This is a genomic window from Phenylobacterium sp. SCN 70-31 (assembly GCF_001724605.1).
Lineage (GTDB): Bacteria > Pseudomonadota > Alphaproteobacteria > Caulobacterales > Caulobacteraceae > Phenylobacterium.
On sequence record NZ_MEEX01000021.1, the window covers coordinates 1 to 55,325 of the forward strand.

Sequence of the window (55,325 nt, forward strand, 5' to 3'; positions counted from 1 at the left end):
CCGAACCCGATCCTCCGTCCGACCGCGGGGCCTGGCCCCTGGACGACCAGGGCCGCCCCCGAACCCCCTGGGCCAACTCCAGCTGACCGCGCCGGCGCGCCTTAAACTCTGTCCACGGATACACACCGATCCACTCGGAGGGCGTCGACGCCCCCCTATCCGTGCGTCTCCGTACGGCTTCGTGGACCGCGCGAAGCGCGCCGATCCCGCCGTCTTCAAACCACGGAAAACACAGAAGACACGGAAGGCGCCCGGCGCCCCAAGGCCGCGAAGCGGCGCCCCTGCATGCCGAGAACCGCGGAACCGGGGAACCGCGGAAGCCCGCGGAGAGACGCGGAAGGCGAAGCTGCGCTTTCCGCGCCCTTCCGCGTTTTTCGCGGTCCCATGACCGAGCCTCCGCTCCCGCGGAGGCTCAGGACACGCCAGGCCCCTTGCGGGCCCCTTCCGTGTTTTCCGTGTCTTCCGTGGTTCCAAACAGACTCAGAGACCGACAGGCCCCAGGCGTCGCCCGTCCAGGGGCGCGCAAAAGCATCATCTTCGAGGTCAATTCGTCTCCAGGCGACCGCACCGCGTTGACTTGACAGGTGTCCGACGTATGTTCCGCCCGCGTGGCGAATTCCGTCCGCGCCGCCGCGACCCGCCCTGCCCGGCTTCCGGAAGGGCCTCGCACCCATCGTTAGCGAATGACCGAATTTTCAGAACTGGGCCTCTCGCCCGCGACCCTGAGCGCCGTCGCCGAGACGGGCTACACCACGGCCACACCGATCCAGGCCGCCGCCATCCCCTTCGCGCTGCACGGCCGCGACGTCCTGGGCATCGCCCAGACGGGCACGGGCAAGACCGCCGCCTTCACCCTGCCGCTGATCGACCGCCTGGCCGCCGGCCGCGCACGGGCGCGGATGCCCCGCGCCCTGGTGATCGCGCCCACCCGCGAACTGGCCGATCAGGTGGCCGCCAGCTTCGAGAAGTACGCCAAGCACACGAAGCTTTCGTGGGCGCTGCTGATCGGCGGCGTCTCGTTCAGCGACCAGGAGCTGAAGCTGGACCGCGGCGTCGACGTCCTGATCGCCACGCCCGGCCGCCTGCTGGACCATTTCGAGCGCGGTAAGCTGCTGCTCACCGGCGTCCAGATCATGGTGGTCGACGAGGCCGACCGCATGCTCGACATGGGCTTCATCCCCGACATCGAGCGCATCTTCAAGCTGACGCCGCCCAAGCGGCAGACCCTGTTCTTCTCGGCGACCATGCCGCCCGAGATCACGCGGCTGACCAAGCAGTTCCTGAAGGACCCCGAGCGGATCGAGGCCTCGCGGCCGGCGACCACCGCCGACACCATCGCCCAGCACCTGGCCCGCATCCCCAGCAGCGATCCCAAGGCCAAGCGCACCGCGCTCCGCGCCCTCATCGAGCGCTCGGACGTCAACAACGGCATCGTGTTCTGCAACCGCAAGTCCGAGGTCGATGTCGTCGCCAAGTCGTTGAAGACCCACGGGTTTGACGCCGCGCCCATCCATGGCGACCTCGACCAGTCCACGCGGATGCGGACGCTGGAATCGTTCCGCAAGGGCGAACTGAAGCTGCTGGTCGCCTCGGACGTGGCGGCCCGCGGCCTGGACATTCCGGCGGTCAGCCACGTCTTCAACTTCGACGTGCCGCACCACGCCGACGACTATGTCCACCGCATCGGCCGGACCGGCCGCGCCGGGCGCACCGGCGAGGCCTTCATGATTGTCACGCCGGCCGACGCGAAGAACCTCGACAAGGTGCTGAAGCTGATCGGCAAGACGCCCGACGAGGTCACCTTCGACATCGACTTCTCGACCATCAAGGACACGCCCCGGCCCGGCCGCGACCGCGACCGCAAGGGTGGCCGTGACCGCGGCGGCCGCGATCGGGACCGGAGCCCGCGCCGCGGTCGCGAATCCCGGTCGGCCGACGACGCCCCGCCGCCCGAAGCCGTCGCCGAGGCGCCCGCTGCGGAGACCTCCGAGGCTCCGGCCCGGCCCCGGCGCGAGCGTGCGCCCCGGGCGGAGACACGGCCGGAACGCGAGGCCCGCCCCGAACGCGAAGCCCGTCCCGAACGCGAAGCCCGTCCCGAGCGCGAGCCGCGCGGCGAGCGCCCTGGCCGGCGGGACCGCGAGGACGACGATCGCGTGGTGGGCTTCGGCGGCGATACGCCCGCCTTCCTGCTGCGCGCCGCGCCGCGATCCACGAACGATTAATCGGCGCCTTTAACACGTTCTTTGGGCTCGGCCCCCTAGCGTCGGGGCCATGTCCAGGGACCTTGATTCCATCCTTCGCAGCCCGAAGGCGTACGAGTGGGCGCGCATGGCCATCGACGCCATGGAACAGAACCGTGTCTGGCCCACGGCGCTGAACTTCGAACTCTGGATGCACTACGTCGCCTCGAAGGACAGCGACGTCGCGACCGAGATCGGCGCTCTGCTCAAGTCGGGCGAGCCCTTCACCGAACAGGCCGGCGAGGAGATCGCCGAGAAGCACCTGCCCAGCGCCAAGCTGTCGGGCGAAATCCTGAACGCCGGCAAGAACCTGACCGAGGAACTGGAGAACGTCAGCCGGGCCCTGGAATCGGCGCGCGAGAGCAGCGAGGCCTACGGCCAGCAACTGGCCAGCGCCAGCAAGTCGCTGGAGCACGACGAGGACGCCGAGGCCGTGCGGGCCATGGTCGACAACCTGACCGCCGCGACGGCCCGCGTCCGCGACGAGAACAAGTCCCTGGAATCGCAGCTCGCCGAGACCAACGACGAACTCGGGCGCCTCAAGGAACATCTGGAGATGGCCCGCCGCGAGGCCATGACCGACGGCCTGACCCTGCTGGCCAACCGCAAGGCCTTCGACGAGACGCTGGACGCCGCCGTGAACGGGGCGACGCCGGGCGAGTCGCTGTGCCTGGCGATCGTCGACATCGACCACTTCAAGACCTTCAACGACACCTGGGGGCACCAGACCGGCGACCAGGTGATCCGCTACGTGGCCGCCGTCATGGCCCGCATCGCCCAGCCCGCCGCCCGCTTCGCCGCCCGCTACGGCGGCGAGGAGTTCGCGGTGATCTTCCCCGGCGAAGGCCGCGACGCCGCCCTGGGCGCGCTCGAAAGCGCACGCGAGGAGATCTCGTCGCGCACCCTGAAGCGCCGTTCCACCAACGAGGACCTGGGCGCCATCACCATTTCCATCGGGATCGCCGAGCGGCTTCCCGGCGAAACCTCCCCCGCCCTCATCGAACGGGCGGACGGCGCGCTCTACGCCTCCAAGCGCGGCGGGCGCAACCGCACCTCGATCGCAGAGCCCGGCGCCGCCAGCCGCGCCGCCTAGTTGTCCTTGGCTGACGCCGGGGTATCTGGCCTTCATTCGCCCGGAAGCCAGACATCACGGAGGACGCCATGGACGGCTCCCAAGCTCCCACCAAGGTCAAGACATCGCTCGAAGACGGCGTGGGCGTCATCACCCTCAACGACCCCGGCACACTGAACGCCGCGGGCCTGGAGCTGATGGGCGAACTGACGGCGGCCTTCGAGGACTTCGCCTACGGCGACAAGGCGCGCGCCATCATCATCACCGGCGAAGGCCGCGGGTTCTGTTCGGGCGCGAACCTCTCGGGCGGCGGCGGGACGGGACGCGGAAGCCCGGCGGGCAAGGCGAACAGCTCGCTGATCGGCACCTTCAACCCCTTCGTCTCGGCGGTGCGCAAGTCCCCCAAGCCGCTGGTCGCGGCGGTGAACGGCGTGACGGCCGGCGTCGGCGTCTCGATCGCGCTCGCCGCCGACCTCGCGGTGGCGGCCGAGAGCGCCTACTTCCTCCTGGCCTTCCGTCGCATCGGGCTGGTGCCGGACGGCGGCGCGACGTGGATGCTGCCCAGGCTCGTGGGCAAGGCCCGGGCGATGGAGCTCATGCTGCTGGGCGAGAAGCTGCCGGCGAAGACCGCGGCGGAATGGGGCCTGATCAACAGGTGCGTGCCCGACGCCGAACTGAAGGACGCGGCGATGCAGTACGCCCGCGCCCTGGCCGACGGTCCCGCCTCCCTGGGCCTGACCCGCAACCTGGTGTGGGACGCGCTGGATTCCAGCTTCGTCGAACAGCTCGAGGCCGAAGCCTACGGCCAGGGCGCCGCCCAGCTCACCGCCGACGCGGCCGAGGGGGTCGCAGCCTTCGTGCAGAAGCGCCCGGCGAAGTTCACCGGCCGCTGATCACGCCTTCCATATCGGGATGGAGCCTCCGGAACCCCGTTCCGGAGGCTTCGTCGTTCAGAACGCGGGAACCTCAGAGGCCGCGGGTCTTCTTCAGCTTCTCGAGCTCTTCCTCGATGAGCCGGTCCCGCATGCCTTCGCCGTTCAGATAGACCGAGGCGGCATGGGCGGCGAGCCCGATGCCCCAGCCCAGCATGGGCCAGTAGAACCACCAGTGGCCCGGCGCCGTCAGCAGGTTGATCGCGAACAGGCCGGCGTTGACCACGACGTAAGCCAGCAGGTGGCTTCGGAACGCCAGCTTCATGTCGGCGCGGCGTATGGCCAGTCGGCGCAGTTCGACGTCGTCGGTCATGTCGGGTTCCGAGTTGCTGACCACAGGATAAGCCCCGTTCGCGGCCTCAGTCGAGTTTCACCGGTGTAATGGTCACACTCTCTCCGCAGCCGCAGGCGTCGGTCTCGTTCGGGTTTCGGAACACGAACTTGGCCGAGAGCTTGGTCACCTCGTAGTCGATTTCGGTCCCGATCAGGAACAGCACCGCCTTGGGGTCCACCAGGATGGTGACTCCCTTGTCCTCGACCACCTCGTCCAGAGGATTGGCCGCCTCGGCGTACTCCAGGACGTACTCCTGGCCGGCGCACCCGCCGTTCTTCACGCCCACGCGGAGGCCGACGTAGGGCGCCTCAGCTCCATCCTGCCTGGGGCGGCTCATGATCTCGCGTACGCGCTCGGCGGCGGTGTCGCTGAGCGTGACCACCTTGGGCCGGGGCCGCCGGACACGGGGTTGAGGCTGGGGGGTGAGGTCGAGGTTGTCCATCAGGTCATGCCGGTCAGAACATGTTCAGGGCGAGCTTGGCCTCGTCGCTCATGCGCGAGGGGTCCCAGGGCGGATCGAAGACGAGATCGACCTTCACCGAGCGGACGTCGGGAATCTCCTTCACGGCGTCCTCCACCCAGCCCGGCATCTCGCCGGCCACCGGGCAGCCGGGCGCCGTCAGGGTCATGTCTATGGCCACGTCCTTGTCGTCCGAGACATCCACCCGGTAGACAAGGCCCAGTTCGTAGATATCGACCGGGATTTCCGGGTCGTAGACGGTCTTCAGCTTCTCGATCAGCAGATCGGTCAGCCGGTCGAGCTCCGCCTGGCTGAGGGGCGGCGTGGCGGTCGGCTCTATCGCGGTCGCGTCGTCCATCGGGTCACTTCACTCAGGCGAAGAAGGCTTGCGTCTTGGTCAAGGCGTCGACGAAGGCGTCGGCCTCCTCCTCGGTGTTATATAGGGCGAATGAGGCCCGGGCGCTCGACGTCACGCCGAAACGCCGCATCAGGGGCTCGGCGCAGTGGGTCCCGGCGCGCACGGCGACGCCATAGCGGTCGAGGATCTGGGCCACGTCGTGGGCGTGGGCGCCGTCGATCGTGAACGACAGGATGGCCCCCTTCCCCGGCGCATCGCCGATCACCCTCAGCCAGTTGAATCCGGCCAACCGCTCGCGGACGCGATCGTAAAGGCCATGCTCGTGAGCGGCGATGGCCAGCCGGTCCTGGCCCGACAGCCAGTCGATCGCCGCGCCCAGGCCGATGGCCTCCAGGATCGGCGGGGTGCCGGCCTCGAAGCGGTGCGGCGGGTCGGCGTACGTGATCTCATCCCGGCTCACGACGCCGATCATCTCGCCCCCGCCCTGGTAGGGCGGAAGCTCGGTCAGCCGTTCGGCCTTGCCGTAGAGCACACCGATCCCGGTCGGGCCGTACAGCTTGTGGGCGGAGAAGACGTAGAAGTCGGCGTCGATGTCCTTCACGTCCACCGGCTTGTGGACGACGGCCTGGCAGCCGTCGAACAGGACCAGCGCGCCCGCCTCGTGCGCCATCCGCGCCAGCGCCTTGGCGTCGTTGATGGTGCCCAGCACGTTCGACATGTGGCTGAGCGCCACTACCTTCGTCCGCGGTCCCAGAAGACCCTGGAACGCCCCCAGGTCCAGCCGGCCATCGTCCGTCACGGGGACCCACTTGAGGACCACGCCCTTGCGCTCGCGCAGGAAGTGCCAGGGGACGATGTTGGCGTGGTGCTCCATATCGGAGATCACGATCTCGTCGCCGGGATGCAGGCTGGCGCCCAGGCCCTGGGCGACCAGGTTCACCGCCTCGGTGCCGCCCTTGGTGAAGACGATCTCGTCCACATCTGCGTTGATGAAGGCCGCCACCTTGCGTCGCGCCGCCTCGTAGGCGTCGGTGGTCTCGTTGGCGAGGGTGTGCAGGCCGCGATGCACGTTGGCGTAGGAGTGCTCCATCGCCCGCGTCATGGCCTCGATCACCTGCCTCGGTTTCTGGGCCGATGCGGCGCTGTCCAGATAGACCAGCGGCTTGTCGTGGACCCGGCGCGACAGGATCGGGAAGTCGGCGCGGGCGGCCTGGACGTCGAACGCCATGTCAGCCCCCCAGCCTTTCGGAGACCCAGGCGCGGACGATCTCGCGGGCGGGCTCGTGCCCGATCCGGTCCACGACCTCGCCGATGAAGGCTTCGGTCAGCAGCGCGCGGGCCTGCGGCTCGGGAACGCCGCGCTGGCGGGCATAGAACAGGGCGTCCTCGTCCAGGGCGCCCACAGTGTTTCCGTGCGCGCAGGCGACGTCGTCGGCATAGATCTCCAGCTCGGGCTTGGCGTCGACCTCGGCGCGGTCCGAGAGGATCAGGGCGTGGTGGCCCATGCGCGCGTCGGTGCGGTCGGCGCCCTCGGCCACCACGATCCGGCCCTGGAAGACGGCGCGCGCCTGGTCGCGCACCACACCCTTCGCGAGTTGATCGGTCGCGCCGTCGACGCCGGCGTGGGTGACGACGCTTGTCAGGTCGGCATGGCGCTTGCCGTCGAGGATGTAGACTCCGTCCAGGCGCAGGCCGGCGTGGCCCCCAGGATGCGCCACCCGGACTTCGATCCGCTGGCGGCGCGCGCCGGACGTCGCCACGGTCTGGGCGAAGGCCGCACCGGGTGAGAGTTCGACCTCGGCCTGGCTGACCGTCACCCCCTCGGCGCCGTCCGAAACCAGCACCACGCGCTCGAGGGTCGCGTCCTTGCCGAGGCTGAACAGCAGGCCGGCCTGGGCCAGATAGCCGCCGGCGTCGCCCTCATAGGACTCCAGAAGGGTCAGCCGACCGCCCGCCTCCACCTCGACCGACACCCGCGCGGCGTGCGCGCCGTCGCCCCTGGAGACGTGGCGCAGGACGACCACCTTCGCCTCCCCCGGCTCGACGCCGATGTGGACCGCGCCAAGGCCGTTCACGATCACCACCCGCTCGTCCGTCAGCGCGTCGAACGGCCCCGCGCCGACCACGGCCGGATCGACCTCGGCCGACGGCGGCGGGACCTGACGGATCAGGCCGCGCAAATCGGTCCAGCGCCAGTCCTCGTCGCGCTTGCCGGGCAGGCGGGCGGCGTCGCGCTCGCGTATGGCCTCGGCGACGCTCAAGCGGCCCTCGCGTACTTGTCGTAGCCGTCGCGCTCCAGTTCCAGCGCCAACTCGGGTCCGCCCGAGGCGACGATGCGGCCGGCGGAGAGCACATGGACGCGGTCGGGCCGAATGTAGTCCAGCAGGCGCTGATAGTGGGTGATCACCAGCATGGCCCGGTCGGGGCCGCGCAGCGCGTTCACCCCGTCGGCCACGATGCGCAGGGCGTCGATGTCGAGGCCGGAGTCCGTCTCGTCCAGGATCAGGAATCGCGGCGAAAGCATCGCCATCTGAAGGATTTCCATCCGCTTCTTCTCACCGCCGGAGAATCCGACGTTGAGCGCGCGCTTCAGCATGTCGAAGTCGATCTTCAGCTCGGCGGCCTTGGCGCGGGCCAGCTTCAGGAACTCGGGCGCGGTGATCTCGGGCTCGCCCCGCGCCTTGCGCTGGGCGTTCAGGGCCGTGCGGATGAAGGTGAGCGCCGGCACGCCGGGAATCTCCAGCGGGTACTGGAACGAGAGAAACACCCCCTTGGCCGCCCGCTCGTTGGGCTCCAGGACCAGCAGGTCCTCGCCGTCCAGCGTCGCCGATCCCGCCGTCACATCGTAGCCCTGGCGCCCGGTCAGGACGTAGCTCAGGGTGGATTTGCCCGCCCCGTTCGGCCCCATGATCGCATGCACCTCGCCCGCGGGCACGTCGAGGGAGAGCCCCTTGAGGATCTCCTTGCCGTCGATCTCGGCGCGCAGGTCTTTTACAGACAGCATTGATAAATCTCGATCATTCGTTGCACGGCGATCAGATCTCGACCGCCTTCTTGTCCTCGATACGCTCGACCACACGCACGTCGGCGCCGACGCCGTGGGCGAACGCGTAGGTCTCACCCGCCGCGTCCAGGTAGCATTCCAGGTCGAACAGGCCCCGTTCGGGGTCCAGCAGGGTGATGGCCGTCGCCCGCGTTCCGGCGGGGATCTCGTCGGGCGGCGCGTCGCAATTGCCGGGCGCGGTCGCCTTCAACGCGCGCACCAGCACGACGCCGTCCCATTCGCGCAGCATCTGGCCCTCGGCGTCCGTCGCCGTGCGCTCGCCCTCGTTGACCGGCCGTTCCGTCACCCCACGCTCCCTTCGAGGCTGATGGCCACCAGCTTCTGCGCCTCCACGGCGAATTCCATCGGCAGCTCCTGCAGCACGTCTTTCACGAACCCGTTGACCAGCAGTTGCACCGCCTCCTCCTCGGAGAGGCCACGTTGCATCGCATAGAAGAGCTGGTCCTCTGAGAGCCGCGTGGTGGTGGCCTCGTGTTCGAAGACGGACTGGCCGTTGCGGGCCTCGATATAGGGCACGGTGTGCGCCGCGCAGGTCTTGCCGATCAGCAGACTGTCGCACTGGGTGAAGTTGCGCGCGCCCCGGGCCTTCGGATGCGCCGAGACAAGCCCGCGATAGGTGTTGGTGCTCTTGCCCGCGCTGATGCCCTTGGAAATGATCCGCGAGCGGGTGTTCGGACCCAGGTGGATCATCTTGGTGCCGGTGTCGGCCTGCTGGCGGCCGTTGGTGATGGCGATCGAGTAGAACTCGCCCGAACTGCCCTCGCCCCTCAGCACGCACGAGGGGTACTTCCAGGTGATGGCCGAGCCGGTCTCCACCTGGGTCCACGACACCTTGGAGCGGTCGCCGCGGCAGTCGGCGCGCTTGGTGACGAAGTTGTAGATGCCGCCCTTTCCGGTCTCGGGGTCGCCCGGGTACCAGTTCTGAACAGTGGAGTACTTGATCTCGGCGTCGTCGAGGGCGACCAGTTCCACCACAGCGGCGTGAAGCTGGTTCTCGTCCCGCATCGGGGCCGTGCAGCCCTCCAGGTACGAGACGTAGGCGCCCTGGTCGGCGATGATGAGGGTGCGCTCGAACTGGCCCGAATTCTCGGCGTTGATCCGGAAATAGGTCGACAGCTCCATCGGGCAGCGCACGCCCGGCGGCACGTACACGAAGCTGCCGTCCGAGAAGACCGCGCTGTTCAGGCAGGCGAAGTAGTTGTCGCTCACCGGCACCACCGAACCCAGGTGCTTGCGGACCAGTTCGGGGTGCTCGCGGATCGCCTCGCTCATCGAGCAGAAGATGACGCCGGCCTGGGCCAGTTCCTTCTTGAACGTGGTGACCACGCTGACGCTGTCGAACACGGCGTCGACGGCGTACTTCGGCGCGCCTTCCACGCCGGCCAGAACCTCCTGCTCGCGCAGCGGGATGCCCAGCTTCTTGTAGGTCTCCAGCAGGTCGGGATCGACCTCGTCCAGGCTCTTTGGCCCCGCCTTCGCCTTGGGCGCGGCGTAGTAGTAGGCGTCCTGATAGTCGATGCGCGGGAAGCTGATCTTGGCCCAGTCGGGCTCGTCCATCGCCAGCCAGCGTTCGAAGGCGTCGAGCCGCCAGGCCAGCATCCACTCGGGCTCGTCCTTCTTGGCCGAGATGAAGCGCACGATGTCGGCGTTCAGGCCCTTGGGCGCGAACTCCTGGTCGATGTCGGTGACGAAGCCGTGCTTGTACTTCTCCAGGCTCCGGACGTGATCGACGGTCTGTTTGACGGCGGCCATCAGGCGATTTCCTTTCGGCGCACGGCATGACGCGCGCGGGCTTCCAGCCACGCGTCGGCGAAGCGGCGCCAGTCTTCTTCGGTGGTGTCCCAGCCGCCCGAGACGCGGATGGCGCAGGATGCGAGGTCGGCGCGGCCCATGGCCGCGACCACGGGACTGGCCTTCACCTTGCCCGATGAACAGGCCGAACCCGCGCTGACCATGACCCCGGCCAGGTCGAGCGCCATCACCTGACGCTCGGCGTCCCAGCCGGACAGGGCGACACAGAGCGTATTGGGCAGGCGCGGAACGGCCTCGCCCAGCACCACCGCGCCGGCGGCCTTCAGTCGTGCGGCCGCGGAGTCCCGCCAGCCCGGATCGCCGAGGCCGCCCGCCACGCGCGCCGCCGCGCCGAAGCCCGCGATGCCCGGCAGGTTCTCGGTCCCGGCCCGACGCCCCCGCTCCTGCCCGCCGCCATGCTGGATGCGGACGAGGCCGGCCCGCGGGCCGAAGGTGAGCGCGCCCACGCCCATCGGGCCGCCGACCTTGTGGGCCGAGACCGAAAGCGTGTCGGCGCCCAGGCCCCGGCTGTCCACGGGGATCTTGCCCGCCGCCTGGATGGCGTCGACATGCAGCCAGCCGTCCGCCTCGCGCACGAGCGCGGCGGCCTCGGCGACGGGCTGGATCACCCCGGTCTCGTTGTTGGCCAGCATCAGGGCGACGAAGGGGCGACCGTCGGAAGGGTTCCAGGCCGCCAACCGGGCGCGGAGCCACGCCAGGTCGGCCACGCCGTCCGAGTCGACCGGCAGGTCCTCGACGGCGGGCGCGAAGGCGCGGGCGGCCTCGCGGACGCTGTCATGCTCGATCGCCGAGACGATCAGCCGGCGGCTGCCGGCGGCCACGGCGCTCTGGATCGCCAGGGCGTTGGCCTCGGTGCCGCCCCCGGTGAAGACGACCGTCGAGGCCGGCGCGGCGATCAGGGCGGCCACATCGACGCGCGCCTGCTCCATCCGCGCCCGCGCCGCGCGACCGGCGGCGTGCACCGACGACGGATTGCCCACCGTCCCCAGCGCCTGGGCCACGGCGGCGGCGGCCTCGGGCCGGACCCGCGTGGTGGCGTTATGGTCCAGGTAGACGCTCATGCGGCGCGGCGCAGCTTTCCGCCCACCACATCGGCCAGGCTGACCGAGGCGAGATAGCTTTCGATGTGCTCGCCCAGGTCTTCCCACAGGTCGTGGGTCAGGCAGCGTTCGCCGCGCATCATGCACCCCTTGGCCAGACCGTGGCAGCGGGTGGCGCGAAGCGGTTCGTCGACGGCGTGGACGATCTCGGCGATGGTGGTGGTCTCGGCCGTCCGGGCCAGGCGGTAGCCGCCGCCGGGGCCGCGGGCGCTCTTGACCAGGCCCTTGCGGCGCAGCCGGGCGAAGAGCTGCTCCAGGTACGACAACGAGATCTCCTGGCGCGCGGCGATGTCGGCCAGGGCCACGGCGCGGGCCGCCTCGTGCTCGCGCTGTGCGAGGTCGGCCATGGCCATCACGGCGTAGCGGCCTTTCGTCGAGAGTCGCATCGTCGGGCGCCCATTGCAGTTTTCGCGCGCATCCGGCGGCGCCTATGTTATTAGCCGCGCCTCGCTCGGGAGGGTCGCGCCGGATGGCTGCGACTTAGGAAGACCGAGTGTGGCAGTCAAGTATTCCACGTCGAATGACGACAGTCGGAAGAGGGTTCGAATGCCAGAAGTGGTTCTGACCGGCGCCGCCGGGCGGATCGAAGGCCGTTATACCCAGGGCAAGAGCGAGACCGCGCCTGTCGCCCTGATCCTGCATCCCCATCCCAAGGCCGGCGGCCAGATGAACAATCCGGTGGCGGTGCAGCTGTTCCACCTGTTCATGAAGCGCGGCTTCTCGGTGCTGCGGTTCAATTTCCGCGGGGTCGGCCGCTCGCAGGGCGAGTTCGACGGCGGCATCGGCGAGCTCGCCGATGCGGCGACGGCGCTGGACTGGCTCCAGTCCACCAACCCGGCGGCGTCGCAGTGCTGGGTGGCCGGCTATTCGTTCGGCGCGTGGGTGGGCATGCAGCTCCTGATGCGCCGTCCCGAGACCGACGGCTTCATCTCGGTGAGCCCGCCGACCAACGCCTACGACTTCAGCTTCCTGGCCCCCTGCCCGGCCTCGGGCCTGATCCTGCACGGCCAGAACGACACCGTGGTGCCGCCGATCGACGTGGAGCGCGTGGTGTCCAAGCTGCGCACCCAGAAGGGCATCGTCATCGACTACGACGTGGTCGAGGGCGCCAGCCACTTCTGGATGGAGAACCTGCCCGACGTCGAAGGCCGCGTCGGCGCCTACCTCGACAAGCGCCTGGCCGCCAACCCGGCCTGACCGTGGCGACCGCGCCGGAGGACGCCATCCGGGCGCGGCGGAAGCTGACCAACAGGCTGATCGCCCAGCACGCGGCCGAACGGCTGCGGCCGTTCTTCGTGCGCGATGTGAACGTCATCGTCGGGGACGGAAGCCTGATCGTGGGCGCCGACGCGGTGATCGAGGCGTTCGCGGCGCAGTTCGGCGAACCAGGCTTCGTCACCTTCGTGCGTGAGACCGAGACGGTGGAGCCGGACGCGGCAGGCGAGCGGGCGGCCGAGTCGGGGCGCTGGACGGGCGTGTGGCGCGACCGCGAGATGCGCGGCGCCTATCTGGCCGTCTGGCGCAAGGTCACCGGCCAGTGGGCGATCGAGAGCGAGACGTTCGTCACGTTGGCCTAGACGCCCCGCCGACGCGAGCGATCCAGGGCCTTCATCACCGAAGCCGCGAAGGCGGCCGAGGCGCGCGCGGCGTCGAGATCGGGCGCATGCGCGCCCACCTCGACGCCGGCCGGCGTGGTCAATCGCCAGGACCAGACCTCGCCTGTGGGGCGCAGGGCGAGGCGGAAGCCGTCTGGGGTGGGGCGTTGCGGCCGGTCCATGACGCGACCGTGACCGGGCGGCGTGCAGGCCGTGCGCCGCCACGTGTCCAGATTCGGTGCAGGCCGCTCAGTCGGCCCGCGGCAGGGTCATCCGGAACAACGCGCCGCCGCCCTCCCCGCCGTCGTCGAGGTCGAGGCTGGCGTGGCTGGCGGCCAGCAGCGAGCGGGCGATGGGCAGGCCCAGGCCCGTGCCGCCCGTCGCCCGCCGGCTGGTGAAGAAGGGTTCGAAGAGGCGCTCGCGGTCGGCCAGCGGGACGCCGGGACCATCGTCCGCCACGGTGATCTCGACAGCGCCATCCACGGGGGTCGCCGTGACCGTCGCATGACGGGCGCCAGCCTGGCGCGCGTTCTGGAGCAGGATCGTGAGGACGCTCTCCAGCGTGGCGGCCGGCACGGCCACGAAGGGCAGGTCGGGCGGGATGTCGGCCGCCACGGCGAAGCCGGAACGGCTCTGGCCGTCGACGGCGCGGCGCACCGGCTCGGCGAGGCCCGTCGCGACGCCGGCTTCGGGCGACGCCATGTCGGCCCGGGCAAGGTCCAGCAGGCGGGTGACGAGCTGGGACAGCCGTTCGGCGTCGCCGGCGATGTTGTCGAGGAACCGCCGCCGTTCGTCGGGCGACATGGTCTCGAAATGGTCCTGCAGCAGCTCGACCGCGCCGGTGATGCCGGCCAGCGGCGTCTTGAACTCGTGGCTGACGGCGGCGGCGAAGTCGCGCAGGTACCCGCTACGCCGCTCGATCCGCGCGGCCATGGCGCGGAAGTCGGCGTAAAGCTCGCGGATCTCCACGGCGGATGTCCGCGGCGTGCGCGGCACCGCGCCGCCGCCTTCGGCCACGCGGCGGGAGGCGGCGCTCAGCGTCTCGATGGGCCGGGTGACCCCACGCGAGATGAGGCCGGCCATCAGAAAGACGACGCCCAGGATCACCACCGCCGCCAGGGCGAACTTGCCCCGATCTTCGTAGAGCCCCCGGAACAGCGCGCGGGGCGAGCGCGAGAGCAGGACGACGCCCTTGACCTGTCCTTCCACCAGGATCGGCCGGGCGTGGTGCAGGCGGATGCCCGAGGCCTTGCTCAGCCATTCGAAGCGGTAGCGCGGGCGATAGTCGCCGTTCACGCGGAGCACGGTGCGGGGGCGACCGGCCAGGGCGGCGGCCACCTCGGGGAGGCCGGAGTAGTCTTCGCCGTCCCGGTCCACGCCGCGGGCGTCGAGAACCACGGCCGAAGCCAGCGTGGTGCGGGTGGTGCGCTCGATCACCGGGTCGATGGCGGCCATGACGCCGGCCGCCTCGCTCGCGGCCGGGCGTGTGGCGGCGGGCAGCTCCGGGCGCTCGGGCAGGACCGGATCGCGGCTGAGGTCGATGGTGGTCCCCTCGGGCCGGAAGTAGCTCTCGGGCGGGTCCTCGGGCCTCGGCGGGGATGGCGGCGCGCCCGGCCAGCTCGTCGCCGCCAGCGCCGTCAGGGCGGCCCCCTGGGCCACCAGTTCGGCCTCGGTCTGGCGGACCAGGGTGTTCTCGTAGACCCGCAGCGCGATGGCCCCGATCGCCGGCATCGCGGCGGCGAAGACCAGCACGGCGAACAGGATCGTCCGCAGCCGCAGCTTGGGCCAGAACGGCGCGACGAGGTCCTTGAGCCGCTCGATCACGCCCGGGTCGCGGCGTCCTGGCCCGGCTGAACGCCGAGGCAAGGTCCCAGGCGATAGCCGACACCGGCGCGGGTCTCGACCACGTCGTGCCCGCCGACCGCCGCGAACTTGCCTCGCAGGTTGCGTACGTGGCTGTCGATGGTGCGGTCGGTGATGGCGAAACCCGGGCCGTGCAGGCGGTCGATGATCTGGTCGCGGGTGAAGACGCGGGCGGGCGCGGAGAGAAGGATCTTGAGGATGCCGAACTCGGTGACGGTCAAGCCGACCTCGGCGCCATCCCAGCGGGCGGTCCAGCCTTCCCCGTCCAGCGACAGACGCCCCCGGGCCAGCATGTCGGCGGCCCCGGCGGTCGGCGGCGTGCGGGCGCGGCGCAGGATCGCCTGGACGCGGGCCACCACCTCGCGCGGGCTGAACGGCTTGGTCACATAGTCGTCGCCGCCCAGTTCGATGCCGAGGATGCGGTCGATCTCGTCGTCGCGGGACGACAGGAACAGGATCGGCAGGTCGCCCTGGGCCCGCAGGCGGCGGCAGACGTCGAGGCCGTCCATGCGCGGCATGTTGATGTCGAGCACCACGAGGTCGGGCGCCTGCTCGGCCACGGCGGCCAGCGCAGCCTCGCCGTCCTCGGCCTCGCGAGCGGCCAGTCCGGCCTTCTCCAGGGCGAAGGCGAGGAGCTGTCGGATGTGGGGGTCGTCATCGACGACGAGGACCTGCGGCATGGCGGCAGTGTCGCGCGATCCACCCCGACGTCAACGGAAGGGACCGCGCGCTTGTCGTGCAGAAGCGGTGCAGCCCGCCTCAGGGCGTCAGTTCAAGCCCCTTCAGCGAGCCTTCGGCGCGCCAGTCCTCCAGCACCTTGGCGAAGGCCACGGGGCCCGCGCCGTACGAGCTGTTGCGCTTGGCCATTACCTCGGGCTTGCCCTCGTTGTTGTAGTAGCCGGGCGTGCACTCCTTGAGGAAGTTCTCGCGCAGCAGGGCCAGCTTCTCGATGGTCGAGATCCAGGCCTCCTCGGCCGCCTGAGAGGCCTCGACGGTGCGCGCCTGCCGGTCCATCGCGTGCTTCACGATGTAGGCGATGTGCTTCGACTGCTCGTTCAGCATGTGCGGGAAATTGGCCGAGAAGCCCGACTGGACGTTCGAGACCACGAAGCAGTTGGGGAAGCCCCGGACGTGGAAGCCGTGGAGGCTGGCGGCGCCGTCCTTCCACTTCTCGGTCAGCGTGATCCCGTCCCGCCCGTAGAGTTGGTAGCCCGAGCGGCGGGTGTAGTCGGTGCCCACCTCGAAGCCGGTGGCGTAGATCAGGCAATCGACCTCGTAGGCCTTGCCGTCGACGACGATGGCGTTTTCGGTGATCCGCTCGACACCCCGCCCGGCGGTGTCGATCAGATGGACGTTCGGCCGGTTGAAGGTGGCCAGATACTCGTCGTGGAAGCACGGCCGCTTGCAGAACTGGTTGTACCAGGGCTTCAGCGCCTCGGCCGTGGCCTTGTCCTCGACGACGCTGTCCACGCGGGCGCGGACCTGCTCCATCTTCTTGAAGTCGGCGAGTTGCATGAGTTGGGCCGGATCACCAACCGCCTCGCCCGCCTCGGCCTTCTTGCGGGCCAGGAGCAGGATGTTGCCGATGATGTCGGTCCAGCCGTCGTTGACCAGGTCCTTGTCGGCGAAGCCGCCCGAGACCAGGACGTTGAAGTTGTCCATCCGCTCCTGTTGCCAACCCGGCTCCAGGCTGGACGCCCACTCGGGATCGGTGGGGCGGTTGGCGCGGACGTCGATGGACGAGGGCGTACGCTGGAAGACGTAGAGTTCCTTCGCCCATTCCCCCAGGTGCGGGACGCACTGAACGGCCGTGGCGCCGGTGCCGATGATGGCCACGCGCTTGTCCTTCAGCCCCGTGAGGCCGCCGTTGGAATCGCCGCCGGTGTAGCCGTAGTCCCAGCGGCTGGTGTGGAAGCTGTGGCCCTGGAAGCCTTCGACGCCCGGGATGCCGGGCAGCTTGGGCCGGTGCAGCGGGCCGTTGGCCATGACCACGAAGCGCGCGCGCATGGCGTCGCCCCGGTTGGTGGAGATGATCCAGCGCGCCGCGTCCTCGTCCCAGCGCAACTCGCTGACCTCGGTCTGGAAGCAGACGTTGTCGTAGAGGCCGAACTTTTCGCCGATGGCGCGGCTGTGCTTCAGGATCTCGGGCGCGCGGGAATACTTCTCGACCGGCAGGTAGCCCACCTCCTCCAGCAGCGGCAGGTAGATGTAGCTCTCGATGTCGCAGGCGGCGCCGGGGTAGCGGTTCCAGTACCAGGTGCCGCCGAAGTCGCCGCCCTTCTCGATGATGCGCACGTCGGTGACGCCGGCCTCCTTAAGGCGGGCCGCCGCCAACAAGCCGCCGAAGCCGCCGCCGATCACCACCACCTCGACGTCGTCGGTCAGCGGCGCACGCTCGAACGGCTCGACATAGGGGTCCTCGAGGTAGTGGGCGAACCGGCCGGCGATCTCGACGTACTGTTCGTTGCCGTCGGCGCGCACGCGGCGGTCGCGTTCGGCGCGATACTTCGCGAGCAGCGCATCGGGGTCGAAGCCCAGATCGTCGGCGCCCGAAACCTCCGGCTTGTCGTCGGCCATGACGTCCTCCCGCATTGGTTATCGGCGTTCAGCGTGCCGAACGATGGGAAGACCGGCAAGTGTGACGTCGGGGCGCCCTCGGCCCGCGGCCTCAGACCGGCTGGACCTCGACCACCTTGTAGGTCAGCGGGCGGCCGTCCTCGTCGGTCACGGTCACATATTCGCCCACCGCGAACCGGTGCTGGCCCAGGCGGTGGACCGGCTCGTCGTCGGCGGAATCGCTGTCGTCGTAGTCGAAGAACCAGCGCTGGCCCCGCCGCGCCAACCGCCCGTCCGCCGGCGGCTCGTCGGGGGCGAAGCGGCGCACCGTGCAGGCGTCGCGCGCCTTGGCGTAGGCGGCCTCGTCCAGATGGCCGTCGTCGGTCAGCGGCGCGGTCAGGGAATAACCGCGATGGTCGTCGCCGCCCGCGAATTCGGTGCCGGGATTGCGTGCGAGGCGCATCACGATGCGGGACAGGGACATGGCAACAACCTCCGGAAGTTCAGACTGGCGTGTCAGTGGGACAGGAACAGGGACGGACCATCGGACCCCAACAGCGTCCGGGTCGTGCCGCCGAAGATGAACTCCTGCAGCCGCGGATGGCCGAAGGCGCCGGCCACCAGGATGTCGGCGCCGACATCGGCGGCGGCATGCAGGATCGCCGGCGCGGCGTCTCCGGCGTCGGTGAGCAGCCTGACCTCGGCGGCCACGCCGCGGGCGGCGTAATAGCCCTTGAGCCGCTCGGGATCGAAGGTGCGCGAGCTGGCCTTGGGCGCGCCCACGATCACCACGCGCGACGCCTTCTCCAGGATCGGCGTCGCCAGGCGCGCCGCCCGGCTCGCCTCCTTGCCGCCGTCCCAGGCCACGACCGCCACACCGCCCACCTTGAGGCCCGGCCGGGCGACCAGCACCGGCCGCTGTTCGTCGGCCACCATCTGCTGGAAGGCCTCGGCCAGGGGGCCACGCCCCCGCGCCGGGTCCGACGCGAAGACCACCACGTCCGACAGCCGGCTCTCCGCAGACAGGCCGGCCCACACCGGCGTCGCCAGGGCGATGAACCGGGCCTTGGCGTAACCGACGCCCTCGGCCGCCCTGCGCGCGTTCGCCTCGCCCGCGGCCGTGGCTTCCTTCAGCGACTCCAGCGCGGTGGTCTGCACCCCGCCCAGGAACCCCTCGCCCATCCAGGGCATGACGTCGGCGACGTCCGCCGGCGTATAGACACACGCCAGCTCGGCGCCGAACGGTTCGGCGATCGTCTTCGCCGCCGCCACGGCGGCCGCGTCCCCCTGTCCGCCCGACAGCGGCGCCATGATGCGGGCCCAACTCATGCGCACATCCTCATCTCGCCCATCCTCGCGCCATCTTCGCCGACGACGCGCGACCCCGGATTGATCTTTGTCAGTCCCTGGGCCAGTTGACCAATGCGACACTGAAAGGAATGTGCGGGTGAGAAAAGGGCTGCGTCGCACAAAAGAGACGCCCCGGGCCTGGCAACGGATGCTGTCGGGCCGCCGGCTGGACCTGCTCGACCCCTCCCCGATGGATATCGAGATCGAGGACATCGCCCACGGCCTGGCCCGCGTCGCGCGGTGGAACGGCCAGACGGTGGGCGACCACGCCTTCTCGGTCGCCCAGCATTCGGTCGTGGTGGAGGAGATCGTCGCCCACATCCAGCCCGACATCGAGCCCCGCTGGCGCCTCGCCGCCCTGCTGCACGATGCGTCCGAGTATGTGATCGGCGACATGATCAGCCCGTTCAAGGCCGCCCTGGGCGTCGACTACAAGCTGTTCGAGGAGCGGCTCGAGACCGCCATCCATGTCCGCTTCGGCCTGCCGGCGAAGACACCGGCGGCGATCAAGGCGCTGATCAAGCGTGCGGACCGCGCGTGCGCCTATTTCGAGGCCGTCCAGCTCGCGGGCTTCAACCCCGCCGAAAGCCTCGACTTCTTCGGCGCTCCGCCCGAGGGCTACGCCCTGAGGATCGATCCTCAGGCGCCCGGCGAGGCCCAGGCCCACTACCTGCGCCGGTTCGAGGTGCTGTCCGAGGCGGCCGGCTACAGCCCCCACGCCCAGGCGTTCGACACCGAATGAGCACCGCCCTCGTCATCGGGCTGTCGGCGGTGGTCGTGGCCATCAAGGACGGCGAGGCCGTGGCCCTCACCGTCCGGCACAAAGGCGCAGGCAGTCTCTCGGGCTTGCCTTTCGGCCCCTTCGATCCCGACGGCCGCCGGACGTTCGAACTGGCCCTGCGCGCCTTCGTGACCGAGCAGACGCGGTTCGACCTCGGCTATGTCGAACAGCTCTACACCTTCGGGGACCGGGGGCGCGACGCGCCGCTGGCCAACCTCGGCGACGGCGACGGGGCGGCGCGGGTGATCTCGGTGGGCTACCTGGCCCTCGCCCCCGCCGCGGTCGACACCCACTTCGCCGGCAGCGAGTGGCGGCCGTGGTCCCGCATTTTCCCCTGGGAGGACTGGCGCGGCGGCCGCCCCCCGGCGCTGGAGGCCATCGGCCCGGCCCTGCGCGCGTGGGCCGGCAACGACGCCCAGAAGCTGGCGCGGGCGCGCCTGGTGTTCGCCCTGGACGGCGCGCCCTGGAACGAGGAACGCGTCCTCGAACGCTACGAACTGCTCTACGAGGCGGGCCTCGCGCCCGAGGCCGCCCGCGACCGCGGCGAAGCCTCCCCCGCACGCTCCGAGGCCCTGGTCGCGGCCGTGGGCGAGGCCATGATCTCGGACCACAGGCGCATCCTGGCCACCGCCCTGGGCCGGCTGCGCGGCAAGCTGAAGTACCGGCCCGTGGTGTTCGAACTGATGCCCGACGCCTTCACCCTCTCGGCGCTGCAACGGACCGTCGAAGCCATCGCCGGGGTCCCGCTGCACAAGCAGAACTTCCGCCGCGCGCTGGAACGCGCCGAACTGGTGGAAGGCCTGGGGCGGGTCGACGCCGACACCGGCGGCCGCCCCGCCGAGCTGTTCCGCTTCCGACGCGAGGTCCTGGGCGCCCGGCCCGTCGGCGGCCTCAGCCTGCCGCTGCTGCGGGACTGACCCCGCCGCAAGACAGGGCCCTACCGCGCCACGCCGAAATCCGGATCGGCCGTCGGCGCCTCCGCCGGGCCCGCCGCTCGCGCCTTGATGGCCGCGCTGGTCTCGCGGCTGCCGTCGTGGCTCCAGCCGGGTGGCCCGAAGATGTAGCCCAGCGCGTGGCGAGGATGGCGGAGCGCGTCCGTCGCCATCGCGATCCACTCGTGGAACGCCACCCGCAGGATGTTGAAGGTGGCCAGGTTCTTGACGATGCCGTAACGGCACGGCTCGGCGTCCAGCTCGGGCTGGAAGGTGCCGAACAGCTTGTCCCAGACGATCAGGATGCCCGCGTAGTTGCGGTCCAGGTAGATCGGGTTGCGGGCATGATGCACCCGGTGATGCGACGGGGTGTTGAACACCGCCTCGAACCAACGCGGCAGGCGGCCGATCGCCTCGGTGTGGATCCAGTACTGGTAGACGAGACTGATCCCCTTCTGGATGGCGATCATCGCCGGCGGGAAGCCGAAGAACGCCAGGGGGAGCCAGAGGAGCCAGGTTCCCGCCACGCCGCCGGTCCAGGTCTGCCGCAGCGCGGTGGAGAGGTTGTAGTGCTGGCTGCTGTGGTGGTTGACGTGCGCCGCCCACCAGAACCGCCGCTCGTGGCTGAGCCTGTGGAACCAGTAGTAGGTGAGATCCTCCAGCAGGAAGATGGCCACCCAGGCCCACACCGCCGTCATGGGAATCGTGAACAGGCGGTGCTCGTAAACCCAGACCGTCGCCGCGAAGACAAGGCCGGCTGTGACGAGCCCCGCCAGCGTGGAGCCGAGGCCCATGCCGAGCGAGATGGCCGTGTCCTTGACCTCGTAGTTGGCCCTGGCCCTGCCCAGGCGCGCGAGAAGGACCTCGAGGATGATGGTGAGGATGAAGAACGGCGTGGCGAGGGCGACCGGATCGAAATCGGTCTTCATCACGCCGCCAGGTCCTTGGTCAGGTTCTCGGGGGGCCAGGACGGGAGGCGGATGGTCGCCGCCGGCGCGGCGATGTCGTCCAAGTTCACATGGAGCCGGCCGTTGCGGAACGTGGCCGAAACCGCCTGGGGCCAGGGAATCTGCCGCGCGGCGAAGCCATCGCCCACCCGGCAGAGGACCAGAGCCATGCCCCCCGACTTCGCCAGGGCGCCCGCGCCGTCCGATGCGGTCCAGATCGCGTCGATGGATCGGGTGGGGAATTCCTCGGCGAGGAGGGCCAGCGCCTTGTGGTCGTCCAGCGGCCGGACCGGCTTGGCGATCTTGGCCCAGGCGACGATCGCGACGAGCGCGCCCACCGCCGCCGCCGAAAGGGCGAACTGAATGAAGAACGCCTCGTCCAAGGCCGCGCCTCCCCTGGTCCCGTTCCGGGCAGGGTGAGCGCAGGGCGTATCCCGGTCAAGGAAAAGGCCATGCGGTCGCCCGCATGGCCCTTCCCTCTCGGTCTATGCCGGACGGATCAGAACTTCCGGGAATAGCCCACGGTCCAGACGTTGGCGTCCGGGGCGCTCTTGCCGGTCTCGTAGCGGGTGTAGTCCACCCGCACGCCGTTCACGCCGTCGAAGTGGTGCTGGGCGCCCACGCCGAAGTTGAACGAGTCCTCGGAATCCGAGGCCGAAAGGCCGGCGGCCTTCACGCGGAACTTGCTCGTACCATAGCCGACGCGCGCGATCAGGTCGGTGTTCGCGCCGACCGGCGCGAAGCCCACGAGATAGGCGGCCGCCGAATGCTTGAGCCTGGTGGTGACGTCGACGCCGGCGATGCGATCGGTGTCGCTCTTGATGCCCGCGCCCAGTTCGCCTTCGACGCCGACCCAGTTGTTGAACCGGTAGCCGAGGCGCGCCTGAACGGCCTTCACGTCCACCTGCTTGGCGTCGACGATCCCGAGGTTCAGATTGCCGTAGACACCGGTGTTGGCGACATCCTGAGCCTGCGAGGCGGCGGGGACGGCGGCGGCGATCGCGGCCAGCGAGGCCACGCTGATGAGAGCTTTTTTCATTTTTGGGGGAGAACTCCATACTCGTCCTGGACAGCCCGCCCAGTCCCAATCGGGATCGCCTTCAAACGCGGCGACGCGCGGCCGGTTCTATGGCGAAGCTGTGGCCGACGGAGTCTGTGACTTTCATGCAACACCCGAACGACCGGGGCGCGTGACCGCCACGCGGACCGTGCTATGCAGTCCCGCTTTCGTGCGCCGAGGAAACCATGACAGACGCGGTCATCGCCGCCACCGGGCTCTACACCCCGCCCAACAGCCTCTCGAACGCCGAGTTGGTCGAGACCTTCAACGCCTATGTCGAGCGGTTCAACGCCGCGCACGCCGACGCCATCGCCGCGGGCGAGGTCCAGGCGCTGGCGCCCTCCTCCGTCGAGTTCATCGAGAAGGCCTCGGGCATCAAGTCGCGGTTCGTGATCGACAAGACCGGGCTGGTCGATCCCGAGCGCATGGCCCCCAACATCGCCGAGCGCGGCGACGACCAGCTCTCGATCCTGGCCGAGATCGCCGTCGAGGCGGCCCGGCAGGCGATCGCCCGCTGGGGTAAGGACGCCTCGCGGATCGACGCGGTGATCTGCGCCGCCTCGAACATGCAGCGCGCCTACCCCGCCATGGCGATCGAGGTGCAGCAGGCCCTGGGAATCGACGGCTTCGCCTTCGACATGAACGTCGCCTGCTCGTCGGCCACCTTCGGCATCAAGACGGCGGCCGACTTCATCGCCTCCGGCTCGGCGCGGGCGGTGCTGATGGTCAATCCGGAGATCTGCTCCGGACACCTCAACTTCCGGGATCGCGACAGCCACTTCATCTTCGGCGACGTGGCCACTGCGGTGATCGTGGAGCGGGCGGACGACGCGTCCGGCGGGTGGGAGATCCTGGGGACCCGCCTGAAGACCCGTTTCTCGAACAACATCCGCAATAACTTCGGCTTCCTCAACCGCTGCGCGCCCGAAGGGGAAGGCCAGAGCGACAAGCTCTTCGTCCAGGAGGGCCGCAAGGTCTTCCGCGAGGTGGTGCCGATGGTCTCGGAGATGATCGTAGACCACGCCAACGAACTGGGGCTCGATCCCACCAGCCTGAAGCGCATGTGGCTGCACCAGGCCAACATCAACATGAACGAGCTGATCGGGAAGCGCGTGCTGGGCCGGGAGCCCACACCGCAGGAGAACGTCATCATCCTGGACGAGTACGCCAACACCTCGTCGGCCGGCTCGATCATCGCCTTCCACAAGGCCAACGACGACTTCCTGCCGGGCGACACCGGCCTCATCTGCTCGTTCGGCGCCGGCTATTCGGCAGGTACGGTGTTCGTCCGGAAGCGGTGACGCCCTACCCGTCCAGTTGCCGCCAGGCGGAGGGCGCGTTATGTGTAAGATACTCTGAAGAGATACACATCATGCGCACGAACATCGTCATCGACGACGACCTCATGGCCGAAGCGCAGCGGGCGACGGGCCTGTCGACCAAGCGCGAGACTGTCGACCTTGCGCTTCGCACCCTGCTCGGGCTGAGACGACAGGCGGAAGTCCGCGACTTCAGGGGCAAGCTGGCCTGGAGCGGCGACCTTGAGGCCATGAGGACCGACGATTGACGTTGGTCGATTCCAGCGTCTGGATCGACTATTTCCGGGGCGTGGGGACTCCTCAGTCTGATCGGCTCGACGCCCTCCTCGGGAACGAGCCGCTCGTGATCGGCGACCTGATATTGACGGAGGTTCTGCAAGGCTTCGTTCAGGATACGGCGTTCGAACAGGCCCAGCGGCTCCTGTCGGCCTTCGAATTGATGTCGATCGGCGGGCCAGACGTTGCCCTGCAGGCGGCGCGGAACTATCGGATACTGCGGGCGCGCGGGATCACGGTCCGCAAGACCATCGATACGCTCATCGCCACCCGCTGCATCGAGGCCGGCCTGACGCTGCTCTACAGCGACCGGGATTTCGATCCGTTCGTCCAATACCTCGGACTGGCCTCGGCGATGGCCGAATAGCCGGTCCGCAGCGTCAGCGGTGTGTTCTTGCGCCAGCCGAGGTCCTACGCTCCCGCTCAGTCGCCGAGAGGCGCTGCAACGGGAGGCCTTCAGTCATGGATTTCCGCAAGTACGTCGCCGAGGCGATCGGGACCGCCTGGCTCACATTCGGAGGGTGCGGAGCGGCCGTGATCGCCGCCGGGTTCCCGGACGTCGGCATCGGGCTGCTGGGCGTGTCCCTGGCCTTCGGCCTCACCGTGGTGACCATGGCCTACGCCATCGGCCACATCTCGGGCTGCCACCTCAACCCCGCCGTGACCGTCGGCCTGTTCGCCGGCGGGCGGTTCCCGGCCGGGCAGATCGCTCCCTACATCGTCAGTCAGGTGCTGGGGGCGATCGCCGGCGCCGGCGTGCTGTACGCCATCGCCTCGGGCGCGCCGGGCTTCGACGTGGCGGCGGGCTTCGCCTCCAACGGCTACGGCGAACACTCGCCGGGCGGCTACAGCCTGACCTCGGCGCTGATCGCCGAGGTGGTCCTGACCGCGGTCTTCCTTTTCGTGATCATGGGCGCCACCCACGGCAAGGCGCCCGCCGGATTCGCCCCGCTGGCCATCGGCCTAGCCCTCACGCTGATCCACCTGATCTCGATCCCGGTCACCAACACCTCGGTGAACCCGGCGCGCAGCACCGGCCCCGCCCTGTTCGTGGGCGGCTGGGCGCTGTCCCAGCTCTGGCTGTTCTGGGTGGCGCCGCTGATCGGGGGCGCCCTGGGCGGTGTCGTCTACCGCTGGATCGGTCCGAACCGCGAGACGCCCTGATCGACGGGCCTCAGGAGAAGGCGCGCGGCGACCGGCCGCGCGCCGCACCGGCCTAACGGTCCTTTTCGCGCTCGCCGATAGCCGCCTGCGCGGCCGCGAGCCGGGCGATCGGCACCCGGTAGGGCGAGCAGCTCACGTAGTCGAGCCCCACGCCCTCGCAGAACTGGATCGAGGCGGGGTCGCCGCCGTGCTCGCCGCAGATGCCCAGCTTCACGTCGGGCCGCTGCGCCCGGCCCCGTTCGGCGGCGATACGGATCAGATCGCCCACGCCCTCCTGGTCCAGGCTGACGAAGGGGTCCTTCTCGAAGATGCCCTTCTCGATATAGGCGTTCAGGAACCGGCCGGAGTCGTCACGGCTGATGCCGAAAGTCGTCTGGGTCAGGTCGTTGGTGCCGAACGAGAAGAACTCGGCGTTCTCGGCCAGGTCGCCGGCCCGCAGCGCCGCGCGCGGCAGTTCGACCATCGTGCCGACCATGTAGGCGATCTCGCGGCCTTGTTCGGCCATCACCGCCTTGGCGGTCCGGTCGGTGAGCTGGCGCAGGAAACGCATCTCCTCACCCTTGGCCACCAGGGGATGCATGATCTCGGGGATCGGCGCCGGGCGCCCCTCGGCGGCCACTTCGCAGGCCGCCTCCAGGATCGCGCGCACCTGCATCTCGTAGATCTCGGGGTACGAAACGCCGAGGCGACAGCCGCGGTGGCCCAGCATGGGGTTCACCTCGTGCATCTCCTGGGCCCGGCGCAGCAGCTTGGCGGCGTCGAGGCCCGTGGCTTCGGCCACCGCCTGCACATCCTCCTCGGTATGCGGCAGGAACTCGTGCAGCGGCGGATCCAACAGGCGGATCGTGACCGGCAGGCCTTCCATGATCTTGAACAGCTCGACGAAATCCTGCCGCTGCATCGGCAGGATCTTGGCCAGCGCGGCCTTCCGGCCCGCCACGTCGTCGGCCAGGATCATCTCGCGCACCGCCGCGATCCGCGCCGGATCGAAGAACATGTGCTCGGTCCGGCAGAGGCCGATCCCCTCGGCGCCGAACTGGCGGGCCGTCTGGGCGTCGAGCGCCGTCTCGGCGTTGGCGCGGACCTTCAGCCGGCGCATCTCGTCGGCCCATCCCATCAGGGTGGCGAAATCGCCCGAGAGCTCGGGCTCGATCATCTTCACCGCGCCTTGCAGCACCTCGCCGGTCGAGCCGTCGATGGTGACGATGTCGTAGGCGCGAATGGTCTTGCCCCGGGCGCGGAACTCGCCGGCGCGGGCGTCGATATGGACCTCGCCCGCACCCGAGACGCAGGGACGGCCCATGCCGCGGGCCACCACGGCGGCGTGGCTGGTCATGCCGCCGCGGGCCGTCACGATGCCGCGCGCGGCGTCCATCCCACGGATGTCCTCGGGGCTGGTCTCCTCGCGCACGAGGATGACCGCCTCGCCCGAACCGCCCAGCTTCTCGGCCTCCTCCGCCGTGAACACCACCTTGCCGGTGGCGGCGCCCGGACTGGCCGGCAGACCCGAGGCGATGACGTCGCGCGGGCTGGCGGGGTCGATCGTCGGGTGCAGGAGCTGGTCCAGGGACGCCGGCTCGACCCGCATGACCGCTTCCGACTTCGAGATCAGGCCCTCGCTGGCCAGGTCCACCGCCACCTTCAGCGCCGCCTTGGCCGTGCGCTTCCCGTTGCGGGTCTGGAGCATGTAGAGCCGGCCCTGCTCGACCGTGAACTCGATGTCCTGCATGTCGCGGTAGTGCTTCTCGAGCGCGCCCACCACGCCCTTGAACTGTGCGAACACCTCGGGCAGCGCCTCTTCCATCGAGGGATTGACGTCGCCCATCTCCTCGCGCGCCGCCTTGGTCAGCGGCTGGGGCGTGCGGATGCCCGCCACCACGTCCTCACCCTGGGCGTTGATCAGGAACTCGCCGTACAGCTTGTTCTCGCCCGTCGAGGGATTGCGGGTGAAGGCGACGCCCGTGGCCGAACCGTCGCCCATGTTGCCGAACACCATCGACTGGATGTTCACCGCCGTGCCCCAGCTCTCGGGGATGTCGTGCATGCGCCGGTAGAACTTGGCGCGGTCGTTCATCCAGCTCGCGAACACGGCGCCGACGGCGCCCCAGAGCTGTTCCTTGGGGTCCTGCGGGAACGGCGCGCCCCGCTCGTCCTCGACGGCGCGCTTGTAGTCGGCGACCACCGCCTCCCAGTGCTCGGCCGTCAGGCCGGTATCGACATGGATGTCCAGGCGATCCTTGTGGTCGTCCAGGATCTCTTCGAACATGTGGTGATCCAGGTCGAGCACCACGGTGGAGTACATCTGGATGAAGCGGCGATAGGAATCGAAGGCGAAGCGGCGGTCGCCCGAGAGCTTCGCAAGGCCTTCCACGGTCTGGTCGTTCAGGCCCAGGTTCAGGACCGTATCCATCATCCCCGGCATCGAAGCCCGCGCGCCCGAACGGACCGACACCAACAGCGGGTTGGCCGGATCGCCGAAGCGCTTGCCGGTGATCTCCTCCACCTTGGCCAGGCCGGCCGCCACCTGTTCCTCGAGGTCGCCCGGATAGCTCCGTGCGTTCGCGTAATAGTGGGTGCAGGCTTCGGTGGTGATGGTGAAGCCCGGCGGCACGGGCAAGCCCAGCGACGACATCTCGGCCAGATTCGCCCCCTTGCCGCCCAGCAGGTCCTTCATCGACGCATCGCCGTCGGCCGAACCGCCGCCGAAGGCATAGACCCAACGCGTCTTCACCGTCGTATCGGCCATAACCCTGTCTACCTTCCGATCCTCTCCCGCCCGCAGGCGGTCTCCCGGGCGGTGTCTAGCCCGTAACCTGCGAGAAGTCCGCCACCTGCCCCATCGCGTCGCGCACCCTGGTCAGCAGGCGGAGGCGGTTCTCGCGTTCCTCCGCTACATCCGAATTCACTAACACCTTGTCGAAGAACGCATCGACAGGCGCACGCAGGCCCGAGAGCGCCCGCATGGCGCCGGCGAAGTCCTCGGCCTCGAGCGCCGCATCCAGCGCGCCGTCCAGGTCGGACACGGCGGCGATCAGCGCCGTCTCCTCGGGCGCGGACGACCCCATCCGCACCGGCGCGCCGGCCGGCAGCGCCCCCTTCTTCTCCTCGGCCTTGAGGATGTTCACCGCGCGCTTGTAGCCCGCGAGCAGGTTCGCCCCGTCATCGGTCTTGAGGAACGCATCCAGGGCGTTCACCCGCGCGACCACCCGCACCAGATCGTCGTCGCCCAGGGCGAAGACCGCGGCCACCAGGTCATGCCGCTGGCCCCGTTCGCGCAGCCAGACCTCCAGGCGGTCGGCGAAGAAGGCGACGATCTCGGCCGACACCTCTTCGTAGGGCCTGAACTCGAACAGCAGATCGCCGGAGGGCTTCTCGCGCTCCAGACGGTCGAAGACGAGATCCACCTCCCGGTCCATCGCCACCACGTGTGGCCGACCGTCCAGAAGCGCCTCGTCGAACTCGCGCAGATAGGTATCGAACTCGCGGCTCTTGGCGCGGCCGGCGGCGCCCAGGTGGGCCACCAGCTTCGGCGTCGAAACCCAGAGCGCCCGGCCCGGATCGACGTAGCAGCGCAGGGCCCTGTACCAGTCGGCCACCGCCGTCCGCAGCGGGATGCGCAGTTCGGAGTTCAGCACGATCCGGATCACGCCCAGGGCCGCTCGCCGCAGAGCGAAGGGATCGCGCGAACCGGTCGGCTTTTCCCCGATCGCGAAGAACGCGGTCAGCGTGTCCAGCTTGTCGGCCAGGGAGACGGCCATGGTGACGGGCCGGTCCGGGACCTCGTCGTTCGCGCCGGCGGGCTTGTAGTGGTCGCGGATCGCCTCGGCGACCAGCGGCGAAAGCCCTTCGGCCGCCGCGTAGTAGCCGCCCATGACGCCCTGAAGCTCGGGGAACTCGCCCACCACCCCGCTGACGAGATCGGCCTTGGCCAGCCGCGCGGCCTGCACCGCCTTGGCCTGATCGGCGCCGACGCGCGACGCCAGCGCCCCGGCCATCATCTCCAGCCGCTCGACGCGCTCGTACATGGCGCCCAGCTTGGCGTGGAAGGTGACGCCGCGCAGCTTCTCCAGCCGGTCCTCGAGACGAACCTTCCGGTCCTCGCTCCAGAAGAACCGCGCGTCCGACAGTCGCGCTGACAACACCTTGGCGTTGCCCTTGGCGATCGTCGCCCCGCCGTCGGTGGCGTCGATGTTGGCCACGGTGATGAAGTGGGGCGCGAGCTTGCCCGTCCGCGGGTCGCGCACGGCGAAGTAGCGCTGGTGAACCCGCATGGAGGTGCGGATCACCTCGGGCGGCAGGTCCAGGAACGCCGGGTCCATGTCGCCCAGCACCGGGACCGGCCATTCCACCAGCCCCGATACCTCGTCCAGCAGGCCGGCGTCCTCGACCAGTTCCAGGTTCCGCGCGAAGCACAGGGTCTTGGCCGCGTCCAGGATGCGCGCCTTGCGCTCCTCCGGGTCGAGCACGACGAAACGCTTCTCCAGCTTCTCGGCGTATTCGTCGAAGGTCCGGGCCTTGAAGGCCTGGCCCGAGCCCATGAACCGGTGGCCGACCGTGGTGTCTCCGCTGGGGATTCCGTCGATCTGGAACGGCACGACCTCGCCGTCGAAGACGCACAGGATCCGCCGCAGCGGCCGCACCCAGCGCAGCTTGCTGACGCCCGAGACCATCGACTTCGGCCACGGGAAATCCCGGACGACCGCCTCGACCATCTCGGCCACGATCTGCGGCGTCGGACGCCCGTGGCGATGCAGGGTGGCGAACCAGACGCCGTCCTTCTCGACCAGGTCGGACTTCTGGAGGCTGTTCTTGCGGAGGAAGCCCTCCAGCGCCTGGTCCGGGGCGCTGGTGCGCGGGCCCTTGATCTCCTCGTGACGGTCCTTCTGCGCCTCGGGCAGGCCCTCGGCCACCAAGGTCAGGCGGCGGGAGCCGGCAAAGGTCTTGAGCGCCTCGGGCAGCAGACCCTCGGCCAGCAGGCGCTCGCGCACCATGCGCTCCAGATCGCGCGCGGCCTGCGCCTGCATGCGCGCGGGAATCTCTTCCGAGAGGAGTTCGAGCAAAAGCTGGGGCATGACGATCTAGCTCCTCCCCCGCATGCGGGGAAGGTGGCGGCGGAGCCGACGGAGGGGGCGCTGCGGCGCACAAGGCGGAAGGGCCAACGCCCCCTCCACCACTTCGTGGTCCCCCTCGCCCGCTCGCACGGGGGAGGACCTGAATGTCGTCGTCGCAGCCATCACGCGTTCCCGCCCTGGCTCTCGACCCAGGCTTCCGCGCACATTTTGCAGAGGTCGCGGATGCGGCCGATGTAGCTCTGGCGCTCGGCCACGGCGATGGCGCCGCGGGCGTCCATGATATTGAACAGGTGGCTGGCCTTCAGGACGTGGTCGTAGGCGGGCAGCGCCAGCGGCTGAGCCTGGCGGCCCCGCTGGGCGAGGATGCGAGGCACCTCGCGCTCCATGTCCTCGAACTGGCGCTTGCAGGTGGCGACGTCGGCCGCCTCCAGTTCGAACGCCGAGAACTGCTGCTCGTTGGCCAGGTAGATGTCGCCGTAGGTGAACTCGTCGTTGAAGGCGAGATCGTACACGTTCTCCTTGTCCTGAAGGTACAGGGAGAGCCGTTCGAGACCGATGGTGAGTTCGCCCGCGACCGGAAACACATCCAGGCCGCCCACCTGCTGGAAGTAGGTGTACTGGGTGATCTCCATGCCGTCGCACCAGACCTCCCAGCCCAGGCCCCAGGCGCCGACGGTGGGATTCTCCCAGTCGTCCTCGACGAAACGGATGTCGTGGACCCGGGGATCGATGCCGATGGCTTCGAGACAGCCCAGGTAGAGCTCCTGGAGATCCTCGGGATTCGGCTTCAGGATGACCTGATACTGGTGGTGCTGGTGCAGCCGGTTGGGATTTTCGCCATAGCGACCGTCGGCCGGCCGCCGGGACGGCTGAACGTAGGCCACCTTCCACGGCTTCGGGCCCAGGGTCCGCAGGACGGTCATGGGCGAGAGCGTGCCGGCCCCCACCTCGACGTCGTAGGGCTGCAGGATCGCGCAGCCCTGACGGCTCCAATAGTCGTGCAACTTCAGGATCAGGCCCTGAAACGAAAGCGGCTTGTCGGGCATAGGGCCAGGGAGTCTTCGAGAGGGGCTTCGGCGTGAATTCGCAGGCGCAAAAGTCGGCGGACCATAGGGCCCGCCGACCTTGGCTTCAACCCGTGTGAACGGCTCCTCGTTCGGGGCCGTCAGTTGCCCCGGGCGGCCGTCTTGCGTCCTGTCTGCGACAGGGGCTGGCCGTACTTGGCGCGGTTCTCGGCCGTATCCGGCACCGGACCGTTGGAGACGGTCGTGGTGGTGACCTGCGCCCCCTGGTCATAGGTGGTGGTCGAGGCGGACACCGGCGCGGTGACGTCGGTGTCGGTCGCCGCAGGCGCCGGCGTGTTCGCGGCGGGCGCATCCGGGGCCGGCGGATTCACCGAGGTGTCGGCCGCCGTCGTGCGATCGGGGCCGGCCTGGGGCGGCGAGTGAGTCTGGGTCTGGACCTGGGCCGGGACCTGGGCCTGGGCGGCGCCGGCCACGAGGGCGGCCCCAGCCGCAGCGGTCAGCAGATGCGAGAGCTTCATGATCAGAACTCCTGGTTGCGCGGGATGTGCGCCCCCGTCCCGAGTGTGCTCACGCTGTACGGTCCTGGCCCGGTTTGGTTCCCGCCCCGGGCCAGAAAGCCGCCGCTCCGAAGCTCAGCTCGCGGGGGCGGCCGGCGCCTCGGCGTCGCCCTCGCCGGCGACGAGGACACGATCCACCACATGCAGCAGGCCGCTGCCGGTGTGGAGGTCGGCCTGGACGATGGTCGCGCCGTCCACCTTCAGCTTGCCGCCCTCGTCGCTGCCGTCGAGGAGGATGGTGTCGCCGGCGCCCGAAGGAATCGGCCCCTTCGCGCCTTTGATCTTCGACGAGTCGATCGGCGCGTTGACGACGTGGTGCAGCACGAACCGCTGCATCGCGGCCTTGTCCGACTTGAGCTGAGCCAGCTTGTCGGCCGGCATGGCGGCGAAGGCGGAGTCCGTCGGGGCGAACACCGTAAGGTTCTTGTTGGTCTTCAGCAGGCCGGTGAGATTGGTGGCGTCGATCCCACCCACGAAGGTGTTGAAACGGCCCGAAAGCTTCAGCGTGTCCACAAGATCGCCTTGGACGGCGATGGGACCGGCGGCGGGGGCGGCGTCCTGGGCCTGGGCGACCAGCGGGGCGGCTGAAAGGGCGGCCACAGCGGCGGCGGCAAGCAGGAAACGGGTCATCGTCGTTCGGTATCCTTGTGTTGTCGGGCCGCGAGCTTTCGCGCCCCGGTGACTACGCAGACAAATCCAGGCGGTTCCCGCCCGGAGGCGCGGGACACTAGGCTTGGAAGGCGCCGGATTTACGACGCCTCAGGTCGGCGTCAAGAACCGCGACGCCCCTCCGGACACCCCTTTTTGCCTGATTTGAAGGCGCCACCCTCCTCGTTCGCCCTCAAATTGAGCGGCCGCCGCCTTCTTGACCATACGGGTCGCCCCGGCGGGCCGCCCCTCCCCCAACCCCGACATAGCGTTCCGGCGACCGCTTAACGGGGATCCAGAAAACGCGGTCATCGACGAACGAGAGGGGTTGGCCCGCCCACAGGGCCGGACGCGGGAGCGAGCGGATGAAACTCATCATGGCGATCGTCAAACCCTTCAAGCTGGACGACGTGCGCGAAGCGCTCGTCGGCGCCGGCGTGGAGGGCCTGACGGTCTCGGAGGTCAAGGGATATGGCCGGCAGAAGGGCCAGACCGAGATCTATCGGGGCGCGGAGTACCAGATCAACTTCCTGCCCAAGGTGAAGCTCGAAGCCGTCGTCGACGACGCGGCGGCGGGCAAGGCCGTGGAGGCCATCAAGGCCGCGGCCGCCACCGGCAAGATCGGTGACGGAAAGATTTTCGTGCTCGACGTCGCGGAGGCCGTGCGCATCCGCACCGGCGAAACCGGCGCAGCGGCGCTCTAGGGCATCGGGACAAGGGGATTATGAACATGAAAGTCTTTGGAATTCAGCGGCTGACGGGGATCCTCCTCGCGGCCGCGATGCTGGGGGCGCCGCTAGCGTCGCCGGTGCTGGCCCAGGAGGCGGCCCCGCCGGCGGTAGAGGCGACGGTGGCCGAAACTACCGTTGTGGAAACCGCGCCCGAGGCCGCGCCCGCCGCAGCCGCTCCGGCCGAGGAAGAACCGACCCTGGACACCGGGGACACCTCCTGGCTGCTCACCTCCACGGCGCTCGTGCTCGCCATGACCATCCCGGGCCTGGCGCTGTTCTACGGCGGCATGGTGCGCGGCAAGAACGTCATCTCGACGGTGGCCCAGTGCTTCGCCATCACGGCCGTCATCAGCGTCGTCTGGATGGTCGCCGGCTACTCGCTGGCCTTCAGCGAGAACAGCTCCGCGGCGCTCAATCCGTACGTGGGCGGCCTCAGCGCCTTCCTGCTGAACGGCATCTCCATGGACGACCTGTCGGGCACCATCCCGCAGTATCTGTTCGTGGTCTTCCAGATGACCTTCGCGGTGATCACGCCCGCCCTGATCGTAGGCGCCTTCGCCGAGCGGATGAAATTCTCGGCCATCCTGCTCTTCATGGTCCTGTGGTCGCTGATCGTCTACTCGCCGGTCTGCCACTGGGTCTGGGGTGGCGGCTTCCTGAGCGAAATGGGCGTCCTCGACTTCGCCGGCGGCACGGTGGTTCACATCAACGCCGGTATCGCGGGCCTCGTCTGCGCCCTGGTCCTGGGCAAGCGCAAGGGCTTCGGCGCCGAGAACATGGCGCCGCACAACCTGGTGCTGACCATGATCGGCGCCAGCCTGCTGTGGGTGGGCTGGTTCGGCTTCAACGCCGGCTCGGCCGTGGGCGCCAACGGCCTGGCGGCCGTGGCCATGCTGAACACCCAGGTGGCCACCGCGGGTGCGACCGTCGCCTGGATGATCATCGAATGGGTCGAGCGTAAGAAGCCCGGCATGCTGGGCCTCGCGTCCGGCGCCGTGGCCGGCCTGGTCGCGATTACGCCGGCCGCCGGCTTCGTGACGCCGCAAGGCGCGCTGATCATCGGCCTCGTCGGCGGCGGCGCCGCCTATGCCGGCGCGGTGTGGCTGAAGAAGGCGCTCAAGTACGACGACAGCCTGGACGTCTTCGGGGTCCACGGCATCGCCGGCATCGCGGGCGCTCTGCTGACCGGCGTGCTCGCCAGCTCGGCCGTCGCCGGCGAAGCCGCCGAGGGTGCGAGCATCGTGACCCAGTTCGTGGGCATCCTGGGCACGATCGTCTGGTGTGCGATCGCCACCTTCGCGATCCTGATGATCTGCAAGTTCACGGTCGGCCTGCGGGTCAGCGAGGACGAAGAGGTCGAAGGCCTCGATCTCTCGCAACACGGCGAGTCCCTGCACCACTAAGGGCTCGGGGGAGAGGGCGTCCGGTCCGGCCTGGTCAGGACGGACGCCATCTGGGTGGAGACGGGGGTCCTTCGGGGCCCCCGTTTTCTTTGGCCGATCGTCGGACCCGCGCGTCGGGCCGCGAGCCTCAGTCCCAGGGACCGCCGAGGCGGCAGCGACGGACCCACCAGCGGGGCGCCAGGGCCTCGATCCGCCCGGCCAGGGTCCCGGCCTCGATGTCGTCGGCGCAGAGCGCGAAACAGGTCCCGCCAGACCCCGACACCCGGGCCAGCAGCGTCTCGGGCTCCGCGCGCAGCATGTCCAGGACCGTTCCGACCTCGGGGGCGACGTCGATGGCCGCCGCCTCCAGGTCGTTGCGTTGCAGGGCGAGCCAGGCCGCCATCTCCTGCGGCGACTCGAAGGCGTCGGGCATGGACGGCGGCGCCACGGCGCCGAAGTCGCCACGGGCGTCCAGGCGTCGATAGACGGCGGGGGTCGAGACGGGAATCCCCGGATTGACCAGCACCGCGTCGAGGGCCGGAAATCCCGGCGCGGGCGACAACCGGTCTCCGCGCCCTTCGGCCACGACCGGACGCGCCCAGAGGCAGGCCGGTCCGTCGGACCCGATGCGCGCGGCCACCCGTTCCAGCCGCGCATCGTCGATCTGAGGGGCGAACACATCCCGGATCAGGCGCAGCACGGCCGCAGCGTCACTGGATCCGCCGCCCAGGCCGCTGGCCACAGGCAGCGCCTTCTCCAGCGACATGGCCAGTTCGGCCATCGGCCGGCCCAGCTCCTCCACGAAGGCCCGGACCGCCGTCCAGATCAGATTGTCCCGCTCGGGCCCCAGCGCGCGCGCGAACGGGCCGGACACCATCAGGCTCCCCTCTCCCAGCTCGATCGCCACCTGGTCGCCCACGTCGGCGAACGCCATCAGGCTGCTCAGGGGATGGAAGCCGTCCGCGCCCGGAGGGCCGACGTGGAGGAACAGGTTGACCTTGGCGGGCGCCAGCCGCGCGGGCACCTCAGGGTCCCGCGACGCGCGGCGTGGGCCCCAGGCCGGACTCGAGTTTGCGCTCGGAGTCGGCGCGGATCTTGTCGTCCGGATCCAGCGTCAGCACCCGTCGCCACTGGAACACCGCTTCGTCCTTGCGGCCCACCATCCAGTAGGCGTCGCCGAGGTGGCTGTTGATCTCGGGATCGCCCGCCTCGAGTTCGACCGCCTGTTCCAGCAGTTCGATGGCCTTGGGATAATCGCCCAGGCGATAGTGCGCCCAGCCCAGGCTGTCGATCATGGCGCCCGACCGGGGGTTGGCGGCCACCGCCTTCTCGACCATCGCCAGGGCCTCCTTGAGCCGCTCGCCACGGTCGATCAGTCCATAGCCCAGGTAGTTCAGCAGCTCGGGTTCGTCGGGGCGAAGGCTGAGGGCCTTCGACAGGTCGGCCTCGGCCTGAGGCCAGCGCCCCGCGCGCTCATGCGCCTGACCGCGCGCGTAATAGAGCTGCCAGTCCGGCGCCTTCGCCTCGGCGATGAGCGTGTCGAGCACGACGGCCGCCTCGTCGTTGCGGTCGTTGGCCCGCAGCAGGTCCGAGAGGGTGATGCGGCCTTCGAAGTCGCCGGTTTCGGCCGCGGCGCGCGCGAGCCTGAGCGCACCCTCCTTGTCGCCCGCGCTCTGATAGCTCCAGGCGAGCTTGGCCTGGGCCGCGGGAAACGCGGGACTGCCGGGCTTGGGCCGGCCATAGGCGGCGCGGGCCCCCTCCAGATCGCCGCGCGCCTGCAACAGGTCGCCCAGCATCAGCCAGGCGTCGTTTCGTTGCGGGTCCAGGCTCAGCGACAGGCGCAGATAGGCCAGCGCCGTCGCCTCCTGCCGGGCGCTGATCATGGTGGCCGCCGGGGCGAGCAACGCAAAGGCGGCGCCTTCCTTCAGCGTCGGCGCCGCCGGCGCCCGGCCGCCGCTGGCCCGGGCCTTGGCCGCCCTGGCCGCCTGACTGGAGGGATTGCGTCGGAGCGCCCCGTCGTAGAGCGCCAGCGCGTCGGCCTTGCGGCCCCGCCGCTCCAGGAAGCCGCCATAAGCCAGGACCGCCAGCTCGTTGGGATTCTCCCCGGCGGTTACGGCCTTGAAGTTCGTCTCGGCCTCGTCGAAGCGACGGGCGCGCTCGAACAGGTGCGCCTGGCCGATCTGCCCGAAGTAGTCCACCGCCCCGTCGCCGCGAAGCTGGGGTCGCACCACCGTTCCCTCGGTGTCGCCGGCCGCCGCGGCGACCCAGGGCGCCAGCAGGGCCGCGGCGGCCCGGTGCGGGAAGCCGATGGGGTCGCCGCCCAGTTCGGCCTGGGCGGCCTTGCCCTTGCCATCGCCCAGGAGCGCGACGGCGCGCACCAACCGTCCCATCCGCTTCGACGGCTCTGAGGCGGTGGGTCCGGTCGGCGCCAGCGTCGCAGCCTTGGCGACCTGCCCGGCCATCAGCGCGGCGGTGAAGGCCTGTTCGGACACGGCCGGATCGTCGCCGCCGTGCGCGCGGGCGTACTCCAGGAAACGGGCGGCGTCAGCGTTCCGGCCCGCGTTCAGGGCGGCGTTGCCCGCCAGGAAGAGGCCGTAGGCGCTGTCCGCCGCAGGCGGACCGGCCGGCTCGATCCCGGTAGACGATGTGGTGGCGCACCCCGCCAGGAGGGCGGCGGGCGCGGCGAGGGCGAATAGGAAGCGACGCATGGCCCGACTCTGGGCGTCCGCGGCGTCGGCCGCAAGCGCCCAGTCGCCACACGCGAACCGGCCGTGGCCTACATGTTCGGATAGTTCGGCCCGTCCCCGCCCTGCGGCGTCGTCCAGTCGATGTTCTGCGACGGGTCCTTGATGTCGCAGGTCTTGCAGTGGACGCAGTTCTGGAAGTTGATCTGGAACTTCGGATTCTGGCCCGCGTCGTCGTACAGCACCTCGTAGACGCCGGCGGGGCAGTAGAGCCGCGCCGGCTCGCCGAACTTCGGCAGGTTCACGTCGATCGGGATCGACGGGTCGCGCAGATGCAGGTGCGCCGGCTGGTTCTCGTCGTGGTTGGTCGACGACAGGAACACGCTGGACAGCTTGTCGAAGCTCAGCACGCCGTCGGGCTTGGGATAGACGATCGGCTTGTAGTCCGAGGCCTTGCCGGTGGATTCGGCGTCGCCCTTGGTGTGCTTCATCGTCCCGAAGATCGAGAAGCCGCCCAGCAGGTGGGTCGACCACATGTCGAAGCCCGAGAACGCCGTGCCGAGCGCGGTGCCGAACTTCGACAGCATCGGCTTGGCGTTGCGGACGATGTTCAGCTCCTTCTTCACCCAGGAGGCGTCGAAGGCCTGCTTGTATTCGACCAGCTCGTCGCCGGCGCGACCGGCGGCGATGGCCGCGGCGGCGGCCTCGGCGGCCATGATGCCGCTCTTGATGGCGTTGTGGCTGCCCTTGATGCGCGGCACGTTCACGAAGCCCGCGCTGTCGCCCAGCAGCACGCCGCCGGGGAAGTAGAGCTGCGGGACCGACTGGATGCCGCCCTCGCTGATGGCCCGCGCGCCGTAGGCGATGCGCTTGCCGCCTTCGAGATACTTGGCGACCTCGGGGTGGTGCTTCCAGCGCTGGAACTCGTCGAAGGGCGACAGCCAGGGGTTCTTGTAGTTCAGGTGCACGACGAAGCCGGTGGCCACGTAGTTGTCCCCGAAGTGGTACATGAAGCTGCCGCCGCCGGTCTTGTCGTCGAGCGGCCAGCCCAGGGTGTGGATCGCCAGGCCGGGCTGGAACACCTCGTCCGGGACCTGCCACAGCTCCTTGATGCCGATGCCGTACTTCTCGGGGCTCGCGTCCCGGCACAGGCCGTACTTGGCCTTGAGCACCTTGGCGAGCGAGCCACGCACACCTTCGCCGATGAAGACGTACTTCCCGCGCAGCTCCATGCCGGGCTCGTAGTTGGGCCCCGGCTGGCCGTCCTTGCCGATCCCGAACTCGCCGACGACCACGCCGACCAGTTTGTCGCCCTCGAACACCGGCGCCGAAGCGGCCATGCCCGGATAGATCTCGACGCCCAGGCCTTCGGCCTGCTGGCCCAGCCAACGGCAGACGTTGCCCAGGCTGGCGATGTAGTTGCCGTGGTTGTTCATGAAGGGGGGCATCGCCCAGACCGGCAGATCCAGGCTGCCCTGCGGCCCGAGGACCACGAACTTGTCCTTGGTCACCGGCGTCTCGAGCGGCGCGCCCAGCTCCTTCCAGTTCGGGAACAGCTCACTGATCCCCTTCGGGTCGATCACCGCGCCCGAGAGGATGTGCGCGCCCACCTCGGCGCCCTTCTCGACCACCGCCACCGTCAGGTCGGCCGAGAGCTGTTTCAGACGGATCGCGGCGGCCAGGCCCGACGGCCCGGCGCCCACGATGACGACGTCGTACTCCATGGCTTCGCGCTGGACGGCTTCGCTCATCGTGTTCCCCTCGGCGTCTTCCGGGCGAACGCGCGCCACCCGGTCGTCTGGACTCCCCAGTATTCCGGGTCTTATCGGGAGGTCTCGCCGCGATGGTCAAGCGCGAACGCTTCGCGTCTGCGGCGCCGGCCGGCTACCGTCGCCCTTCGGTCACGATCTTCACCTGCGCGCCGGGCGCGAGGGGTTCGCCCGGTCGCAGGTTGTTGAGCATGAGGAAGCGGGCCAGCCGATCGCGCTCGGGCGGCATGCGCGCGGACATCGTCTCCGCCGTGTCGCCGGGGCGCACCGTGACCACCGCGATGCGTCGCCCGCCCACCGCCTCTGCGTCGCGGTCCGAAAGGCGGCGGAACGATTCGTACATCCCGTCGAACACGCCCGCCTGACCGGCCGGCGCCATCGAGACGAAGTGATAGACCTGGTTTCCGCCCGCGGCGTAGGCCACGACCGTCAGGTCCACCGGCCGACCGGCCGACAGCGCCCGCGCGGGCAGCACCACCGCCGGCATGCCGTTGATGGTGGTGCGCTGAGCCTGACCCAACTCGTGGCGACCCTGGCGGATGATCCCCCGCATCACCGCGGCGGCGTAAGCCTCAAGCTGCGAAGCCGGCGCCTGGCCCGGAGCGAACTCGGCCAGCATGCCCTGCGGCCCGGCCACCCGCACCGCCTGCGGGGTGTTGCTCAACGCGAACCCCTGCGGCGCGTCGAAGCGGATGCGCAGGGCCGGATGCACAAACGATCCGCCCCGCACCACCCCCTGGCCGGGATCGTCGCCGAACGGCATCCCGTCCAGCGCCGCCAGGAAGGCGCGCTGGTCCAGGGCCAGGTCCTCGGCGTAGGCGATCCGCGCGGCCTGCGTCTCGGCCCGCTGGATCCGATCGCCCGTCAGCGGATGGGTGCGGGCCCAGGCCGGGGTCGCCGCCCCGCCCTGCCCGGTGGTCTGGGTGTTGAAGGCGTCCTCGCGCTGCAGGCCGTCCAGCACCCGCGTCAGGCCCTCGGGCGCATAGCCCGCCATGGGTAGATAGCGAAGCGCCAGGGTGTCGGCCTCGTACTCCTGGTTCCGCGAATAGCTGAGCGTCCCCAGCTTGCCCACGCGGCCGGCGATGCCGCCCGCGATATCCGACTTTGTCGCCGCCCCGATCAAGGCCGCGGCCAGACCGCTGAGCGCCTCGGCCTGTTCCTGGCGCTGGGCGTGCTTGGCGGTCACGTGGCCCAGTTCGTGGCCCAGCACCGCCGCCAACTCGGCCTCGGAGTTCATGATCGAGAGCAGCCCACGGGTGATGTAGACATAGCAGCCCGGCGGCGCGGTGAAGGCGTTCACCACCTCGGAGTTCAGCACGGTGAAGATGCAGCGCTGGCGCATCCCCGCCGCCTGAGCCATGCGATCGCCCACACGCTGGACATAGTCGGCCTGAGGCCCCGCGAACTCGCCGCCCAGGCTGGCCACGAGGCCCATGTGCTCGCGCGCCGGCTGGGCCGCCGCGGGCGTCCCGCCCAACGGAAGCGCCGCCAGCAGAACCACCGCCGCCAGAGCTTCCACCCGCCGCATTCCGCCTTCGCTCCGCATCCGGGCTGACAAGCCGCCCGCTTCGCGCCAAGAGTGGCGCAGACTTGTCCGAGAGTGAACAGCCCAATGTCGGCGGCCGCCGAACCCTCCAACGCCCGCCTGGCCGAAAGCCTGCTGGCCTTCTGGGCCGAAGCCGGCATCGACTCGGTTCTGGCCGACGAAGCCGTCGACCGGATCGAGGCCGGGCGCGTGGCGCCGCCACCGAGGCCGCCGCCGCCGGTCACGGCCCTGGCCCCCGCCCCCGCGGGCCGGATCGCGCCCGGCGGCCGGCCCGTCGGACCGGACGTCGCAACCGCTATCGCGCAGGCGCAGGCCGCCGCGGCCGCGGCCGGGAGCCTGGAGGACCTGGTCGCCGCCATCGCCGCCTTCGAGGGGTGTCCGCTCCGCTACGAGGGCGCGGCGACCAAGGCCGTGGTCTTACGCGGCGACCCCAAGGCCCCGCTCATGGTGATCGGCGAAGGCCCCGGCGCCGAGGAGGATGCGCGCGGCGAACCGTTCGTCGGCCGCGCCGGCCGGCTGCTGGACCGGATGCTGATGGCCGCCGGGCTGGAGGGCCGGGTGCTGATCACCAACACCGTGTTCTGGCGGCCGCCCGGCAACCGCACCCCGAGCCCGGCCGAACAGGCGGTCTGCGCCCCGTTCCTCGAACGCATCGTCCAGCTGGTTCAGCCGCGCATGCTCCTGCTGGCCGGAGGCGCATCGGCCAAGTCGTTGCTGAAGCGCGAGGAAGGCATCCTGTCCCTGCGCGGTCGCTGGTTCGAGTGGCGCTCGGCCGACGGCGCCCTGGAACTGCCCGCAATGCCGACACTTCACCCCGCTTTCCTGCTCCGTCAGCCCGGCGCGAAGAAAAGGGCGTGGATCGATCTGCTGACCCTGACCGAAAGGCTTGATCGCCCCGACCGCCCCCACTAGCCTGCCCCGCGGTGGGACTCGAGAAAAAGGGGTTCGCGTTCAGGGGACGTTAGTCCTCGCACGCGAATAGGACGGCATGACGCTCAAAAAGCGCCTGCGCGTCGGGGCTTTGTCCCTGTTCGCCGCTGCCTCGTTCGCCGCAACTGCGGCCGTGGCCCAGCCCAGGCCTCTCTCCGACACCGACGCGCGCGCCTATACCGCCGCCTTCCAGGCCGTGGAACAGGGCGACTTCGTGGGCGCCCAGCTCCAGGCTTCCGAAATCCAGGACCGGTCGCTGGACGGCTATCTGTCGTTCCGCGCGCTCATGCACCCCACGGCGCACAAGGCCAGCTTCGAGGAGCTGGCCGGATGGCTGGAACGCTTCCGCGACCTGCCCCTGGCCGACCGCGTCTTCTCCCTGGCCCACAAGCGCAAGCCCGGCGAGGCCGCTCAGCTGCCCACGCCCGAGGTCGCCCTGGTCGACACCGCGCGCAGCGAGGTGACGAAGCCCGCCCGCGAAGCCTTCTATTCCGGCGACGCCCCGACCGCCTTCCGCCTGGCGGTCAACGTCGGCGAGCGCTGGATCGCGGGCCTGGCGGCCTGGCGGCTCCAGGACTACGCCCAGGCCCAGGACTATTTCGCCCAGGTGGCCCGCGACACCGACGAAGACCCGTGGCAGCGCGCCGCCGGCGCCTACTGGGCCCATCGCGCGGCCTCGATGATGGGCGACACCGCCTCGGCCCACGGCTTCCTGCGTCTGGCCGCCCAGGCGCCGCACACCTTCTACGGCATGATCGCCGAGCGGCAGACCGCCCTGCTCCGCATCGCCGAGGCGCCGACCGGCCAACTCACCCTGGCGGCCTACCGGCCGCCGACCCGGCCCGCCGTCGAGGTGCTGGGCGGCGAACTGCGGGCGCACCGCGCCGCCGCCCTGGCCCAGATCGGCCGCCATGAGGAAGCCCGGCAGGAGATTCGCGCCGGCCTGGCCCTGGCCCGCACCGGCGAGGAGCGCGACGCCTGGACCGCCCTGCTGAGCGACTTCGGCCTCTCGGGGGTCTACGGCGGCTCGGGTCGCGGCTATCTGACCCTGGGCGACTACCAGGCGCCGCCGCTGTCGCCCAGGAACGGCTTCACCATGGACAAGGCGCTGGTCTACGCCATCGTCCGCCAGGAGAGCGCGTTCAACCCGATGGCCCTGTCGCACGCCGGGGCTCGCGGCCTGATGCAGCTGCTGCCGACCTCGGCGGCCCTGGCCACCGGCGACCGCAACTTCGTCAAGCGGCCCAGGACCCTGTTCGATCCGGCGCTCAACCTTCGCGCCGGCCAGGACTACCTCGCCTATCTCATGGACCGGGGCGTGGGCCCCGACCTGCTCAAGATGGTCGCCGCCTACAACGGCGGGCCGGGCGCGGTGCTGAGCACCATCCAGAAGGTCGGCGACGACGACACCCTGCTGCTCATCGAATGCCTGCCGGCGCTGGAGACGCGCAACTACGTCGAGAAGGTCATGGCCGGATACTGGACGTACAAGCGCATGTTCGGCGAGGAGACGCGCACCCTGGATGCGCTGGCCTCTGGCGCGCGCCGCATCGACGCCCGGCTCGACCTGACGCCCCTAGCCGATCCGGACGGGGCGCAGCCCCAGATCGCGCCGCAGCCGCTTCAGGTCGGCGCCGCGGCGATGCTCCAGACGGCGTCGTTCGACTAGCACCGCCCAGGGCGAACGCCCGAGCAGTCCACCCGGCCCAAGGCCAGACACGAGGGCCGCGCCGCCACCGGCCGCGAGATGCGTCTCCAGCGCCTTGATCCAGCCGTCGCGCAGGCGAAAGTCGGCGGGCGCCACGACGAGCCATTCGGCCCTGGCGGCCGCAGCGGCGGCCTCCAGGCTGTCATGCGCCTCGGCCCCCGTCTCCTCGCACAGCAGATCGATGCCGGCCTGGCCCGGGCCAGCGACCAGAAGCACCTGCCGCACCAGCCCGTCCACCGCCCCGGCCGTGAGCTGGGCCAGCAGGACGGGCAGCTCCGGAGCGCCCCGCCGCGCATCGATGATCACGGAAAGCATGACCCGACAGACCGTGCTTCCTCCGCGGCGGTCAAGCCCCGGCCGCGTGTCAGCCGACGCCGATCATGCCGGGATCGCTTCGAGGATCAGTCTGTCGTGGCCCAGGTGCGGTCGGCGTTGCGATCGTAGCGCAGCGTGACCTTCGAGACGCTGCACAGGTCGAGGCGGTTCCAGACCGCCGGCGTGCCGTCGTCGTAGACCACCTTCAGGTCGAACCGGCAGCCCTTCGTGCCTCGGGCGAATTCGATGTCCACCGCCTCGCCGTCGGCCAGCACATCGGCTTCCATCACGTCTTCTTCCCAGTCGTCGGCGTTCGACGCCGACACATAGACTTCCGAGATGGTGTATCCGGTCTTGTTGTAGACTTGGAAGTCCTGATCGCCCGCCATGACGGGGCTGGCCAGGAGCACGACAGGCGCCGAGAGGGCCACGATACGTTTCAGCATTTTCGTCCCACCTTCTGTGTGATGTCCGCGTTTTCCACGGCAGCCGTAACCATCCCGTAAATTCCCAATATCGAGACACACATGAATGTGGATAATGGAATCTATACCTCCGAATACTGAAATCACGCTCGCACCCGTAGGACGCGCGGCGCGCGCACCATATGTTCTTGTTTTGTTCGAATTCGAGCCCTAGATTGCGGGCATGTCTCAGACCGCTCCCCCGATGCGCGGCCGCGGCGCCCGCTCGAACGCCAGCGGCCGCTACGAGTCCGAGGTGCGGGAGGCGTTCGACGACGGCTGGACGCGCGACGACGCCGAGGCGACCCCCCTGCGCACCGAGGTCAGCGTCGAACGCGCCCGCCGGATCATCAGCCACAACGACAGCCCCGACGTCGGCTTCTCGGCCTCCATCAATCCCTACCGGGGCTGCGAGCACGGCTGCATCTACTGCTACGCCCGGCCTTCCCACGCCTATATGGGCCTCTCTCCCGGCCTCGACTTCGAGTCCCGCATCTTCGTGAAGCCAGACGCCGCCCGGCTCCTGGAGAGGGAACTCTCCAGGCCGAGCTACAAGCCCGAGCTGATCCACATCGGCGGCAACACCGACCCGTATCAGCCGCAGGAGCGAACCCAGCGGATCACCCGCGGGGTGATCGAGGTGATGCTGCGGTTCCGGCACCCCTTCTCCGTGATCACCAAGTCGGCGCTGGTCGTGCGCGACCTCGACCTGCTCGCCGAAGCGGCGACGATGAACCTGGCGCGGGTGGCCATCTCGGTCACCACTCTGGACCGCAAGCTGGCGCGCTCGATGGAGCCACGTGCGGCCACGCCGGCGAAGCGCCTGGACGCCATCGCCCGGCTTGCCGCGGCCGGCGTGCCCGTGACGGTCATGTTCGCACCGGCCATCCCGGGCCTGAACGACCACGAGATGGAGGCCGTGCTGGAGCGCGCCGCCGGCGCCGGCGCCTCGGGCGCGGGCTATGTCGTCCTGCGACTGCCGCTGGAGATCAAGGATCTGTTCCGGGAGTGGCTCGACACCGGCCAGCCGGATCGCGCCCGACGCGTCATGTCGCTGGTCCGCCAGATGCGGGGCGGCAAGGACTACGACATGGCCTGGGGTCGCAGGATGCGCGGCGAAGGCCCCATCGCCGACCTGCTTTCGATCCGCTTCAAGGCCGCCCGCCGCCGCTACGGTCTGGACCGCGGCTGGCCGCCCGCGGACCTCTCACGCTTCCGCGTCCCGCTTCAGGCCGGCGGGCAACTGGATCTGTTCGGCTGAGCCTCGCACCCACCGCGTGGCGCAATCCGGACGCTACCGGCTGAACACGCCCACCAGTTCCACGTGGGGCGACCAGAGGAACTGGTCCACGGGGAGAAGGCGGTCCAGGCGGAATCCCGCGTCGATGAGGATGCGGGCGTCGCGGGCGAAGGTGGCGGGATTGCACGAGACTCCGACCACGCGCGACGCATCGGAACGGGCGATCTCGGCCGCCTGCTCGGCGGCGCCGGCCCGGGGCGGGTCGAAGACCACCACGTCCGTCTTCCTCAACTCGTCGGCCAGGACAGGGCGACGGACGAGGTCCCGCGCCTCGGCGGTGACGCCCTTGAGACCGGGCGCGGTCGAAAGCGCCGCCCGCAGGGCCGAAACCGCCTCGCCCGACATGTCGGCGGCGTAGACGGGGGCGATCGCGGCCAGACGGAAGGTGAAGGTCCCCACGCCGCAGTGCAGATCGGCGATCCGCGCCGCACCCGCGGCCGCCTCGCCGACGAACGCCGTCATCGCCGCCTCGGCGCCCGGCGCCGCCTGGAGGAAGGCGCCCGGCGGCAGAGCCACCGTCGCCGGGCCCAGCCGCACCTGCGGCGTGCGCGCCATGTAGGCCACCTCGCCGGCCAGCGTGACCCGGGCGAAGTCGGCGGCGGCGGCCTGTTCGGCGATCCGCATGCGGGCATCGGCCGAGAGGCCGCCGCTTTTCGCCTCGACACCGGTGATCTCCACGTCGACGCCTGTGGCCGTCAGGGTCACATGCAGGGTCGGCGCGGACTTCGGATGCTCGAACAGTGGCGCGGCCAGCCGGGCCAGCGCGGGGATCGCGCCCTGGAGCGCGGGATCGGCGATCGGGCAGACGCCCACCTCGACGAGGTCCCACGAGCGGCGCGCCTTGTAGCCCAGGCGCGCGACGTCCGGTCCGCCGCGGCGGGCGTGCAGGGCGAGGCGCCGGCGGGCGCCGGGTCCGGCGGCGTAGACGGGCAGCACCTCGGTCTCGATCCGCTCGCGAGCCAGGGTGCGCACGATCCGATCCGACTTCCAGGCGAGATAAGGGGCATGCGCCCAGTGCTGGAGCGCACAGCCGCCACAGACGCCGAAGTGGGGACACGGCGGCTCGACGCGATCGGGGCTGGCGGCCAGCACCTCGGCCAGGTCGCGGCGGTCGCCCCCGCCCGTCACCCGCACGCGTTCGCCGGGCAAGGTGAAGGGGACATAGATCGGGCCGGCGGCCACCCCGTCGCCCTCGCCGCCTACGGCCTCGATCAGGATCTCCTGCGGCGGGCCAGGCGGCGGACGCGGATCGGGACGACGGGTAGGCCCGTGGCCCGGATTCTGGCCCGGATTCTGGCCGGAACGGCGGCGCTGCGGCGCCTTCGAGGATCTCACGAGCGGCCCCGTCGGCAAGATGTGGTGCGGTAAGGCGTGGTTAAGTCGGGATGAACGAACATGAACGAGTTTCTCAACGGCCGTTCAGGTTCGGCGGCGCATCTTCGCCCCTAGCGTCGCCGTAAGCGACCCGAGAGCTTCGAGAGAGGGATACCGGATGTCCGTCCAAGCCGCCATCGCCAAGGCCGCTGTCGTCAAAGTGGGGGCGTTCGCGCTCGCGGCCGCGATCGTCCTGCCCGCCGGCGTGGCCAGCGCCCAGCCATACGGGGGCGCGTACGGCCCCGGCTCGCCCGGCTACAACTACGACCCCTGCCGCCGCGACGCGAACCAGCGCGGCACGGCCGGCGCGCTGATCGGCGGCGGCATGGGCGCGGTCATCGGCTCGAACGCCGCCGCCCGCAACGCGCGAACCGAAGGCGCCCTGCTGGGCGGCCTGCTGGGCGCCATCGCCGGCGGCGTGGTGGGCAACAAGACCGCGGCCTGCAACTCGCAGTACGGCGGCGCCTATCCGGCCTCGTCGCGCTACGAGCCCGCCCCGCCGCCGCCGCTCCCGCCGCCGGCCGCCTCGTCCGGCTACTACGACCGCGACGCCTACGCCGATCGCGCCGCCGACCCGCGCGACGAGGATTGGCGTCACCGCGACGCACCCTATCGCACCGACAGCCGCGGCGCCGACGCCGACGGGTGCACCCTGGCGGAGAGCCCGATCTACATGCCAGACGGCCGCACCCAGTCGCGCTTCGTGCGCGTGTGTCGCGACGCGTCGGGCCGCTACGCGGTCGTCGACTGACGCCGGTTCCATTCCAAGTCGAGCAAGCCTGGGGTCGTCCCGCACAGCGGGGCGGCCTCTTTCTTGCGCGCCGGATGTGCGGCGGGCGCCGTCGAAGGAAGCTTCGGGCGGTGTTCGGGCGGCGTCGGGATCAGCGGGCCGGATTCGTCGCCCAGAGCAGGAATTCTTGATTCCCGTCGCCCCCCGAGATCGGGCTGTCGGTGGTTTCGCGCACGGTCCAGCCAGAGACGGCGAGGAAGGCCTTCACGTCCTCCAGCGCGGCCTGGCGCGCCTCCGGATCGGTCACGAGCCCGCCCTTGCCCACCTTCGCCGGCCCCACTTCGAACTGGGGCTTCACCAGGGCCACGAGGTCGGCGCCCGGCGCTGCCAGCGCGAGGGCGACAGGCAGCGCCTTGGCGAGCGAGATGAAGCTGACGTCGGTGACGATGAGGCCCGGCGGCTCGGGAACCAGCGCCGGCGTGAGGTCCCGCGCGTCGGTGGCCTCCAGCCGGACCACGCGCGCGTCGCCCGAGAGCCGCGGATGGAGCTGGCCCCGGCCGACGTCCACGGCGTAGACCCGCGCCGCGCCGCGGGCCAGGCACACCTCGGTGAAGCCGCCTGTCGAGGCGCCGACGTCCAGGACGACGCGCCCGGCCACCCCGACCGGCCAGAGGTCCAGCGCATGAACCAGCTTCAGCGCGCCACGGCCCACCCAGGGATGGGCCGGCCGGGCCACGATCTCCACATCCGCATCGAGCAGTTCCGACGCCCGGGCCACCGGTCGGCCTCCGGCCGTGACGCCCCCGGCTTCGATGGCGGCGCGGGCCTTGGCGCGGCTCTCGAAGAGGCCGCGCGCCACCAGCAGGACATCGGCCCTCTGCCGCAGCCTCAGGCCCTCAAGCGGTCTCGGATTCGAAGAGCTTCTTGAGTTCGCTCTTCAGGATCTTGCCGTTCGGGTTGCGCGGCAGGGTCTCGTGCCAGAACTTCACCGCGATCGGCACCTTGAAGGCTGCCAGCCGCTCGGCCACGTGGGCGCGAAGCTCGGCCTCGGTCGCCTCGGCCCCCGGCTTCAGGGTGACCACCGCGGCCGGCTCCTCGCCCAGGATGCGGTGCGGCACGCCCACGACAGCCGCGTCCATCACCGACGGGTGGTCGTAGAGGACGTTCTCGACCTCGACGCAGTAGATGTTCTCGCCGCCGCGGATCAGCATGTCCTTGGCGCGGTCGATGATGTAGCAGAAGCCCTCCTCGTCCAGCTTCGCGAGATCGCCGGTGCGCACCCAGCCGTCGACGAAGGTCTGGGCCGTCGCCTCGGGCTTGTTCCAGTAGGCGCGGGCGTTCATCGGCCCCTTCGACCACAGTTCGCCCACCTCGCCCGGCGCGAGGATCGTCACACCGTCCGCCGGATCGCGGATCTGCAGTTCGGCGACGGCGGCGGCGGGGCCGCAGCTGTCGGGCCGGTTCTGGTAGTCCTCGCCGCCGTTCGAGGTGACCGTGGCGCAGGTCTCGGTCATGCCCCACCCCTGCCCCGGCTGGGACTTGGGGAACACCTCCTTGAGGCGACGAACCAGTTCGGGCGCCGAGGGGGCGCCGCCGTACGAAACGCTCTCCAGCGACGACAGGTCGTAGTTGTCGCGCGCCGGATGCTCCAGGAGCTGCCAGGCGATGGTGGGCACGCCGCCGGCCAGGGTGACCTTCTCGCGTTCGATCAGTTCAAACGCGCGGATCGGCTCCCACTTGTACATCAGGACCAGCTTGCCGCCGCTGAACAGCGTGGGGTTCAGCACCGCGAAGCAGCCCGTGACGTGGAAGAACGGCACCGACAGCAGGGCCGACCGTTGCGGCGCGTCGGGATCCGGCTGGGGCGGCATTTCGCCCTTGCGCAGGAACACCCGGGCGCCGGCCGCCCCGGCGGTGATGATGTTGGTGTTGATGGCGCGGTTGGTGGCCAGCGCCCCCTTCGGCCGTCCCGTCGTGCCCGAGGTATAGAAGATGGTGGCGTCGTCGTCGGCCCCGACGTCCGCCGTCGGCAGAGCCGCGTCGGGCAGGCCCGCCCAGTCGTTCGCGCCGCCCAGGACGCTCTCCAGCTTGACGACATAGGGATGGGCGATCTCGTCCGGCTCGCGGCTCACATAGACCCGCTTGAGGTCGGGGCAGTTGGCGAAATGCTCGTTGAGACGCTCGTAGCGCTCGGCGTCCATCACCGCGACCTTGGCGCCCGAGTCGGTCAGGCCGTACTCCAGCTCCGGACCGGTCCACCACGCGTTCAGCGGCGTGACGATCGCCCCGAGCGACGCCGCCGCATAGAAGGCCACGACCCATTCGGGCACGTTGCGCATGATGACGGCGACCCGATCCCCCTTGCCCACGCCCTGCCCGGCCAGTTCGGCGGCGAAGGCGGCGACGGCGCGGTGGAAGGCGTCGAACGTGACCCGCTCGTCCTCGTAGACCAGGAAGACCTTGTCGCCGAAGCCCTTCGCCAGTTCGACCACCGCGCGCAATGTCGGCGGCTGATTCTTCCAGACCTTGACGGTGACGCCCCGGATCGTCTCCTCGGCGACTTCGGTCGGCAGCCCCGGTTGCCCCAAAAGGGCGTGGGCCTGCTGAATGGTCATGGCGGGCCAGCCGGACGGCAACGCGGCCTCGGTCATATGAGCGTATCTCCCGAACACGCGCCCGGAGTGATCCCGGACGTCACGTAAGGTGATCAAGCATAACCCAGCGTCAGTGGCAAACCGCGGACGGCGTTCGGCGAAGCGCGCCGCGTCTCCGTCGGCGGCCCTTTCTCGCGTCCCCAAGCCGCACCAGCACCCCCAAGTGGGGGATCAAACCGGGCCGACGACAATCTAGACCGACTCAGATCTTCAAAAGCGCGGCAAGTTTCGGAGTGGTGGGAATGCGGACGTTCAACGCTTTCATGTGCGGGCTGGCGGGAGCCTGCGCGATCGGCCTGGGCGCCGGGTTCGGAAACGCCGCGCACGCAGGCGTCCTGGTGGCGTCCGGCGACGAATGGACGCTGAGCGACTACGCCTACGACGCCGTCTACAAGGCGGGCACCGAGGCGTTCGTGAAAGATCTGGTCACGACCTTCGGCGGCTCGAACTACCTGCTGCTGACCGGGAACGGCAACGTGCCCCTGGGACAGCTCGGCCAGCTCACCGCGCAACTCACCGGCCTGGGCAAGACGGTGGCGACCTCGGCGACCTTCGACCTGGCCACCGCCAGCGCCTACGACGCGGTCTTCCACTTCGGACAGGGCTTCAGCGCGCCGCAGTTCGCCGCGCTCGGCGCTTACATGGACGGCGGCGGCAACGCCTACGTCAGCCTGGGCTCGGGCTGGTACGGCACCGCGGCCGGCGAGGCCGCGGCGTGGAACCCCTTCTTTGCCGACTACGGCCTGGTCGCCGGCGGGACCTGGTTCTCCGCGCCGGGCTTCGTCAACGTGACGGTCACCTCGGGCCCGCCGGGGGCCACGAACCTCATCTGGGGATACGGCCAGTCGATCGACAGGCTGCCCGACGGTCCCGGCGTGTCATACCTGCGCGGCAGCTTCGCCGGCGGCCCGACCGACATCGGCCTGGTCGGTTCGAGCCAGGCGCTGGGCGTCGTGGCGGGCGTGCCGGAACCCGCCACATGGGCGCTCCTGATCATGGGCTTCGGCGCGGCGGGCGCCATGCTTCGGCGGCGTGACCGCGTGGCGTTCGGCTGACGATGGCCGGGCGCGTGGCTTAGGCCCGGCGCGCTCGGCCAGACGCGCTCGGCCAGACGCGCTCGGCCAGACGCTCAGTTCCGTCCGCGGACCCGCAGGAGGGCCTGCTCGAGCACAATGTCCGCCGCGGTCGCGATCGGCTCGCGCGCCAGCGTATGGTCGGGCGTCACGCCCTGGAGCCGCTCGTCCCCGTCCGGACGCACGATCCGGCTCTTCGGATAGGTGACGACGACGCCCGAAGGCAGCGTGAACGACAGTATGGACGCATAGGTCGTGGGGACGTCGGCGGTCTCCTCGCCCATGATCTCCCCGAAGCCGTAGTCCTGGATCAGCGCGGCGACCGAGGCGGCGTTCGAGTAGCTGTGGCGGTTCACCAGGACATGGACCTTGCCCTCGAACCTCGGCGCCGGGCGGGGCGGATTGAGCGGCAGGTCGAAATCGTAGCGGGCGCCGTCCGGCTGCGCCGCCTCGGCGCGGGCCAGGGCCGACAGCGTCGAATCGTCGCCGCCGCCGCCGTCCGCCAGCCTCTGGCGGTACCAGGCCTTGGCCTGGGGACTGGCCCTGAGGCGGAAACTGGCGGCGAAGCGGAACGGCCGGTCCGCGAACCAGGCCACCATGGGATCGCTGAAGCCGTTGTCGCCCCCAGGGTTGTTCCGCAGGTCGAGGATCAGGTCCGTCGCGCCGGAGTCGAGGAGACGACCGAAACTCTCGTCGACGAACCGGTGGAAGCCGTCCGGCGCCTCGCCCGGCGTCTGACCGAAGGGGCCGGGCCGCAGATAGCCGACGCGATCGTCCAGCATCCGGAACTCGCGCGAATTGAAATCGACCGCCAGACGCGGCGCGCGCGCCGCCAGGGCGCGGCGCTCGGCCGCGGTGACCGCGCGAACCTGCGCGCGGACCAGCCGGCCCTCCGGATCCCGCCCCGTCACCTCGGCCTGGTCCACCTCCCCCAACAGGAGCCAGAGCGTCGGCGCAAACGCCTGCTCCAGAAGGGCGTGGGTCATGTAGGGCCGCTCGGCGGAGATCAGCACGCCGGCCCGCTCCATCCAGACCTCGATCGGCTCGCCGTTCAATGTCAGCAGCTCGAAACCGGGAGCCAGGCGCCCCTCGGCGTCGGCGTAGGCGGTGAGCCGCACCCTCCCCTCGTCCACGCGGATCAAGAGCGGCAGGAACCAGCCGCCCTCCCCCAGCCGCCGTACGAACGCCGTCATGGGGGCATCGATGCGCGCATGGCCCACCCGCCCGAAGGCCGTGAAGCGCTGAAGCAGGATCGCGGCCTCCAGCCGGTCCATCGGCTTCGTCGTCCGCTCGGAGAGCACCTTATGGAACTGGTCGTACTCCGCGCGGGTGCGATGGGCGAAGAGATCGTAGTGCGCCGCCTGGAGACCGAGGTAGAGGGCGTCCAGATCCGCCTGGACAGCGCGGGGCTGGAGGGCCGGTTCGGCGCCGAAGACGCCGGTCGGAGCGATGCCGACGGCGCACGCGAGCACAAGGCCGATGAGCTGTTTCATGCATCTCCCGCAATCCGAAGCGTCGAGGCTAGCGCAGCAGCAGCGGCGTGCGAAGAGCGCGCGACCGCACTGCGGGAGGAAGAAAATTCACTGCGACTTGCGTCCGGCCCCGGCAAGATGAACCCTGCTTCTCCACCACAGGCGAGGCGGAGATGCAGAAGGCTGCACGGACCAAGGCGCTCTACGCCGGATCGTTCGATCCGGTCACGCGTGGTCACCTGGACATCGTGCGCAAGGCGTTGGCCACATTCGACGCCGTCCACGTGGCGGTGGGTACGAACGTCCGCAAGCAACGCGCCTTTGGCGTCGAGGAGAGCCTCCGGCTGATTCGGAGTTCGGTGATCGAGCTCTGGCCGGAGGCGGCGGCCGCCGACGACGTCCCCCTTTTCGACGGGGCGCTGGAGATCGGCGAGTACGCCAACCAGAGTCTGATCAAATATGCGCGGGCGATCGGGGCGACGCACATCGTGCGCGGACTGCGTGAAGCCACCAACTTCAACGAGGAGTTCAACCTGCACGGCCTGGCCGAGCGGATCGACCCTACGATCCCCATGGTCCACTTCATCTGCGACACCCAGTTCCTCCACGTCTCGTCCAGCACGGCCAAGGAACTGGACGCCGTGGGCGAGGATATCGGCTGGCTGGTCCTACCCTCGGTGGAAGCGGCGTTTCGCGCACGACGAGATCGGCCGTGAGCCGCGGACCGTTGGACCGCGACCCGGGGCGGCAGGTTTGCGTGAGGGCTCGGCCGGCCCGGCGGGTTCCGACGGGAGATGACGGAAAGGCGGCGACGGGTCCGCAGATCCTCGGCCCGTTCGCACGCGTGGCGGGGCTGGTCGCAAGCCTGGCTATCGCATGTGGCCCCGTCCCGGCGCAGGCCATCGGATCCCAGACCTGCGCCTTCCCCACGTCACCCTCCGTGCTGATGGCCGAGGGAGAGCCGCATGCGGCGGGATCGAAGCTGCTGCAGATGTGGGAATTCGATGATGCGCCGGTGTTCGCCTCCGAAGCCGAGCCCGCAGGCTACGAGGCTTTCCGCCGGCGGGCCGCGGCGGCCGTGGGCGACACCGATCCCCTACGCCCGCTGCGGGCGAACCCCGGCCGCAACAACGACCTCGTGGCGCGGCATGCCGGCGCCTGGGTGCGGCCGGCCACCTGCCTTCAGAAGTTGCTGCAAAAGGCCCAGGACGACCGGATCGACACCTTCGCGTCGCCGACCGAGTTCATGGCCTTCGTGTTGCGCAGCCCGGACGGGGCGCGGCTGCGGGTCTATTTCTACACCGCGAATTTCGACGGGATCGGGCGTGTCGGCCCGGCGGCCGAACCGGCGGCGCGTGACCACGCGGCGGGCTGGACCGTCCTGGCCGGTGTCCACAACCACAATTTCCATCCGCACGACCCGACCCTGAACGGCGCGGTGGGACCCAGCCTGCCCGACGCCCAGTTCAATCTGCGCTTTCACGCACAGACGGGGATGGCCGAAGCCTGGATCACGAACGGCCTGCATACCGCGCAGATCCCGGCCGCCGCCTTCCCGCTGTTCGAACAGACGCCGTAACGGGGCCGAACGCCTGCGACGGCCCCGTCCAGGGGCCCATCCTGTCAGTTCACCCGCCCCTCGTTCGACCCCTCTGCGAGGTCGGGATCGTCGCCCTCGACCAGCGCCGTGATGAGGGAGAGTTCGTGGCGCAGGTGGTCCCAGGTCGCATTGCTTCCACTGGCCATCTCGCGACTCTCGCTCAGGATTCCGGCGAATACGGCCCGCAGGTCCTCCAGCAGATGCTCGTCGCGAAGCGCCAGCAGGACCGTGAGGCCCTTCAGCAGCTTGTCGTTGGCGTGAACCATCGCCGCGAGACGCTCCGTGTCGGTCTGAGCCATGGATTGGATGTCCTTCCGTGGGTGGCCGACATAACGCCGGCGCCCAGCGGTCGTTGCAACGACGTCGCGGCGTTCACCCGTTCAGCAACGGCGTTGCTTCGTCGCGTTGAACGCCGCGGCGGCCTGGATCAGGGACTGGAAGGCCCCGGCATCGAGGAGATCGCCTTCGCGCAGGTCGATGGCGCGGCGCACCTTCCCCTCCAAACTCGCGTTGAACAGGCCCGAGGGATCGGGCAGCGCCGCGCCCTGCGCGAAGGTGAGCTTCACCACCGCCTTGTAGGTCTCTCCCGTGCAGAGGATCCCGCCGCAGGACCAGACCGGCACGCCTCGCCACTTCCATTCCTCGACCACGTCCGGGACGGCCTCGTGGATCAGGGCGCGGACGCGGGCCAGGGTTTCGCCGCGCCAGTCGGCGAGCGCAGTGATGCGGGCGTCGATGAGCGTCGCGGGGGCGTCGGGTTCGGAGGCGGCCATGCGTCACATCTTCTCGCCGGGCAGCCGACAGGCCTGCCGCACCCAGTCGGCCACCTGGGCCTCGTCGAAGCCCCCGTCGTGGATGTGGAGATAGCGGGTGTCCTGGCTCTTGGAGGCGACCGGGGGCATGGGCGTCAGCGACCGGCCGCGGAAGAAGGCCACCTTCACGTACTTCGCGAAGACGTGAAAGCTCAGGAACCAGACGTCCTTCTCCAGGCCGTAGAGAGGCGAGTTCCATTTCACCGCCTTGCACACGCCGGGAACCTCGGCGGTGATGAGGCGATCGAGACGGCGACCGACGTC

The 55,325-nt window shown here is 69.9% G+C and carries 57 protein-coding genes (1 of these 57 running past the window's edge); 20 read left to right on the forward strand and 37 right to left on the reverse strand.

What is annotated here, in order from left to right:
* Positions 1-683: 683 nt before the first annotated feature.
* The 3 genes from ABS78_RS15400 (at position 684) to ABS78_RS15410 (ending at position 4,205) form a co-directional block, all read left to right on the forward strand.
* A complete protein-coding gene (locus ABS78_RS15400) occupies positions 684-2,222 on the forward strand; it encodes a DEAD/DEAH box helicase (RefSeq protein WP_293381082.1) in 1,539 nt (512 codons plus the stop codon).
* A 106-nt stretch (positions 2,223-2,328) separates the two neighbouring features.
* Positions 2,329-3,333, forward strand: a complete 1,005-nt coding sequence (locus ABS78_RS15405) for a GGDEF domain-containing protein (protein WP_293381085.1) — start codon at positions 2,329-2,331, stop codon at positions 3,331-3,333.
* Between the two features lie 68 nt (positions 3,334-3,401).
* Complete coding sequence (locus tag ABS78_RS15410; RefSeq protein ID WP_293381088.1) at positions 3,402-4,205, forward strand: enoyl-CoA hydratase/isomerase; 804 nt, start codon at positions 3,402-3,404, stop codon at positions 4,203-4,205.
* 73 nt (positions 4,206-4,278) lie between these two features.
* Here ABS78_RS15410 and ABS78_RS15415 read toward each other — a convergent pair whose 3' ends face one another.
* From ABS78_RS15415 to ABS78_RS15460, 10 genes are read right to left on the reverse strand one after another with little or no spacing between them, the layout of a single operon-like run.
* Complete coding sequence (locus tag ABS78_RS15415; protein WP_293381091.1) at positions 4,279-4,557, reverse strand: 2TM domain-containing protein; 279 nt, start codon at positions 4,555-4,557, stop codon at positions 4,279-4,281.
* A gap of 46 nt (positions 4,558-4,603) precedes the next feature.
* Positions 4,604-5,020 (reverse strand): iron-sulfur cluster assembly accessory protein, encoded by a 417-nt coding sequence (locus ABS78_RS15420; protein WP_293381094.1) that lies wholly within the window; start codon positions 5,018-5,020, stop codon positions 4,604-4,606.
* 13 nt (positions 5,021-5,033) lie between these two features.
* Positions 5,034-5,396, reverse strand: coding sequence for an SUF system Fe-S cluster assembly protein (locus tag ABS78_RS15425; protein WP_293381097.1), 363 nt, complete (start codon positions 5,394-5,396; stop codon positions 5,034-5,036).
* Positions 5,397-5,409: 13 nt separating this feature from the next.
* On the reverse strand, positions 5,410-6,624 hold the full coding sequence (locus tag ABS78_RS15430; protein WP_293381100.1) for a cysteine desulfurase: 1,215 nt from the start codon (positions 6,622-6,624) through the stop codon (positions 5,410-5,412).
* Between the two features lies 1 nt (position 6,625).
* Entirely contained in the window at positions 6,626-7,657 is a 1,032-nt protein-coding gene (gene sufD / locus ABS78_RS15435; RefSeq protein WP_293381103.1) for a Fe-S cluster assembly protein SufD, read from the reverse strand.
* On the reverse strand, positions 7,654-8,400 hold the full coding sequence (sufC, locus tag ABS78_RS15440; protein WP_293381106.1) for a Fe-S cluster assembly ATPase SufC: 747 nt from the start codon (positions 8,398-8,400) through the stop codon (positions 7,654-7,656). The genes sufD and sufC overlap by 4 nt, the downstream gene beginning before the upstream one ends.
* A 31-nt stretch (positions 8,401-8,431) precedes the next feature.
* Positions 8,432-8,746: a hypothetical protein gene (locus tag ABS78_RS15445; RefSeq protein WP_293381109.1), complete on the reverse strand. Its 315-nt coding sequence runs from the start codon at positions 8,744-8,746 to the stop codon at positions 8,432-8,434.
* Positions 8,743-10,212 (reverse strand): Fe-S cluster assembly protein SufB, encoded by a 1,470-nt coding sequence (gene sufB, locus ABS78_RS15450; protein ID WP_293381112.1) that lies wholly within the window; start codon positions 10,210-10,212, stop codon positions 8,743-8,745. Before sufB ends, ABS78_RS15445 begins: the two co-directional genes overlap by 4 nt.
* A complete protein-coding gene (locus ABS78_RS15455; protein ID WP_293381115.1) occupies positions 10,212-11,333 on the reverse strand; it encodes a cysteine desulfurase family protein in 1,122 nt (373 codons plus the stop codon). The genes sufB and ABS78_RS15455 overlap by 1 nt, the downstream gene beginning before the upstream one ends.
* Entirely contained in the window at positions 11,330-11,758 is a 429-nt protein-coding gene (locus tag ABS78_RS15460; RefSeq protein ID WP_293381118.1) for an Rrf2 family transcriptional regulator, read from the reverse strand. Before ABS78_RS15460 ends, ABS78_RS15455 begins: the two co-directional genes overlap by 4 nt.
* Positions 11,759-11,918: 160 nt before the next feature.
* Here ABS78_RS15460 and ABS78_RS15465 point away from each other — a divergent pair, with 160 nt between their 5' ends.
* Both ABS78_RS15465 and ABS78_RS15470 read left to right on the forward strand, forming a co-directional pair.
* Positions 11,919-12,569, forward strand: coding sequence for an alpha/beta hydrolase (locus ABS78_RS15465; protein WP_293381121.1), 651 nt, complete (start codon positions 11,919-11,921; stop codon positions 12,567-12,569).
* A gap of 2 nt (positions 12,570-12,571) precedes the next feature.
* On the forward strand, positions 12,572-12,949 hold the full coding sequence (locus ABS78_RS15470) for a DUF4440 domain-containing protein (protein WP_293381124.1): 378 nt from the start codon (positions 12,572-12,574) through the stop codon (positions 12,947-12,949).
* On the opposite strand, the gene ABS78_RS15475 is transcribed toward ABS78_RS15470, so the two are convergent.
* From ABS78_RS15475 to ABS78_RS15500, 6 genes are all read right to left on the reverse strand, one after another.
* Positions 12,946-13,149, reverse strand: coding sequence for a hypothetical protein (locus tag ABS78_RS15475; protein ID WP_293381127.1), 204 nt, complete (start codon positions 13,147-13,149; stop codon positions 12,946-12,948). The genes ABS78_RS15470 and ABS78_RS15475 overlap by 4 nt on opposite strands.
* Before the next feature lie 67 nt (positions 13,150-13,216).
* Positions 13,217-14,791 (reverse strand): HAMP domain-containing sensor histidine kinase, encoded by a 1,575-nt coding sequence (locus tag ABS78_RS15480; protein WP_293381130.1) that lies wholly within the window; start codon positions 14,789-14,791, stop codon positions 13,217-13,219.
* Positions 14,788-15,510: a response regulator transcription factor gene (locus ABS78_RS15485; protein WP_293381133.1), complete on the reverse strand. Its 723-nt coding sequence runs from the start codon at positions 15,508-15,510 to the stop codon at positions 14,788-14,790. Before ABS78_RS15485 ends, ABS78_RS15480 begins: the two co-directional genes overlap by 4 nt.
* A gap of 79 nt (positions 15,511-15,589) precedes the next feature.
* Entirely contained in the window at positions 15,590-17,407 is a 1,818-nt protein-coding gene (locus ABS78_RS15490; RefSeq protein ID WP_293381136.1) for an NAD(P)/FAD-dependent oxidoreductase, read from the reverse strand.
* Between the two features lie 91 nt (positions 17,408-17,498).
* Positions 17,499-17,870: a hypothetical protein gene (locus tag ABS78_RS15495; protein WP_293381139.1), complete on the reverse strand. Its 372-nt coding sequence runs from the start codon at positions 17,868-17,870 to the stop codon at positions 17,499-17,501.
* Between the two features lie 32 nt (positions 17,871-17,902).
* Positions 17,903-18,715 carry a universal stress protein gene (locus ABS78_RS15500; protein ID WP_293381142.1) on the reverse strand — a complete coding sequence of 271 codons (813 nt, stop codon included), beginning with the start codon at positions 18,713-18,715 and terminating at the stop codon, positions 17,903-17,905.
* 169 nt (positions 18,716-18,884) lie between these two features.
* On the opposite strand from ABS78_RS15500, the gene ABS78_RS15505 reads away from it, so the two are divergent.
* Together ABS78_RS15505 and ABS78_RS15510 are read left to right on the forward strand one after the other, a co-directional pair.
* Positions 18,885-19,478, forward strand: coding sequence for an HD family hydrolase (locus tag ABS78_RS15505; protein ID WP_293381338.1), 594 nt, complete (start codon positions 18,885-18,887; stop codon positions 19,476-19,478).
* Positions 19,475-20,434 (forward strand): NAD regulator, encoded by a 960-nt coding sequence (locus ABS78_RS15510; protein WP_293381144.1) that lies wholly within the window; start codon positions 19,475-19,477, stop codon positions 20,432-20,434. Before ABS78_RS15505 ends, ABS78_RS15510 begins: the two co-directional genes overlap by 4 nt.
* Before the next feature lie 20 nt (positions 20,435-20,454).
* Here the strand turns inward: ABS78_RS15510 and ABS78_RS15515 are convergent, their stop codons facing one another.
* From ABS78_RS15515 to ABS78_RS15525, 3 genes are all read right to left on the reverse strand, one after another.
* Positions 20,455-21,381 (reverse strand): sterol desaturase family protein, encoded by a 927-nt coding sequence (locus ABS78_RS15515; RefSeq protein WP_293381147.1) that lies wholly within the window; start codon positions 21,379-21,381, stop codon positions 20,455-20,457.
* A complete protein-coding gene (locus ABS78_RS15520; protein WP_293381150.1) occupies positions 21,378-21,779 on the reverse strand; it encodes a hypothetical protein in 402 nt (133 codons plus the stop codon). The genes ABS78_RS15515 and ABS78_RS15520 overlap by 4 nt, the downstream gene beginning before the upstream one ends.
* A gap of 116 nt (positions 21,780-21,895) precedes the next feature.
* Positions 21,896-22,435, reverse strand: coding sequence for a porin family protein (locus ABS78_RS15525; protein ID WP_293381153.1), 540 nt, complete (start codon positions 22,433-22,435; stop codon positions 21,896-21,898).
* 206 nt (positions 22,436-22,641) lie between these two features.
* Between ABS78_RS15525 and ABS78_RS15530 the strand changes: the two genes are divergently transcribed.
* The 4 genes from ABS78_RS15530 to aqpZ all read left to right on the forward strand — a co-directional run bounded on the left by ABS78_RS15530 (position 22,642) and on the right by aqpZ (position 25,215).
* On the forward strand, positions 22,642-23,757 hold the full coding sequence (locus ABS78_RS15530) for a beta-ketoacyl-ACP synthase III (RefSeq protein WP_293381156.1): 1,116 nt from the start codon (positions 22,642-22,644) through the stop codon (positions 23,755-23,757).
* Between the two features lie 71 nt (positions 23,758-23,828).
* Entirely contained in the window at positions 23,829-24,023 is a 195-nt protein-coding gene (locus tag ABS78_RS15535; protein WP_293381159.1) for a type II toxin-antitoxin system VapB family antitoxin, read from the forward strand.
* Entirely contained in the window at positions 24,020-24,418 is a 399-nt protein-coding gene (locus tag ABS78_RS15540) for a PIN domain nuclease (RefSeq protein WP_293381162.1), read from the forward strand. The genes ABS78_RS15535 and ABS78_RS15540 overlap by 4 nt, the downstream gene beginning before the upstream one ends.
* 95 nt (positions 24,419-24,513) lie before the next feature.
* A complete protein-coding gene (gene aqpZ, locus ABS78_RS15545) occupies positions 24,514-25,215 on the forward strand; it encodes an aquaporin Z (protein ID WP_293381165.1) in 702 nt (233 codons plus the stop codon).
* Between the two features lie 52 nt (positions 25,216-25,267).
* Here aqpZ and ppdK read toward each other — a convergent pair whose 3' ends face one another.
* The 5 genes from ppdK to ABS78_RS15570 all read right to left on the reverse strand — a co-directional run bounded on the left by ppdK (position 25,268) and on the right by ABS78_RS15570 (position 32,499).
* Positions 25,268-27,961 (reverse strand): pyruvate, phosphate dikinase, encoded by a 2,694-nt coding sequence (gene ppdK, locus ABS78_RS15550; protein ID WP_293381168.1) that lies wholly within the window; start codon positions 27,959-27,961, stop codon positions 25,268-25,270.
* A 55-nt stretch (positions 27,962-28,016) separates the two neighbouring features.
* Positions 28,017-30,287 carry a glycine--tRNA ligase subunit beta gene (glyS, locus tag ABS78_RS15555; protein ID WP_293381171.1) on the reverse strand — a complete coding sequence of 757 codons (2,271 nt, stop codon included), beginning with the start codon at positions 30,285-30,287 and terminating at the stop codon, positions 28,017-28,019.
* A 161-nt stretch (positions 30,288-30,448) separates the two neighbouring features.
* Entirely contained in the window at positions 30,449-31,333 is an 885-nt protein-coding gene (locus ABS78_RS15560; RefSeq protein ID WP_293381174.1) for a glycine--tRNA ligase subunit alpha, read from the reverse strand.
* A 119-nt stretch (positions 31,334-31,452) separates the two neighbouring features.
* Positions 31,453-31,830, reverse strand: coding sequence for a hypothetical protein (locus tag ABS78_RS15565; protein ID WP_293381177.1), 378 nt, complete (start codon positions 31,828-31,830; stop codon positions 31,453-31,455).
* Between the two features lie 114 nt (positions 31,831-31,944).
* Positions 31,945-32,499 (reverse strand): fasciclin domain-containing protein, encoded by a 555-nt coding sequence (locus ABS78_RS15570; RefSeq protein WP_293381180.1) that lies wholly within the window; start codon positions 32,497-32,499, stop codon positions 31,945-31,947.
* A gap of 383 nt (positions 32,500-32,882) precedes the next feature.
* Between ABS78_RS15570 and ABS78_RS15575 the strand changes: the two genes are divergently transcribed.
* Positions 32,883-33,221, forward strand: coding sequence for a P-II family nitrogen regulator (locus ABS78_RS15575; protein ID WP_293381183.1), 339 nt, complete (start codon positions 32,883-32,885; stop codon positions 33,219-33,221).
* 26 nt (positions 33,222-33,247) lie between these two features.
* Entirely contained in the window at positions 33,248-34,651 is a 1,404-nt protein-coding gene (locus ABS78_RS15580) for an ammonium transporter (RefSeq protein WP_293381186.1), read from the forward strand.
* Between the two features lie 127 nt (positions 34,652-34,778).
* On the opposite strand, the gene ABS78_RS15585 is transcribed toward ABS78_RS15580, so the two are convergent.
* From ABS78_RS15585 to ABS78_RS15600, 4 genes are all read right to left on the reverse strand, one after another.
* The gene (locus ABS78_RS15585) at positions 34,779-35,654 is read right to left on the reverse strand and encodes a 4-(cytidine 5'-diphospho)-2-C-methyl-D-erythritol kinase (RefSeq protein WP_293381189.1); all 876 of its coding nucleotides are present in this window, start codon (positions 35,652-35,654) and stop codon (positions 34,779-34,781) included.
* A 1-nt stretch (position 35,655) separates the two neighbouring features.
* Positions 35,656-37,338 (reverse strand): tetratricopeptide repeat protein, encoded by a 1,683-nt coding sequence (locus ABS78_RS15590; RefSeq protein ID WP_293381192.1) that lies wholly within the window; start codon positions 37,336-37,338, stop codon positions 35,656-35,658.
* Positions 37,339-37,406: 68 nt separating this feature from the next.
* Entirely contained in the window at positions 37,407-39,065 is a 1,659-nt protein-coding gene (locus tag ABS78_RS15595) for an electron transfer flavoprotein-ubiquinone oxidoreductase (protein ID WP_293381195.1), read from the reverse strand.
* Positions 39,066-39,198: 133 nt separating this feature from the next.
* Positions 39,199-40,611 (reverse strand): M48 family metalloprotease, encoded by a 1,413-nt coding sequence (locus ABS78_RS15600; RefSeq protein WP_293381198.1) that lies wholly within the window; start codon positions 40,609-40,611, stop codon positions 39,199-39,201.
* An 84-nt stretch (positions 40,612-40,695) separates the two neighbouring features.
* Here ABS78_RS15600 and ABS78_RS15605 point away from each other — a divergent pair, with 84 nt between their 5' ends.
* Positions 40,696-41,541 carry a uracil-DNA glycosylase gene (locus ABS78_RS15605; RefSeq protein ID WP_293381202.1) on the forward strand — a complete coding sequence of 282 codons (846 nt, stop codon included), beginning with the start codon at positions 40,696-40,698 and terminating at the stop codon, positions 41,539-41,541.
* A gap of 76 nt (positions 41,542-41,617) precedes the next feature.
* A complete protein-coding gene (locus tag ABS78_RS15610; protein ID WP_293381205.1) occupies positions 41,618-43,228 on the forward strand; it encodes a lytic transglycosylase domain-containing protein in 1,611 nt (536 codons plus the stop codon).
* On the opposite strand, the gene ABS78_RS15615 is transcribed toward ABS78_RS15610, so the two are convergent.
* Entirely contained in the window at positions 43,136-43,582 is a 447-nt protein-coding gene (locus ABS78_RS15615) for a cell wall biosynthesis glycosyltransferase (RefSeq protein ID WP_293381208.1), read from the reverse strand. The genes ABS78_RS15610 and ABS78_RS15615 overlap by 93 nt on opposite strands.
* 86 nt (positions 43,583-43,668) lie before the next feature.
* Entirely contained in the window at positions 43,669-44,028 is a 360-nt protein-coding gene (locus ABS78_RS15620) for an argininosuccinate lyase (protein WP_293381211.1), read from the reverse strand.
* A 202-nt stretch (positions 44,029-44,230) separates the two neighbouring features.
* On the opposite strand from ABS78_RS15620, the gene ABS78_RS15625 reads away from it, so the two are divergent.
* A complete protein-coding gene (locus tag ABS78_RS15625; protein WP_293381214.1) occupies positions 44,231-45,307 on the forward strand; it encodes a PA0069 family radical SAM protein in 1,077 nt (358 codons plus the stop codon).
* A 33-nt stretch (positions 45,308-45,340) separates the two neighbouring features.
* Here the strand turns inward: ABS78_RS15625 and ABS78_RS15630 are convergent, their stop codons facing one another.
* Positions 45,341-46,564, reverse strand: coding sequence for an RNA methyltransferase (locus ABS78_RS15630; RefSeq protein WP_293381341.1), 1,224 nt, complete (start codon positions 46,562-46,564; stop codon positions 45,341-45,343).
* 274 nt (positions 46,565-46,838) lie between these two features.
* Between ABS78_RS15630 and ABS78_RS15635 the strand changes: the two genes are divergently transcribed.
* Positions 46,839-47,471, forward strand: coding sequence for a glycine zipper 2TM domain-containing protein (locus tag ABS78_RS15635; protein ID WP_293381217.1), 633 nt, complete (start codon positions 46,839-46,841; stop codon positions 47,469-47,471).
* 130 nt (positions 47,472-47,601) lie between these two features.
* Here the strand turns inward: ABS78_RS15635 and ABS78_RS15640 are convergent, their stop codons facing one another.
* Both ABS78_RS15640 and ABS78_RS15645 read right to left on the reverse strand, forming a co-directional pair.
* Positions 47,602-48,336 (reverse strand): TlyA family RNA methyltransferase, encoded by a 735-nt coding sequence (locus ABS78_RS15640; protein ID WP_293381344.1) that lies wholly within the window; start codon positions 48,334-48,336, stop codon positions 47,602-47,604.
* Positions 48,337-48,346: 10 nt separating this feature from the next.
* Complete coding sequence (locus tag ABS78_RS15645) at positions 48,347-50,101, reverse strand: class I adenylate-forming enzyme family protein (RefSeq protein ID WP_293381220.1); 1,755 nt, start codon at positions 50,099-50,101, stop codon at positions 48,347-48,349.
* A gap of 245 nt (positions 50,102-50,346) precedes the next feature.
* Here ABS78_RS15645 and ABS78_RS15650 point away from each other — a divergent pair, with 245 nt between their 5' ends.
* Entirely contained in the window at positions 50,347-51,159 is an 813-nt protein-coding gene (locus tag ABS78_RS15650) for a PEPxxWA-CTERM sorting domain-containing protein (protein ID WP_293381223.1), read from the forward strand.
* A gap of 74 nt (positions 51,160-51,233) precedes the next feature.
* Here ABS78_RS15650 and ABS78_RS15655 read toward each other — a convergent pair whose 3' ends face one another.
* Positions 51,234-52,670, reverse strand: coding sequence for a S41 family peptidase (locus tag ABS78_RS15655; RefSeq protein ID WP_293381226.1), 1,437 nt, complete (start codon positions 52,668-52,670; stop codon positions 51,234-51,236).
* A 152-nt stretch (positions 52,671-52,822) separates the two neighbouring features.
* Here ABS78_RS15655 and coaD point away from each other — a divergent pair, with 152 nt between their 5' ends.
* Positions 52,823-53,365, forward strand: coding sequence for a pantetheine-phosphate adenylyltransferase (gene coaD / locus ABS78_RS15660; RefSeq protein WP_293381229.1), 543 nt, complete (start codon positions 52,823-52,825; stop codon positions 53,363-53,365).
* 275 nt (positions 53,366-53,640) lie between these two features.
* Positions 53,641-54,228 (forward strand): hypothetical protein, encoded by a 588-nt coding sequence (locus tag ABS78_RS15665; protein ID WP_293381232.1) that lies wholly within the window; start codon positions 53,641-53,643, stop codon positions 54,226-54,228.
* Positions 54,229-54,272: 44 nt separating this feature from the next.
* Here the strand turns inward: ABS78_RS15665 and ABS78_RS15670 are convergent, their stop codons facing one another.
* The 3 genes from ABS78_RS15670 to ABS78_RS15680 form a co-directional block, all read right to left on the reverse strand.
* On the reverse strand, positions 54,273-54,548 hold the full coding sequence (locus ABS78_RS15670) for a hypothetical protein (RefSeq protein ID WP_293381235.1): 276 nt from the start codon (positions 54,546-54,548) through the stop codon (positions 54,273-54,275).
* A gap of 81 nt (positions 54,549-54,629) precedes the next feature.
* The gene (locus ABS78_RS15675; RefSeq protein WP_293381238.1) at positions 54,630-55,022 is read right to left on the reverse strand and encodes a DUF1801 domain-containing protein; all 393 of its coding nucleotides are present in this window, start codon (positions 55,020-55,022) and stop codon (positions 54,630-54,632) included.
* Between the two features lie 3 nt (positions 55,023-55,025).
* Positions 55,026-55,325: the 3' portion of a DUF1801 domain-containing protein gene (locus ABS78_RS15680; RefSeq protein WP_293381241.1), read on the reverse strand. Its footprint extends 147 nt past the window's final position; the window shows 300 of its 447 coding nt (coding positions 148-447); its start codon lies beyond the right edge, outside the window; the stop codon is at positions 55,026-55,028.

Coding starts and splice junctions, on each gene's coding strand:
- ABS78_RS15400 (WP_293381082.1), top strand. CDS start 684: ATGACCGAATTTTCAGAACTGGGCCTCTCGCCCGCGACCCTGAGCGCC.
- ABS78_RS15405 (WP_293381085.1), top strand. CDS start 2,329: ATGGCCATCGACGCCATGGAACAGAACCGTGTCTGGCCCACGGCGCTG.
- ABS78_RS15410 (WP_293381088.1), top strand. CDS start 3,402: ATGGACGGCTCCCAAGCTCCCACCAAGGTCAAGACATCGCTCGAAGAC.
- ABS78_RS15415 (WP_293381091.1), bottom strand. CDS start 4,557: ATGACCGACGACGTCGAACTGCGCCGACTGGCCATACGCCGCGCCGAC.
- ABS78_RS15420 (WP_293381094.1), bottom strand. CDS start 5,020: ATGGACAACCTCGACCTCACCCCCCAGCCTCAACCCCGTGTCCGGCGG.
- ABS78_RS15425 (WP_293381097.1), bottom strand. CDS start 5,396: ATGGACGACGCGACCGCGATAGAGCCGACCGCCACGCCGCCCCTCAGC.
- ABS78_RS15430 (WP_293381100.1), bottom strand. CDS start 6,624: ATGGCGTTCGACGTCCAGGCCGCCCGCGCCGACTTCCCGATCCTGTCG.
- sufC (WP_293381106.1), bottom strand. CDS start 8,400: ATGCTGTCTGTAAAAGACCTGCGCGCCGAGATCGACGGCAAGGAGATC.
- sufB (WP_293381112.1), bottom strand. CDS start 10,212: ATGGCCGCCGTCAAACAGACCGTCGATCACGTCCGGAGCCTGGAGAAG.
- ABS78_RS15455 (WP_293381115.1), bottom strand. CDS start 11,333: ATGAGCGTCTACCTGGACCATAACGCCACCACGCGGGTCCGGCCCGAG.
- ABS78_RS15460 (WP_293381118.1), bottom strand. CDS start 11,758: ATGCGACTCTCGACGAAAGGCCGCTACGCCGTGATGGCCATGGCCGAC.
- ABS78_RS15465 (WP_293381121.1), top strand. CDS start 11,919: ATGCCAGAAGTGGTTCTGACCGGCGCCGCCGGGCGGATCGAAGGCCGT.
- ABS78_RS15475 (WP_293381127.1), bottom strand. CDS start 13,149: ATGGACCGGCCGCAACGCCCCACCCCAGACGGCTTCCGCCTCGCCCTG.
- ABS78_RS15485 (WP_293381133.1), bottom strand. CDS start 15,510: ATGCCGCAGGTCCTCGTCGTCGATGACGACCCCCACATCCGACAGCTC.
- ABS78_RS15490 (WP_293381136.1), bottom strand. CDS start 17,407: ATGGCCGACGACAAGCCGGAGGTTTCGGGCGCCGACGATCTGGGCTTC.
- ABS78_RS15495 (WP_293381139.1), bottom strand. CDS start 17,870: ATGTCCCTGTCCCGCATCGTGATGCGCCTCGCACGCAATCCCGGCACC.
- ABS78_RS15500 (WP_293381142.1), bottom strand. CDS start 18,715: ATGAGTTGGGCCCGCATCATGGCGCCGCTGTCGGGCGGACAGGGGGAC.
- ABS78_RS15505 (WP_293381338.1), top strand. CDS start 18,885: ATGCTGTCGGGCCGCCGGCTGGACCTGCTCGACCCCTCCCCGATGGAT.
- ABS78_RS15510 (WP_293381144.1), top strand. CDS start 19,475: ATGAGCACCGCCCTCGTCATCGGGCTGTCGGCGGTGGTCGTGGCCATC.
- ABS78_RS15525 (WP_293381153.1), bottom strand. CDS start 22,435: ATGAAAAAAGCTCTCATCAGCGTGGCCTCGCTGGCCGCGATCGCCGCC.
- ABS78_RS15530 (WP_293381156.1), top strand. CDS start 22,642: ATGACAGACGCGGTCATCGCCGCCACCGGGCTCTACACCCCGCCCAAC.
- ABS78_RS15535 (WP_293381159.1), top strand. CDS start 23,829: ATGCGCACGAACATCGTCATCGACGACGACCTCATGGCCGAAGCGCAG.
- aqpZ (WP_293381165.1), top strand. CDS start 24,514: ATGGATTTCCGCAAGTACGTCGCCGAGGCGATCGGGACCGCCTGGCTC.
- ppdK (WP_293381168.1), bottom strand. CDS start 27,961: ATGGCCGATACGACGGTGAAGACGCGTTGGGTCTATGCCTTCGGCGGC.
- glyS (WP_293381171.1), bottom strand. CDS start 30,287: ATGCCCCAGCTTTTGCTCGAACTCCTCTCGGAAGAGATTCCCGCGCGC.
- ABS78_RS15560 (WP_293381174.1), bottom strand. CDS start 31,333: ATGCCCGACAAGCCGCTTTCGTTTCAGGGCCTGATCCTGAAGTTGCAC.
- ABS78_RS15565 (WP_293381177.1), bottom strand. CDS start 31,830: ATGAAGCTCTCGCATCTGCTGACCGCTGCGGCTGGGGCCGCCCTCGTG.
- ABS78_RS15570 (WP_293381180.1), bottom strand. CDS start 32,499: ATGACCCGTTTCCTGCTTGCCGCCGCCGCTGTGGCCGCCCTTTCAGCC.
- ABS78_RS15575 (WP_293381183.1), top strand. CDS start 32,883: ATGAAACTCATCATGGCGATCGTCAAACCCTTCAAGCTGGACGACGTG.
- ABS78_RS15580 (WP_293381186.1), top strand. CDS start 33,248: ATGAAAGTCTTTGGAATTCAGCGGCTGACGGGGATCCTCCTCGCGGCC.
- ABS78_RS15590 (WP_293381192.1), bottom strand. CDS start 37,338: ATGCGTCGCTTCCTATTCGCCCTCGCCGCGCCCGCCGCCCTCCTGGCG.
- ABS78_RS15595 (WP_293381195.1), bottom strand. CDS start 39,065: ATGAGCGAAGCCGTCCAGCGCGAAGCCATGGAGTACGACGTCGTCATC.
- ABS78_RS15600 (WP_293381198.1), bottom strand. CDS start 40,611: ATGCGGCGGGTGGAAGCTCTGGCGGCGGTGGTTCTGCTGGCGGCGCTT.
- ABS78_RS15605 (WP_293381202.1), top strand. CDS start 40,696: ATGTCGGCGGCCGCCGAACCCTCCAACGCCCGCCTGGCCGAAAGCCTG.
- ABS78_RS15610 (WP_293381205.1), top strand. CDS start 41,618: ATGACGCTCAAAAAGCGCCTGCGCGTCGGGGCTTTGTCCCTGTTCGCC.
- ABS78_RS15615 (WP_293381208.1), bottom strand. CDS start 43,582: ATGCTTTCCGTGATCATCGATGCGCGGCGGGGCGCTCCGGAGCTGCCC.
- ABS78_RS15620 (WP_293381211.1), bottom strand. CDS start 44,028: ATGCTGAAACGTATCGTGGCCCTCTCGGCGCCTGTCGTGCTCCTGGCC.
- ABS78_RS15625 (WP_293381214.1), top strand. CDS start 44,231: ATGTCTCAGACCGCTCCCCCGATGCGCGGCCGCGGCGCCCGCTCGAAC.
- ABS78_RS15635 (WP_293381217.1), top strand. CDS start 46,839: ATGTCCGTCCAAGCCGCCATCGCCAAGGCCGCTGTCGTCAAAGTGGGG.
- ABS78_RS15645 (WP_293381220.1), bottom strand. CDS start 50,101: ATGACCGAGGCCGCGTTGCCGTCCGGCTGGCCCGCCATGACCATTCAG.
- ABS78_RS15650 (WP_293381223.1), top strand. CDS start 50,347: ATGCGGACGTTCAACGCTTTCATGTGCGGGCTGGCGGGAGCCTGCGCG.
- ABS78_RS15655 (WP_293381226.1), bottom strand. CDS start 52,670: ATGAAACAGCTCATCGGCCTTGTGCTCGCGTGCGCCGTCGGCATCGCT.
- coaD (WP_293381229.1), top strand. CDS start 52,823: ATGCAGAAGGCTGCACGGACCAAGGCGCTCTACGCCGGATCGTTCGAT.
- ABS78_RS15665 (WP_293381232.1), top strand. CDS start 53,641: ATGTGGGAATTCGATGATGCGCCGGTGTTCGCCTCCGAAGCCGAGCCC.
- ABS78_RS15670 (WP_293381235.1), bottom strand. CDS start 54,548: ATGGCTCAGACCGACACGGAGCGTCTCGCGGCGATGGTTCACGCCAAC.
- ABS78_RS15675 (WP_293381238.1), bottom strand. CDS start 55,022: ATGGCCGCCTCCGAACCCGACGCCCCCGCGACGCTCATCGACGCCCGC.